Below are 53,890 nucleotides of genomic sequence, written 5' to 3'. Positions count from 1 at the left end.
CCAGCTGTTCCTCGCGGTCCTGGTCTGTCCAGGGCGAGTTGAAATTCGACTCGACGATCTTCGGATAGACCATGGCAAAGGTGCGCCCCACATCGCGGGTGAAGGCGAAGTCGGCTTCCCAGCCGCCCTTGTCTTCCGGCGAATGCAGCCAGTCATAGAAGATGCCGCCGATGCCGCGCGGCTCGTTGCGGTGCTTCAGATAGAAATAGTCGTCGCACCAGGCCTTGAACTTCTCATAGTCCGCGACTGCCTCGTTGTGGCGGCAGGCGAGTTCCATGGCGCGGTGGAAGAGCTTGGTGTCGGGATCATACTGCGTGCGCCGGCGGTCGAGCACCGGCGTCAGGTCCGCGCCGCCGCCGAACCAGTTCGACGTGGTGACCACCATGCGGGTGTTCATGTGCACGGTCGGCACATTGGGGTTCACGGGATGGGCGATCAGCGAAATGCCCGACGCCCAGAATCGCGGGTCTTCCTCGGCGCCGGGAATGGTCGACCGAAACTCGGGAGAGAATTCGCCGTGCACGGTGGACGTATGGACGCCGACCTTTTCAAAGACGCGGCCCGTCATCATCGACATGCGGCCACCGCCGCCGCGGCCCTCGTCGCGATGCCAGTCCTTGGCCGTGAAGCGGCCGGGCTCGCGATCGGAGAGCGGGCCGGTCAGCCTGTCTTCCAGAGCCTCGAAGGATTGGCAGATCTGGTCGCGCAGGCTTTCGAACCACTGGCGAGCCGCGCCCTTCCTGGCCTCGATATCGGGCGGAAGGCCCTTCGGTAAGCTCGGTCTCTGCATCCGGATATTCCGATTCCGATCAACGTCTTGCGCTCTGCCCTTCGAGCGTTGAACCATCTAACAGCAGGAGGAGCCCACATCCAGCCCGCGAATTGACTCTCCCCCGGGAATTGCCCATCTTGAGGTCAAATATTGCAGTTTCTGTAAGGCGAGGCAGCATGGCGCGGATTCCCGGGCCTCCTCCCATGAACGGGCTGAGGCGAAAGATTGCAGAAAGCCGGCGTGACAGGGCCGGCGCGGGCGAAGGTCGTTTCGTCCGCGAGACATTTCTTTTGCCGCGTGAAGACGCGCGCGCCAAGGCGCGGGAATGGTTCGACAATTTCCCGAAGGCTGCCTACTGGACCGAGGTCGAGAGCTGGCGTCAGCTTCCCGATGGCGCAATCGAGTTCACGATGCGCCGCCTGCCATCCGCCGATTGATCAGGTCGGCGATCTCGCCGGCCGTCCAGGTCTTGCATCCACCGCATTCGGCCTGTTTCACCAGCTCGACCATGGTCTCGTTGGCCGGGCAGGGGACGCCGTGGCGGCGCCCGTGTTCGGCCACCGTGCCGTTGAGGAAATCGATTTCGGTCCGACGCCCGGCGGCAAAATCGTCGGCCATGGAGGAGCGGGCGTCGCGCCCGATCTTCTGCAGCTTCAGGCCGGTGCGGTTGAAGAACCAGTCCGGCGTCGACAGGAAATAGGGAATGAGAGCCGGCGGCAGGGGCCCCAGCTTGGCCGGCTCGATGTCTTCGGCGCTCATCACTTCCAGGCATTCGTCCTGCAGCATGGCCAGAAGCCGTCGCCAGCCGCGATCGGAAAGTTCGTCGTAGAGCGTCAGGCCTGACAGCGCGTTGAGCGGATTGTTGAGATTGAGGAGCAGCTTGCTCCATTTCACCGCCTGCATGTCATCCACGAAGTCGACCGGCGAGGCCGTGCCGGCGAGCGGCGCAAGCGCTGCCTCGAGCACCGGGTTCCGTCCCGCGATGATGTTGCCGGCGCTGGTCTTGCGGACATGGGTCGGGTTGGGACGGATGACGTTATAGGGCACCATGCCCTCGACGACCGTCATGCCCGGCATGAGCGCCTGCAGGCGGGCGGCATTGCCGACGCCGTTCTGCAGCGAGAGGATCACGGTGCCCGGCCGGGCGTGGTGAGCGATGTCGGCGGCGGCCTGACCATCGTCGGTCGTCTTGACGCAGAGCGCCACGATATCGGCATCCGATAGCGCCTCGGGCGTTTCGGAGAAGGCGAGTTCCTTCGGGTCGAACAGCCGCGTCCTTCCGTCGCCCTCGACACAGGCTCCCTCTTCGGCGACGGCGCCGACCAGAGTGGGGCGGCCGATGAAGCGGATGTCGAGGCCGGCAGCAAGCCAGGTCAGGCCGACATGGCAGCCGATCGAGCCTGCACCGAGAATGACGATCCGCGCGGGTCCTGTCATGGCGTCGTGCCTGCCTTGGCGGGCAAGGGTCCGTTGGCGAGTTCCGCGAGCGCGATCGGCAGCGTCAGCAGGAAGCCCACCACGGCAATCGCCGGCCAGCCGAAATGCGCATAGAGCACCGGCCCGAGCGCCGAGGTGATCGACCCGGCCACAAAGATGGCGCTGATATAGGCCGAGTTGATCCGGCCGCGCTCTTCTTCGGAAAGCGCATAGATGAGCCGCTGGCTGATCACCTGGTTGGACTGGACGCAGGCGTCGAAAAGCGCCGCGGAGAGTGCGAGCGCAACGATCGCGCCGGCATGGACGAAGTAGTCGGTGAGCGCGAGGAGGATGGCAGCGCCCAGGCCAGCGGCGATCGTCGCCGCGCGCGACAGGCCGCGGTCGGCAATGCGCCCGGCCAGCGGGGCTGCGAGCGCGCCGCCTGCACCGGCAAGCGCAAACAGGGCGATCTCCTGCTGGTCGTAGCCGAAGCGGTCGGCGAGCATCAGCGGAACGGTCGTCCAGAAGGCGGTGAACATGCCGAAGAGCGACATCTGATAGGCCATGCGGCGGCGAAGCACGCCGTAGCGCATGACGGTTGCCGCCGTCGAGCGGAGCGTCTTCAGATAGCTCTCCTTCAGCGCCGGCTGGCGGATGGGGAGGAGGGCGCGAAGAAGCAGGCCGATCAGCAGCGTCATGCCGGCGGCGGTGAGGAAGACACCGCGCCAGCCGACGACGCTGGCGAGAAAGCTGGAGAAGGGGCGGGCGAGCATGATGCCGGTGACGAGCCCCGCCATGACCGTGCCGATGACGCGGCCGCGCCGCGCCGTCGAGGCCATGCCGGCAATCATCGGGATGAGGACCTGCGCACCGACGCAGGCGGCCCCGGCAATGACAGCCGAGGTGAGGAATGCGGCCTCGTTGCCGGAAAACGCGATCGCCGCGAGGGCCATCGCAGTCACCACGAGACTTGTCGTGACCATCATGCGGTTCTCATAGCGGTCGGCGAGCGGCACGATGAGGGCAAGGCCGAGGCCGTAGCCGATCTGCATGGCGGTGACGATCAGGCCTGCAGCCTGCCGCGACAGGCCGATGTCGCGGCTGATCGGGTCGATCAGCGGCTGGGCATAGTAGATGGTGGCAACCAGCACGCCGGAACCGATGGCGGCAAGCCAGACCATGAGCGCGGTCGGCTCGGGCGTGGCATCGGGGCGGACTTCAGACATTGCGGCACTCACTGAAGGCGTGATGGGAGCGTCGACGCGGATCGCGGCGGGACTGCTCCGAAAGCGTATCGGATGATGGGAACCTGGCGGACGCGGGCGCTTGAGGCTCCGCGAAGCACGACCATCTTAGACCGGAAGATCGCCTTGGAACAACCCGTTCCGGGTCCCTAGATTCATTCAATTCCAACAGATCGGGGAAACGCGATGTCAACATGTGCCTGTTAATGTGATGGTCGAAGGGGTGCGCGAAGGTCGCAGGCCCTGTTGTCGGACATCGCGAGCGGGCCTCATGCAGGGGCACCGGGCAGCGGTCCGCAGAAACGGGAGACGGCGATGGCCGGGGTCTCATATAATGGCAGTGCAGCGGGCGCTCTGGCGCTGCTGACCGGATCGACGCAGGCGCTGGAAGACCAGCAGCGTGTCATGGCAAGCGGCCGCAAGGTCGATCAGGCCTCGGACAATGCTGCCTACTGGTCGATCTCCAAGGCGATGAAATCGACCGGCATGTCGATGACTGCGGCGGCCGATGCCTCCGAACTGGGTGCAGCCACGGCCGATGCCGCAAGCCTTGGAATGAACAAGGCAACCGAACTCGTCCAGGACATCCAGACCAAGCTGATCATGGCCAAGGCCAAGGGCGCCGACAAGAGCGCGCTGAACTCCGAAATCACCCAGCTCAAGGAACAGCTCGGCACCGTCATGAAGTCGGCCGGCTTTTCGGGCCAGAACTGGCTTTCCAGCGGTCCGGCGAAACCTGCCACGACGTCGCTCGTCGCCTCCATTTCCACGAACAAGGATGGTGTGACGATGGTCCATGGCCTCGACTTCGACACGTCGAAGGTCAATCTCGCCTCCAGCGGCAATGCCGCAGACGGCCTGCTGACCAGGGATTATGCCGTCACGAACAAGGGCGGCGGCAGTTACAATTTTCACCTGCTCGACGTGGGCTCCTCGACGCCCGCCGGTGGCAGCGAGATCGCGCTGACCAACGCGACCAGCGACGACGAGATCAATGGCATGATTTCGGCGGTCGGCGGCATGCTCAACAAGATGTGGGCCGGTGCCTCCGAACTCGGCTCCGTCTCCGGCCATCTGCAGGGCACGTCCGCCGTCATGCAGCGCCTGCAGGACACGCTCGACATCTCGACCGGCAAGCTGGTCGACGCCAACATGACGAAGGTCGCCGCCAACATGGCAGCTGCCAAGGCCGCCGCCCAGTTCAGCATGATCGGCCTTTCCATCGCCAACCAGCAGGGCGCCAATTCCTTCGCGCTGTTTAGGTAATCAGGGCAGGGTGGGTGCAAACCCGCCCGTCTGCCTCAACGCTTCCCCCGCAATCATCGCCGCCGAAAGCGCGACATTGATCGAGCGCTGTCCTGCCGCCATGGGGATGAGGATGCGCGCATCCGCCCCTTCGTAGACATGATCCGGCACGCCGGCGCTTTCCCTTCCGAAGAGTAGAATGTCATCCGGCCTGAATGCAAAATCGACATAGGAGGAGGCGGCCTTGGTGCTGGCCAGCACGACGCGGCGGCCGCTTGCCTTTCGCCATGTCTCGAAGGCGTCGAAGTTGATGTGCCGCGTCATCGTCACCGAGGCGATATAGTCCATGCCGGCCCGCTTGAGGTTCTTGTCGGAGAGCACGAAGCCGGCCGGCTCGATGATGTCGACCGTCATTCCCATGCAGGCGGCAAAGCGCAGGATCGTGCCGGTATTGCCCGGAATGTCGGGCTGGTAGAGGGCGATTTTCAGGTCGGGCATGGGCTGCTCTTCTTCGTATTCTGATTCAACGTCTTCGGAACCTGATTCCAATAGGCCGGTCATGGCCTTGAATACAAATGATTATGTGGCCTTGTCGTGGATCTGTGGCGATGCTGCCACAGATTGTCAGCAATGCTGCCTATTCATCTTTCGGGGTGGTCAAGCGGGTTGAACGCGGTTATGTTCGTCCCCACTTTCAACCCGTAAAGAGGAGGCATTGATGGATCACATTCCGGTCTGGCGCATTCGCCTCCTTGTGCATATCTGGGCCGATCTCCGGCTGTCCTGACGGGTTTTTGAATTTCCAGTCCAGTTGCGGAAACTCACGTTCGGATCTTCGTGCCGAACCTGACCTGTCATCGTCCGGATTCCCTGTTTCATTCATTCGCCCGCATCTCAAGCGGGCCTCATTAGGAGAGAACCGCCATGTTCGGCTGGTTTGAAAAACGCATCAATCCGTTCCCGCCGGAGGTTCCGGAAACGCCGCCGGCGCGCTTCCTGGCCTTCTGCCTGCATTATTCGAAAGGCGTCATCGGCTGGCTCGTGCTGATGGCCGTGCTGACCGCGATGATCTCGGTCGGCGAAGTCATGCTGTTCAGCTTCCTCGGCAATATCGTCGACTGGCTGACGCAGGCAAACCGCGAGACCTTCCTGAAGGACGAGGGCGTGAAGCTCGCCTTCATGGGCTTCTTCGTGCTCATCGGCCTGCCGCTGATCGTGCTTGCCCAGTCGATGATCATGCACCAGGTCCTGCTCGGCAATTACCCGATGATCGCGCGCTGGCAGATGCATCGCTACCTGCTGCGCCAGACCGTGTCCTTCTTCGCCAACGAGTTTGCCGGCCGGGTCTCGACCAAGGTCATGCAGACCTCGCTGGCCGTGCGCGAAGTGATGATGAAGGTGCTCGACGTTCTGGTCTACGTCGTCGTCTATTTCATCGCGATGCTGGCGGTGGTTGCGGCCGCCGACTGGCGGCTTGCGATGCCGCTGGTGTTCTGGCTCTGCGTCTATATCGGCCTGCTCGTCTACTTCATCCCGAAGCTCCGGAAGATTTCCGAGGCGCAGGCCGACGCGCGTTCGATGATGACGGGCCGCATCGTCGACAGCTACACGAACATTTCGACCGTGAAGCTGTTCTCGCATGCAGGCCGGGAAGAAGCCTATGCCAAGGAAGGCATGCAGGTCTTCCTCGACACGGTGCACGGGCAGATGCGTTATGTGACGCTCTATCATTCGCTCGTTTACTTCAACAACGCGGTGGCGCTCTTCCTCGTCGGCGGTCTGGGCCTCTGGTTCTGGCAGTCGGGCGAAGTGGCGATCGGCGCGCTCGCCGTCTCCATGTCGCTCACCATGCGCATCAACGGCATGTCGCAATGGATCATGTGGGAAGTCTCGGCGCTGTTCGAGAATGTCGGCACGGTCTATGACGGCATGGCGATGCTGTCGAAGAAGGTGGATGTCACCGACGGGGAGGGGGCCAGGGCCGTCTCCGCGTCGAAGGGCGAGATTCGCTTCGAGGGTGCCCGCTTCCATTACGGCAAGAACAAGGGCGTCATCGAACATCTCGACCTGGCCATCCAGCCGGGCGAGAAGATCGGTCTCGTCGGTCGCTCCGGTGCCGGCAAGACGACGCTGATGAACCTGCTCCTGCGCTTCTACGATCTGGAGGCGGGGCGCATCACGCTCGACGGGGCGGATATCGCCACGTTGACGCAGGATTCGCTGCGCTCGCAGATCGGCGTCGTCACCCAGGATACCTCGCTGCTGCACCGCTCCATTCGCGACAACATCGCCTATGGCCGGCCGGATGCCAGCGACGAGGAGATCATCGCGGCGGCCAGGCGTGCCAACGCCTGGGACTTCATCGAGACGCTGGAGGACCAGAAGGGCAGGCGGGGCCTCGAGGCGCAGGTCGGCGAGCGCGGCGTCAAGCTCTCCGGCGGCCAGCGCCAGCGCATCGCGATTGCCCGCGTCTTCCTCAAGGATGCGCCCGTGCTCATCCTCGACGAGGCGACCTCGGCGCTCGACTCGGAAGTGGAAGCCGCGATCCAGGAAAACCTCTTCGCCCTCATGCAGGGCAAGACGGTGATCGCGATCGCCCACCGCCTCTCGACGCTGACCGAAATGGACCGCCTCGTGGTGCTCGAACAGGGCGCCATTGCCGAGACCGGCTCGCATGGCGAACTGCTGACGCAGGGCGGGCTCTATGCCAGCCTCTGGGCCCGGCAGTCGGGTGGGTTCCTGGCCGATGAGGCAGACGTCGATCAGGCTGCGGAGTAGGGCTGCGTGACGGTGCCGCCCGTCCTCTCCCCCCTGTGGAAGAGGATAGCCGCCCCAAGAGCCGCAGGCGATTGGCTTGGCGAGCTTGGTGAGGGGTGAACTGCGGCATATGCCGAGGATAAATCGAAACCCCTCACCTGGAAAATCTAGCACTTAGCTAAAGCTAAGATGCTGATTTTCCTTCCTCTCCCACAAGGGGCGAGGACCGGACGTCATCCCACAATTTCCCCACTCTCCAACCTTCACGCTATTCTGTAGCTCTCCCGCCACCGGATGGACCAGCGACGACTGGTTCAGGCGGGAGGAGAGCCTGATGGCGTTCTTCGTAACGTGCGGAGGATGTCATCAGGGGACGCGGGCGGCGATGGACCTGACACGTCTATCGAAACGACTCCCCCGATGGGCCGCGAATGGCTCGGCGGCTTGGCTGCGCCAAAGAACCCGTCTGCCTCCGCAGACGGCTTAGCGAGGCGGCCCGCGTTTGAGGATCAGGGTCGGATGAGGCCCTGCCTTGCAGATCTCGACGGGTCGCGCTGGCGCTCCGCCGTATTTTTAAACTACCAATCAGGGCGGCGCGTCAGCGTGGCTCTCCGGAAGCTGATGTCCAGAGACAGGGACGAAGGCGACAAAACCGGAGCGGAACTCGGGGAAGGTTTTTTCCGGGGATTTCGACGTGCCCACCCGTGGAACCTCACCCTGAGGTGCCTGCGCAAGGCGCAGGCCTCGAAGGGCCCTGTGCCACAAGCGCATCCTTCGAGGCCGCCCTGCGGGCGGCACCTCAGGATGAGGGAGGAGCAAGTGGCTCGCCGCAAATCTCCCCGCAGGGGGATTGGATGGAGGGGCCACCTCTCCAAATTGTAACGCCCCATCCGTGCCGCAGAATGCTAGTCTCATCCTGACAAACATCGACGCGGAATCGTGTAGGGTTTCATCCGGAGACCCGAGACCCAAGAGAAAGCAGCCATCCTTGAAGCGCATATTCGAACTGTTCGAGACCTGGATACCGCCCTTTGACCGGCGGGATGATCTGACGCCGCCGGAGAATGTCTGGGGCTTCATCTGGTTCTATGTCCGCCAGGCGAAATGGGCTTTCCTGCTGATGATGATCACGGGCGGCATGGTCGGGGCGCTGGAGGCGGCGCTGTTCTGGTTTGTCGGGCGGCTTGTCGATATCTTCGCCGGCATTCCCAAGGGGGCCGGCTGGAGCGAGTTGATCGCCGCGCATGGCACCGAACTGGCGGCCATGGTCGTCGTCGTGCTGGTCGTGCGCTTCCTCGTGACGGCCATCGGGGCGCTGGTCGAGGAACAGGCCATCACGGTCGGCTTCTTCAACATGGTGCGCTGGCAGGCCTATCTGCATGTGGCGCGCCAGCCGCTGGCCTTCTTCCAGAACGACTTCTCCGGCCGCATCGTCACCAAGGTCTGGGCAGCGGGGCAGGCGACGGGCGATTTCGTCACCTCGATCCTGCAGGTCGCCTGGTTCGTCGTCATCTACACCGTCTCGACCATGGCGTTGGTGGCGCGGCTCGACTGGCGGCTGGCGGCGCTCGTTGCCATCTGGATTGCCGCCTTCACGGTTCTGGCGCGCTATTTCGTGCCGCGCATCCGGGTGCATTCGCGCGACACGGCCGAGGCCGGCTCGATGCTCAACGGCCGGGTGGTGGATGCCTATTCCAACATCCAGACGCTCAAGCTCTTCGGCCGGTCGGAGGATCACGACGCCTTCATCCTCTCGGGCTTCAACACCTTCCAGAAATCCGTCACCCGCTTTGCCCGGTTCATCACCGGCGTCCGCTCGTCGCTGGCGCTTCTGTCGGGCATCATGATCTCGACCTTCGGCGCGCTTTGCGTCGATCTCTATCTGGCCGGGCAGATTTCGGCCGGTGGCGTTGCCTTCTCGCTGGGGCTGGTGCTCAGGCTCAACTTCCTGCTCGGGCGGCTGATGACGCAGCTCAACTCGATCATGCGCAATCTCGGCTCCATCCAGAATTCGGCGGAACTCGTGTCGAAGCCGATCACACTGCTGGACCGGCCGGATGCGGGCGAGCTTGCCGCGATGGACCCGGACATCCGCTTCGAGGCCATCCGCTTCCATTATGGCAAGGGCGGCGGCGTGATCGAAAACCTCTCGCTCGCCATCAGGCCGGGCGAGAAGGTCGGCATTGTAGGGCGCTCAGGCGCTGGCAAGACGACGCTCGTCAATCTGCTGCTGCGCTTCTACGATCTGGAGGGCGGGCGCATCCTCATCGGCGGGCAGGACATTGCCGCCGTCACGCAGGAATCGCTCCGTTCGAAGATCGGCATGGTGACGCAGGACACCGCGCTTCTCCATCGCTCCATCCGCGACAACATCATGATCGGGCGCTGGGACGCGACCGAGGCCGAGATGGTGGCGGCAGCGGAAGAGGCCGAGGCCTACCAGTTCATCCAGGGGCTGAAGGACCAGCGCGGACGCGAGGGGTTCGACGCCCATGTCGGCGAGCGTGGCGTCAAGCTCTCAGGCGGCCAGCGGCAGCGCATCGCCATTGCCCGCGTCATGCTGAAGAACGCGCCGATCCTCGTCCTGGACGAGGCGACCTCGGCGCTCGATTCCGAGGTGGAGGCCGCGATCCAGGAGAACCTGACGCGGCTCATGCAGGGCAAGACGGTGCTGGCGATTGCCCACCGGCTGTCGACCATTGCCGCACTCGACCGGCTCGTCGTCGTGGACAAGGGTGCGATCGTGGAGGAGGGGAGCCATGGCGAGCTCATTGCCCGCGGCGGGCTCTATGCCCAGTTGTGGTCGCGCCAGTCGGGAGGCTTCCTGGGTGGTGCCGAAACTGACAAAGCCGAATTGCCAAGTCCTCGCGCCGCCGAATGAATTGGCGACAGTCTTGACAAAGCTCAAAGCCGCCCCTTTTCCCGCGACATTGTGCCATCCCATACTTGTCACGTCTGGACATGAGGTCTGATCAAGCTTAGAACCTCGGTCGGATTGAGGGGAATCTGTGGCATTTGTTTGCCGCAGGAATCGAATCATGGGACGAGTATCGCAATCTTTTGCGTAGGGGATGATGAAGCCGTGAGCGACCACGACATGAACAGCCAAACCATGGGCGAGCCTACTCGCCGCGATTTTCTTTATCTGGCCACAGGGATGGCCGGCGCCGTCGGCGCGGTATCTGTTGCCTGGCCTTTCATTGACCAGATGCGTCCGGATGCGTCGACGCTGGCACTTGCATCGATCGAAGTCGACGTCACGGCGCTGAAGCCGGGCATGTCGCTGACGGTCAAGTGGCGCGGCAAGCCGGTCTTCATCCGCAACCGCACCGACAAGGAAGTTCAGGAGGCCAACGCGGTCAAGCTGGAGGAGCTCAAGGACCCGAAGGCGCGTAACCAGAACCTTCCGGTCGATGCTCCGGCAACCGGCGCCGACCGTTCGGCCGGCAAGGGCAAGGAAAACTGGATCGTCATGATCGGCTCGTGCACGCATCTCGGCTGCGTTCCGCTCGGTCAGGCGGGTGAATTTGGCGGCTGGTTCTGTCCCTGCCATGGCTCGGTCTACGATACGGCTGGCCGTATCCGTAAGGGTCCTGCGCCTGAAAACCTGCTGATGCCGATTTTCTCGTTTACAAAAGATACCGTCATCAAGATCGGTTGACGGGAGGGGACCTGATAATGAGTGGTGGACATTCTTCTTACGAGCCGACAACCGGTCTTGGGAAATGGGTCGATTCCCGTCTCCCGCTGCCGCGCATGGTCTATGATAGCTTCATTGCCTATCCCGTGCCGCGCAACCTGAACTATGCCTATACGTTCGGCGCCATGCTGGCCGTCATGCTGGTCGTACAGATCCTGACCGGCGTTGTGCTGGCCATGCATTATGTTGCCAATGTCGATCTCGCCTTCGGCTCGGTCGAAGGCATCATGCGCGACGTGAACCATGGCTGGCTGCTTCGCTACCTGCATGCCAACGGCGCATCCTTCTTCTTCATCGCCGTCTACCTGCACATCGCACGCGGGCTCTACTACGGCTCCTACAAGGCGCCGCGCGAAGTTCTCTGGATCCTCGGCGTGCTCATCTATCTCCTGATGATGGCAACCGGCTTCATGGGCTACGTTCTGCCCTGGGGTCAGATGTCCTTCTGGGGGGCGACGGTGATCACCGGCTTCTTCTCGGCCTTCCCGCTGGTGGGCGAGTGGATCCAGCAGTTCCTGCTGGGCGGCTTTGCCGTCGGCCAGCCGACGCTGAACCGCTTCTTCTCGCTGCACTACCTGCTGCCCTTCGTCATCGCCGGCGTCGTCATCCTGCACGTCTGGGCGCTGCATGTGACGGGCCAGACGAACCCGACGGGCGTCGAAGTGAAGTCGAAGACCGACACCGTGCCCTTCACGCCCTATGCGACGCTGAAGGATGCACTCGGCGTGGTCATCTTCCTCCTGGCCTACAGCTGGTTCGTCTTCTACATGCCGAACTATCTCGGCCATCCGGACAACTACACGATGGCCAACGCGCTGAAGACGCCGGCCCACATCGTTCCGGAATGGTATTACCTGCCGTTCTACGCGATGCTGCGCGCCATCACCTTCAACGTCGGCCCGATCGACTCCAAGCTCGGCGGCGTGCTCGTGATGTTCGGCTCGATCATCGTGCTGTTCTTCCTGCCCTGGCTCGATACGTCGAAGGTTCGCTCCGCCGTCTATCGTCCGTGGTACAAGCTGTTCTTCTGGCTGTTCGTCGCCGACTGCATCCTGCTCGGCTGGCTGGGTTCGCGTCAGCCGACCGACACCTACACGCTGATGGCGCAGTTCGGCACGCTCTATTACTTCGGCTTCTTCCTCGTCATCATGCCGGTTCTCGGCCTGATCGAGACGCCAAGACGGTTGCCCAATTCGATCACGGAAGCCGTGCTCGAAAAGAGCGCCAAGGCCTGATGCGCGTGGTGGAGAGGAACAGTACAATGAAAAAGCTTGTTGCAAGCATCGCCATCGCCGCAACGCTCGTCGGTTTCGGGGGCGTCGCCTCCGCGGCCGAAGAGCATGACCTGAAGGCACTGACCGAACATGCGATCGAGGGCGGGCACTTCCCGATCCTCAAGCCGAAGAACGAGGACTGGTCGTTTGCCGGCCCCTTCGGCAAGTATGACAAGGCTCAGCTTCAGCGCGGCCTCAAGGTTTACAAGGAAGTCTGCTCGGCCTGTCACTCGATGAAGCTGGTCGCCTTCCGCAGCCTGGAAGAGCTCGGCTACAACGAGGCGCAGGTCAAGGCCTTCGCTTCGCAGTACGATGTTCAGGACGGCCCCAACGGGGACGGCGAGATGTTCACCCGCAAGGGCGTTCCGTCGGATCACTTCCCGTCGCCGTTCGCGAACGAGGAAGCGGCGGCTGCCGCCAATGGCGGGGCAGCTCCCCCGGACTTCTCGCTGCTTGCCAAGGCGCGCGGCGTGGAACGCGGCTTCCCGACCTTCCTCATCGACATCTTCACGCAGTATCAGGAAGGCGGACCGGACTATATCCACTCGCTGCTGACCGGGTACACGGCTGCGCCGGAAGGTATCCAGGTGGCTGAGGGCACGTACTTCAACCCCTACTTCTCCGCCGCTTCAGCGCTGAAGATGCCGCCTCCGCTCTCCGACGGTCAGGTCACCTATGACGATGGCGCACCGGCCACGATCGACCAGTATGCCCGCGACGTCTCCGCCTTCATGATGTGGGCCGCCGAGCCGCATCTGGAAGAGCGCAAGCGCCTCGGCTTCATGGTCATGGTCTTCCTCGTCATCTTCGCCGGCCTCGTGTACCTCACGAAGAAGTCGGTCTATGCGAACAAGGAACACTGAGGCCTAACGGCTCAGCTGAATTATGAGCGAGGCGGTCCGCGAGGGCCGCCTTTTTCATGTCCGCCCGAGAAACCGTTTGCACGTCCCGTGGCATGCGCTATCAAAGGCCGAAAGGAATCCCATCCATGACGCTGACTGAAGAACTGATCGCCGCCATCCGCAACATTCCGGACTATCCGAAGCCGGGTATCATGTTCCGCGATATCACGACGCTGCTCGGAAATCCGCGCGCGTTTCGCCGTTCGGTGGATGAGCTGGTGCATCCCTTTGCCGGTACGAAGATCGACAAGGTCGCCGGGATGGAAGCGCGTGGCTTCATCCTGGGCGGTGCCGTTGCGCACCAGCTGTCTGCCGGCTTCGTGCCAATCCGCAAGAAGGGCAAGCTGCCGCATGACACCGTGCGCGTGGCCTACAGCCTCGAATATGGCGTCGACGAGATGGAGATGCATCGCGATGCGGTGCAGCCGGGCGAGAAGGTGATCCTCGTGGACGACCTGATCGCCACGGGCGGCACGGCTGAAGGCGCGGTCAAGCTCCTGAGGCAGATGGGCGCGGATATCGTGGCGGCCTGCTTCATCATCGACCTGCCGGCTCTCGGCGGCCGGAAGAAGCTGGAAGCGCTCGATGTTGACGTGCGCACGCTGGTCGAATTCGACGGGCATTGATTTCATAGACAAACGCTGCCGGAGGCTGGCGACTGCATGGCTGAAACATTGCGCGAAAGCCTGACGGCTGCGGCCGAGGCCGGCATCATCTCGTCCGGCCAGGTGGAGCCGCTCTCCCGCTTTGTCGAGGCGCGGGCGGCGCTGCCGGCCGGCGGGGTTGCCGACGAACCCAACCGGGAAGAAGACAGCGAAATTCCGCGCTTCATCCGGGGCTATCACGATATCCTCATCACCATCGGCATCGTCGTGGTGCTGACCGGCATCGCCGGTGTCGCGCCGATCTATGCGGCTGTGGCCGCGGTGATCGCGCTCGCCGAAATCTTCGTCTACCGGCAGCGGCTGGCGCTGCCTTCCTTCGCGCTGACCATCGCGTTTGCGCTCTTCGCCGGCTGGACGATCATCGATATCGACCGAAACTATATTTCGGGTGAGGTGAGCGCGATGTCGGCGAGCGCGCTGCACATGGCAGCGCTTGCGGCGGCGGAATGCGCGGCGCTGGCGCTCTTCTACTGGCGCTACCGCGTGCCGGTGGCGCTGGCGGCACTCATCATTGCCGGCGTCGTTACAATAACGGTTCTGGCGCTGTCAGGCCTCTATCGCGGCGATTTCGAGCAATATGGCACCATTCTCTTCCTCGCCGCCGGCGTGGTGCTTGTCGGCATCGCCATGCGTTTCGACCTGACCGATCCGAAGCGCCTCTATACGCGATCCGACGTTGCCTTCTGGCTCTATCTCGTGGCCGTGCCGTCGATCCTCAAGGGCATATTCGGCAGCGTGAAGCCGCAGACGACGGAGGGCGCCGTGCTCGTCGTCGCCGTCGTGGCTCTGATGATGATCGTCGGCCTGCTGCTCGATCGCCGTGCCTTCGTGACCGCCGGTCTCGTCTATCTCGGCTATGCCTTTGCCGCGCTGATCGGCACGGATACCGGCGTGCTCGGCGGGCTTGCCACGAGCAACCTGATCATGTGGATCCTCGTCGCCATCGGCCTCATCGTGCTTGGCGTCGGCTTCGGCTGGCGGTTCCTCCGCCAGCTTCTCATCCACGGTCTGCCGGCGTCCATGCAGGCGCGGTTGCCGGTGCTCAGATAAAAGTCAGCGCTGCGTCATCGCCAGCTTTGTCGCCATGGCGAGAAAGGCGACACCGAAGGTGCGGTTGATCCATGTGGTGATCTGCGGCCGGCCGATGATGTGTCGGCGGATGCCGGCGGCGCATAATCCGTAGACCGCGAAGACGACGAAGGTCAGCGCCATGAAGGTGAGGCTGGCCTCGATCATCTTGCCGAATGCATCGGGCGCCTCTGCATTGATGAACTGCGGCAGGAAGGCGAGGAAGAAGAGCGACAGCTTCGGATTGAGCAGGTTGATCAGGATCGCCTTGATGACAATCTCCATGGCCGTTCGACCATCCGGCGTTTGCGCTGCCGATGGCGCTGCGGCTTTCGAGACGATCAGGCCGAAGGCCATATAGGCGAGATAGGCGACGCCGCAGAGCTTCAGGATATTGAAGGCCATCGGGCTGCCGTGGAGCACGGCGGCAAGGCCCGTGAGTGCCGCCGCCATATGCGGGACGATGCCGAGCGTGCAGCCGAAGGCGGCGGCGATACTGCGGCGAGGGCCTTCGCCGAGGCCGGTGGCAATGGTGTAAAGCGCGCCGGTGCCGGGTGTGGCAACGACGATGAGGGCTGTGAGATAGAATTCCGGCGTCATGGAGGGCTCCTTGTGCATGGAGCCTTCTTGTCGCGCCGGTCGCGGCGTCAGGTCTTGAACGGAATTGCAGACTGGGCTGCCTTCCGCGCCGCAGCGGGCGTCAGGCCATAGCGTTGGCGGAAGGCGCGGGTCATGTGGCTCTGGTCGGCAAAGCCGCTGGCCGCGGCGGCGTCGGCGAGCGGATTGCCGGCGAGGATCAGGCGGCGGGCAAGCTGAGTGCGGCGCTCAACGAGATAGGCGTGCGGGGTGAAACCGGTGGCGCGGGCAAAGGCGCGCAGCGTCTGGAAACGGCTCAAGCCGGCTTCGTTCGCAAGGCGCTTGAGTGAATGTTCGCCCGCCACGTCGTCATCGATCATGGCGCGGAGCCTTGCGATCCGGTCTGTTGCGAGGTGCGCATCGTGACCGCCGCGCCTGTTGCCCAGAAGCCCGTGAAGGCATGTCAGCAGCAGTTCGTCGACGGCCTCGGGAGAGGGGCGTGAAATGCCGTCTCCGACAACGCCTTGCCACGCGACGGCAAAGCGACGGGCGGCCTTGGCATCGGCCATGACCGGATTGTGAAATTCCAGCGCCGCCGCTCTTGCGACATCGAGGCCTTCCGCGATCTGATCAACAAGGGCAGGGGTCAGATAGAACATGTGCCACTGGCGCGGCTCGCCCCGAACCGGCGCGCCATCGTGAACTTCGCCGGGATTGACGGTGATGACATGGCCGGGGCCGGCCTCGACCTGCCCACGGCCAGAGGCGGACATTTGCCCGCCCGATATCACGAGGCCGATGCCGAAATCGTCATGCGTGTGCCGGGGGAAGCAATGGGCGCTCTTCCCCGACACTGCCTGCAGGCCTTCCACGCCGGTTGGGTACGCGGCGAAGTCGGCCATCTACGTCAGCCCTTGACCAGTGCGTCGATGTCGCCGTCGATCTCTTCGGGCGTCGTGGTCGGCGCATAGCGCTTCACCGGTTCGCCATCGCGGCCGATGAGGAACTTGGTGAAGTTCCACTTGATCGCCTCGGTGCCGAGCAGGCCGGGCTTCTCATGCGTCAGATACTTGTAGAGCGGATGCGCCCCGGCGCCGTTGACCTCGATCTTCTCGAAGAGCGGGAACTTGATGTTGAAGCGCAGGTCGCAGAACGACTTGATCTCTTCGCTGTCGCCCTTCTCCTGCTCGCCGAACTGGTTGCAGGGGAAGCCGAGGACGACGAGTTCGCCATTGTACTTCTCGTAGAGCGATTGCAGGCCGGCATATTGCGGCGTCAGCCCGCAGGCGCTCGCGGTGTTGACGATCAGGAGCACCTTGCCCTTGAACTCTTCGAGCTTGCGCTCCTTGCCGTTGATGTCATTTGCGGTGAAACCGTAGACGCTCATGTGCTTGCTCTTTCGTGTTGAACGGCCGCGCAGGGTGGAGCCCGGGAGGGAGGCTACACTTCGACGCGAGCGGAGTCAGATGAATTCGATGACGGTCGGCATGAAGTTGACGACGACCTTGCCGTTCTGGTTCCTGCCTTCGCAATAGACGTCGTGCAGCAGCCGGTCGGCATGGTTGGGCGCCTTGATGGTTCGCGTCAGGGTGTTCGAATAGGTGATGACATCACCGGCAAAGACCGGCAGACGCCAGCGCAGATCGTGGAAGCCAAGCGCCGGTCCCAGCTTCGGCGGCTCATGGCCTTCCTTGGCCATGCGCCTGAACTCGCCGAACATGTAGGCGACGTTCAGCCCCATCCAGGCCGAGCAGACATGCCAGCCGGAGGCGCAGAGGCCGCCCAGAAGCGAGTCCTTCGCGCGCTCGGCATCGAGATGGAAATATTGCGGATCGAATTTCGTGGCGAATTCGATGATCTTCTCGGCGGTGAAATGATAGCTGCCGATTTCGGAGGCCGTGTCGCGCGGCCAGAGGTCTTCAAATCTCATCGGCCTGCCTCCGCTGCCTGTTCATCGCGCAAACGAAGCATGGCGGGGGCTTGCATGCGCATGATCCGCTCGCCCTTCTGGTTCGTCAGCACGTGTTGCATCGTCACAAGACCGATGCCGGGGCGGGAGGCCAGCGGCCGGCGCGATTTCACCGTGATCGTCAGGCGCACGGTGTCGCCGGCAATGAGGGGCCGGCGCCATTCCATGAAGTCGACACCCGGGCCGCCTTCTGCGGCGCTGCGCCCGATGACCGTGTCGAAGAAAAGCCGCATGGCAATCGAGCTCATGTGCCAGCCGGAGCCCGAAAGCCCGCCGAGAATGCTGGCCTTGCCGGCCGCTTCGTCAAGATGCATGGGCTGGGGATCGAATTCGGATGCGAAAGCAACGATCTCCTCGGCGGAAACGGTTCGCTCGGCGGAGACGAATTCGCGTCCCTCTTCGAAGTCCTCGTAATATAGCGTGTCATCCGCCATGCTTGTTCATTCCTCCCGATTCCGGTCAAGGTTGAACAATGGCGATATGGAAAGACGAGTTCAAGGCCAGTGTTGCGTTGAAGCGTTCAGTGCAGTGCAATTTCGATCTCGTCGGCCGGCGTCATGAGGCCCCTGAGCACCTCGAACAGTTCGCCCGGCGTTCTGGTGCCGGCGGCGTCTTCGGCGAAGTGCAGGTTGGCATCGGTGTCGATGCCGGTCCAGATCAGGGGATGAGCCACGGGCGCCGCGGTCGGCGCAGGCGTGAAATGCGGCTGGAACAGCGGCAGGTAGCGGCCAGCCTGCCATTGAGCAAGTGACACCCGGTAACGGGCCGTTACCGCATCGAAGCTCTCGCGGTCGCGGTAGTTCTCGCAATTTCGGACCATGGCGCGGATCAGGTTCTCCTCATAGCCTGCGTGTGGAAAACCATATTTCCGGCATAGCCAGTGCTGGATCACGAAAATGGTGGCGGTCACCCCATGACCGGCGCGGAAGGGCGTATCGTCCAGCAGGGGATCGTCGTTGATGTCGCGGCCGAGGTCCTGATTGAAGCGGATTACAGCAGCGTCTTCGCTGGCAATTGTCTTCGTTGCGGCCGAATTGCTCAAGGGGCAGACGCCGGGGACGGAGAAAGGGCGGGAGACGTGATAGAAGGCCTGACCGGTAAGGATGACCTTGAAGGCGTTCTCGTAGTCGATGGTGGGGAACTCGAAGAAGCGGCCGCCGAAATGGTCGCGGATCTTGAGCAGCAGCGCCCGCGAGATGGCGCCGTGATAGACCGAATTGCCGCAGAGCGGCACATGCAGCGCGCCTTCCCAGCGGAAGGCGCGGGCAATGAGGTCGCGCTTGTCGAAGCGGGTGACCTTGACGTTGAGGTCGAGCTTCAGGGGCAGGGCCGGTTCGCCTTCGACCGGCCAGTTGTAGTTGAAGCCGCTCCAGGTGAGGGCGTCGATATGGCCGACCTTCGCTTCAAGATTGGGGAGGAAGCCGGCAAGGTCCGGATCGGCGTAATCGTCATCGCCGATGACGGTGACGTACCGGCCGGTGGCTGCCGCAACGGCGCGCTCCCAGTTCTCCATCATCGAGAGAACCTGCGCGCCGGAAGGCAGGTAGGTGATGCGCGGATCGCCGGCTCTTGCGGCCATGAACGTGTTCATGTTCGACGGATCGTCGGAGTTGTCGACGAACACGAACTGCACGTCATCGCGCTCGCTTTGAAGCAGCGCATCGATGGTCTGGCGGAAATAGAGCTGACGGTTGCGCGAAGGCACGCAGATCGAAAGCACGGGTTGAGCCGCCATGGAAGTCTCCTTTGGCGGCACGCTAGCCCGGGTCGCTTATGCGAAACTGTAATGCGGCATGAAGATCAGGTGTTGAATCTGAAAAGCAGCACGTCGCCGTCCTGCACGACATATTCCTTGCCTTCATCGCGGGCCTTGCCGGCTTCCTTGGCGCCGACTTCGCCGCCGAGCGCGACATAGTCGTCATAGGCGATCGTCTGGGCGCGGATGAAGCCGCGTTCGAAATCCGAGTGGATGACGCCGGCAGCCGCAGGCGCCTTGGTGCCGCGCTTGATGGTCCAGGCGCGGGTTTCCTTCGGGCCGACGGTGAAATAGGTGATGAGGTCGAGCAGGTGATAGCCGGCGCGGATGAGACGGTCGAGACCGGCTTCCTCAAGACCAAGAGCAGAAAGGAATTCCTGGGCTTCCTCGTCGGGAAGCTGGGCGACTTCCGCTTCGATGGCGGCGGAGATGATGACGCATTCGGCGCCCTGTTCCTTCGCCATCTTCTCGACCTCAGCCGTGAAGCTGTTGCCGGTTGCCGCGTCACCTTCGGCGACGTTGCAGACGTAAAGCACCGGATGCGAGGTCAGAAGGTTCAGGCCCTTCAGGATCGCGATATCTTCGGGGGGAAGCGTCCTCAGCAGCAGGCGGGCAGGCTTGCCTTCCTGCAGGAGCTTGACGACTTCTTCCATGACCGGAAGGTTTGTCATGGACTCCTTGTCCTTGCTGGCTGCGCGCTTGCGGGTCTGATCCAGACGGCGCTCGATGCTTTCCAGGTCGGCGAGCATCAGTTCCGTTTCGATCGTGTCGGCATCGCCGACCGGGTCGATGCGGCCTTCGACATGGGTGATGTCGGCATCTTCGAAGCAGCGCAGAACGTGGACGACGGCGTCGACTTCGCGGATATTGGCGAGGAACTTGTTGCCGAGGCCTTCACCCTTCGATGCGCCGCGCACGAGGCCGGCGATGTCGACGAAGGAGATGCGCGTCGGAATGATTTCCTTCGACTTGCCGGCCTGCGCGAGAAGCTTCATGCGCGGATCGGGAACGGCGACTTCACCCGTGTTCGGCTCGATCGTGCAGAACGGATAGTTTGCCGCCTGCGCCGCTGCCGTGCGCGTCAGTGCATTGAAGAGAGTGGACTTGCCCACATTGGGAAGCCCGACGATGCCGCATTTGAAGCCCATGATATATCGCCTGTCGCAGGTCGTGAAATGATTGCGTTGCCTATGGGGGATAGGTTTCCGCGCGTCAAGAGGCAGGCGCATGGCAAGCCTTGTGCGTAAGGCGATGATGCCTTACTTTTGAGACCAAGAAGACAACGGAGAGGTGGCCCGGATGGTGCGCCTGAAGATCACTGCCAAGGGGCAAGTCACGTTGCGAAAGGAAATTCGCGACTATCTGGGCGTCGATATCGGTGACGAGATCGACGTGTCCTTCGAGGAGCAGGGCCAGGTCTCCGTCCGCCCAGCGCGGAAGCGCCATACGAAGCAGGAACTCTTCGGCATGTTCGCCCACAAGCCGGACCGGGCATACAGCCTTGAGGAGCTTGACGAGGCCATCAAGGACGGCTGGGCTGGAAAGGTGACGTCTTGAGCGTCATCATCGACACCAATGTTCTGGTTCGTGCCATTGTCCAGGACAATGCCGAGGAGGCCGAACGGGCCATGGCGGTGCTGGCGGCGCACGAGGTCGTCATACCAAACCAGACCTTCTGCGAGCTGATCTGGGTTCTCGGCAGGGTCTACAAGCTGTCCCATGGCGAGTTGATTGGTGTCGTATCGGCATGGTCCGACACGGAAGGTGTTGTCGTCGATACGGCAGCCGTCGCCGCCGGACTTGCCATCATGAAGAGAGGCGGCGACTTCGCTGACGGCATTGTCGCATTCGAGGGGAGGCGGATGGGAGGAAGCGTCCTTGCGACCTTCGATCGCCGTGCGGCTCGCATTCTGGCCGATGAAGGCAACGAGTGCATTCTGGTCTAGGCGCACAAGGATTGGTGCAAGCTCTTGAAGGTTGTGCGTGGCGAGGCCATGTTCCGGCTGTCGGGCCCAATCCGCCGGGCGCTGGCGATTGTCCTGCAGGGCTTGCCTCTTGCGTTTTTGCAGTTATGGCCTCAAAATGTTGAGGTCTGCGCAACGACGCGGCGGGCGAACAATCCTGAACAACATCAGAAAATCCCCGGAGGCGTCTCATGGCCGAGAACGATGTCGTGCTTGCTCCGCGCGTGAAGACCACGCCGAAGGTCGAGAAGCCGAAGCTCTACAAGGTGCTGCTGTTCAACGACGATTACACGCCGCGCGAATTCGTCGTGATGGTGCTGTCCTATGTCTTCCGCGCCGACTCTTCCTCTGCGGAGAAGATCATGCTGACGGCGCACATGAAGGGATCGTCGGTGGTGGCCGTCTATACGAAGGATATTGCCGAGACGAAGGTCAAGGAGGCGATGGATCTCGCCAAGGAGGCCGGGTTCCCGTTGATGTTCACGGCGGAGCCGGAGGAATAAGTGGGGGCGCTCGTGGTACCCCCCTCTGGCCTGCAGGCCATCCCCCCCGCAAGGGGGGAGATTGATCTGGGGCACTCGCAGCTGTCCCATCTCCACGGGTTCAGTATGTGCGACATTGAGAAGGACTGAGCGATAGCCGCGTTCCGATCTCCCCCCTTGCGGGGGAGATGCCCGGCAGGGCAGAGGGGGGTGAGCCGCGGGCTCAATCCTTCTTGCCAAACATCCGTTTCAGCATGTCGGCCATGGGGCCGGTTGCGGGCAGGTCGGGCTTGTGGTTGCGGGCCTGGTGGATGTGGGACTGGGCTTTTGGCGCCGCCTGGGCCTTGGGCGCACCGGCATCCTTCTTCTCGGCCTTGGGGGGCGGCGGGGCGAGCTTGTTCATGAATTTCGAGCCGTCGCCGTCGAAGAGGAGTTCGGCATTGATGGCGATGTCGTCCATCAGTTCATCCAGCCAACCCTGATCGACCTTGGCGAAATCGCCGAGCACGTGATTGTGGACCTGTTCCTTGGAGCCCGGATGGCCGATGCCGAGGCGCAGGCGCTTGTAGTCGCGGCCGCAATGGGCGTCGAGCGACTTCAGGCCGTTATGGCCGCCATGGCCGCCGCCGACCTTGAGCTTCACTTTTGAAGCCGGCAGGTCGAGTTCGTCGTGGATGGCGATGATGTCGCCGGGACCGAGCTTGTAGAAGCGCATGGCCTCGCCGACAGCCTCGCCGGACAGGTTCATGAAGGTCTGCGGCTTCATCAGCAGCACCTTCTCGCCGGCAATCTCGCCTTCGGAAATCTCGGCCTTGAATTTCTTCGACCATGGGCCGAACGGGTGCTTGCGGTGCAGCGCATCGACGGCCATGAAGCCGATATTGTGGCGGTTGGCCGCATATTTCGGGCCGGGATTGCCGAGGCCGACGATGATCTTCATGGCTTATGTCCGCGCATGGTGGAAATCTTGCGCTGTGAAATGCCAAAGGCAGCCGCCTGTCAAGCGTTGCCCGCTGCAATCAGCCGCCTCATTTGTGAAGCAGGCCGCCTTCGACAAACTGGTAGCGCTCGAAAATCCCCGCCCTTGTCCCGTCATCGATCAGCTTCTTCAGGCTGGCGCGGATCCGTTCGAGCGTTTCGGGCGATGTGCTCTTGTTGCAGGCAAGCGAGTCGACGGTGCGGGTGAGGACAACGGCGGGCTCCACCGGGACGGCCTGTTTCTGCAGATCCGTCACCATGGAGGCGGCCATCGGCATCAGATCGATGCGGCCGGCGATCAGCTTCTTGAGGCTGAGGTCAATTTCCGAGGTGAGGTCGACGCGCCTGAAGCCGCCCTGTTTCAGCAGTGCTTCGGTGTAATCGCCGAGCTGGGTGCCGACGAGGTATCGCTTGGCGTCATCGAGATCGGTGGGTTTGACGTCGGAGCCGCTTCTGCGGACCAGATAGGTTTCGGTGGTGAAGAGCGGTTCGATCCATTCGAACAATGCGTCCCGCTCGGCCGTGTGGACGGTCGAGAAGACGCAATGTCCGCCGGAGTTGAGGGCAAGGCCATAGGCGCGCGCCCAAGGCTGTATCTTCATCTCGTATGGGATGCCCGCATCCGTCATGATGGCCTTCATGAGGTCGATGGCAATGCCCTTCAGCACGCCGTTCTCCTGATAGCTATAGGGCGGGTAGGATTCGGTCAGGAGATGCAGGGTTTCAGCGGGTGCCGCCGACGCCGAGGCGGACCACAGAGACGCCATACACGCCAGCGAGGCAAGCCAGCCGGCCTTTCTGTTGCCGTTTCGTGCGAGGCGCGCTTTCGTCATGCATGACCTCTTGGAGCCTGAGTGATGCGGGGCGCGCTCACTTGACCGCGCTTTCCTCGGTGGAGACGCCGTAGACATCGAAAATCTGATGCTGGGTTCCATCAGCAATCAATTTGTCCAGTTCCTGCTGCATGCGGGTGATCGTGGCATCCGGAACGTTGCGGTTGCACGCGATCGAATATGTGCTTTCGGCCAATGTCAGCACGGATTCGACCGGAGCGCCATCGCGTTTCAGCTTCTCATAATATTTTTCCGAGATCGGCATGAGATCGATGCGGCCGCTTGCGAGCTTCTTCAGGCCGAGGTCGAGATCTGTCGCGAGATCGATCTTGGGGAAGTTGTTGCGCTTCAGGATGTCGTGGGTGAAATCGCCGCGCTGGGTACCGATCGTGTAGGCCTTGGCCTCTTCCAGCGACTTCGGGGCAATTTTCGATCCCTGCTTGCGGATCAGGAGCGTGCGGCTCTTCATCAGCGGCTCAACCCATTTGAAATTCCGGTCGCGCTCGGCATTGTGGACTGCCGAAAAGACGCAGAATTCCGGCTCGATCTCGGCCAGTGCCAGCGCACGCGCCCAGGGCATGATTTCGACGGAATAGGGGAGCTCGGCATTCTTCATGATCAGACGGATCTGATCCATGGAGGCACCCTTGACCTGGCCATCCTCGATATAGTTGAGCGGCGGATAGGTTTCCGTCACGAAGCGGATATCGGTGGCAGAGGCTGTGCCGGCGGCGAGGGTGAAGGCGAGTGCCAGGCCTGTGAGGGCGCGGGCAGAGATCATCTTGATGTCCATGTGGTTCAGGCGCGCGCGGAAAGCCGCTCGCCGGTCGGGTTGTAAAGCTGTTCGATGTCGTCGATGCTGAGCGGCCTGGAGAAGAGATAGCCCTGGCCGTAATGGATGCCCATGTCCTTCAGGATCTCTCTCTGGCTCGGCGTTTCGATGCCTTCTGCGACGACCTTGCAGTTGAGATGCTGGGCGATCGTGTTGATGCCCTGGACGAGCAGGTAGGGCTTGTCGCGCTCGACCGCGCTGTCGGGATGCAGGGCTGCCACGAAGGAACGGTCAACCTTGACGATGTTGACCGGGAAGCGGTGCAGGTAGCTCAGCGACGAGTAGCCGGTGCCGAAGTCGTCCAGCGCGATCGACATGCCGCAATCGCGCAGACCGCGGAGCACCATGTTGATCTCGGGATTGTTGCGCATGAGAACCGCTTCGGTGATCTCCAGCACGATGCGCGAGGGCTGTATGCCCGACTTCATGAGGATGTCCGACATGCGCGCCAGAAGGTCGGCATTGAGCTGCAGCGGCGAGAAGTTGATCGACATGCGGACATCTTCGAAGCCCGGAATGTCGCTGATGCGGGCAAGATAATCGACCGCCTTCTTCAGGATGACATTGCCGATCGCCTCGATCGTGCCGTTCTCCTCGGCCACGGCGATGATCTTTGCCGGCGGCAGGATGCCGCGCTCGGGATGGCGAAGCCGCATCAGGGCCTCGAAATTCCTCGGCCGCCCGGTCTTCAGATCGCAGATCGGCTGCAGCCATGCATCAAACCAGTCGTTCTCAAGCGCCTGATTGATGAAGCGTTCCAGCTCGGCGCGCTCGCGGGCCGTGTCTGCCATGGAATCATCGAAGACTTCGGTGCCGTTCTTGCCGTTGCGCTTGCGCGCATACATGGCCAGATCCGACTTCTGCAGAAGTTCGGCAGCGGAGTTGGCATGGTGCGGATAAAGCGCGATCCCGATACTGGCGCTCAGCGTCACCTTGGTGGATTCCGGCGTGAACGGCGTCGTGAAGATCGACTTCAGCTGTTCGGAGATGCCGCGCGCGATCGTCTCCGCATCCGGTGCCGAGACGAGGACGGCGAATTCGTCGCCGCCGAGGCGGGCGATGACGTCGGAGGGGCGCAGCTGGGCAGTGGCGCGGCTCACCACTTCCCTCAGCACCGCGTCGCCGGCGGCGTGGCCCAGATTGTCGTTGATCCACTTGAAGCGGTCGAGGTCGACGAAGAGGCAGGCCAGTTCGTGGCCGCACTTGTCAGCCTCGCTGATCTTGCCGTCGAGTGCGGCTTCGAAGCCCTGGCGGTTGAGAAGGCCGGTCAGGTGGTCGGTGATGGCCTGCAGGTGGTTGCGGGTCTCCGCTTCCTTGAGTTCCGTGACGTCCGTCATCACGCAAATCGCGCTGGTGCGCCCGGCGTCGTCGCCCATCGGCGTCTCGCGGATGAGCACATCGATGACGCTGCCATCGGCGCACTGGAACTTGACGGTGCAGTTGGCCGCTTCCGGTGCCTCATGGTCCGCCAGGCCGCGGGCGCTGCGCCAGGTTTCGCCGCGGGCGAGGAAGTCGCTGAAGTGGCGGCCGGTGACGTCGTCGCGCGAATAGCCGGTCGCCAGCATCCAGTAGTCGGAAACGGCGGCAATGCGGTCGTCGGCATCGACCATGTAGAGCATGGCGGGGGTCTTGTTGTAGACCGCCTGCACCATGGCATGCGCGGCCTTCAGCGCGCTTTCCTCGTGCGCCAGTTCACTCTGCATCTCGTTGAAGTTTTCAGCCAGCAGGCCCATCTCGTCGCGCGAGTGCCAGTCCACGCTCTGCCGGTAGCCGCTGCGGCGCGTCCGGATGACGGCGTCGGTCAGGCGCAGGAGCGGGCGGATGACGATCACCCGGTTGGCAATCACGGCCGCCAGGAAGACGATGGTCACCGCGAAGACGAAGATGAACATGAACGCGATATCGCGCGGGCTGATGGTCGAGATGAGGCCGCCATTGTCGACTTCGAGTTCCAGCGCGCCGACATATTTCTCGCCATCGACGGAGGAGAAGTAGATCGGCGTGGAAAATCTGCGCGTTGCCACGTCGTGTTTCGTGCCTGCGGCCGGGATGCTGATCGTGATCGAGCCGGAGCTGTCGCGCACGTGAACGGCCTCGATCTCGCTGCCGGCGGCGATCGCGGCTGCGACCTTCCTGGCGCTGTCGATGTCGAAATCCCACAGCGGCTTGCCGAGCGCCTGCGCGTTGGTGGACATCGTCAGATCGATGCGCTGCATCCGCTCGTTCAGGGTGCGTTCGGCGGAGAGGAAGAAAAACAAAGCAAAGAGCGGCATCACGAAGATGAGCACCGCCGTACAAATGATCAAAAGAAAGCGCTTTTCCACGGAGTGGGTGTGCATGGGCCTCTAAACTGAACGTGCCGATCCGCCATATTTATAAGGCAGGCAATGTTGCATGCAGGCCTTAACCGACCTTGAAGATCGGGCTCTCAGTTTTTGCATTGCGCAAAAATGCAAGGCCCGCCTACATCTCTGTAGAACGAGCCTTGCACGTAACTGAACTGCTGAAAGCAGATCGGTGAACCGATCAGGCTTCTGCTGCTTCTTCCTGGACGCCGCCAGCCGGGGTCACGATCGTGGCGATCGTGAAGTCGCGGTCGGTGATGACGGGCGTGACGCCTGCCGGAAGCTTGATGTGCGAGATGTGAACACCGTCGCCGATCTTGAAGCCTTCGAGGTCAGCCGTGATGAATTCCGGGATGGCGTTGGCCGGGCAGTGGAATTCGACTTCGTGGCGAACAACGTTCAGGGTGCCGCCGATCTTGAGGCCCGGGGACTTTTCCTGGTTGACGAAGTGAACCGGAACAGCAACCACGACCTGGGTGTCGCCGGACACGCGCAGGAAGTCGACATGCAAGGTGAAGTCGCGGACCGGATCCAGCTGGTAATCCTTCGGGAGAACCGAGATCTTTTCGCCGCCGACGTCGATCGTTGCGATGGTGGTCATGAAACCGCCAGCGTGGATCTTCTTCGTGACTTCATTGGTCGACAGAGCGATCGAAATCGGGGCCTGCTTGTCGCCATAGATAACTGCAGGGATAAGACCGTTGCGGCGCAGTTCGCGGGAGGACCCCTTACCAACCCGATCGCGCTTTTCGGCCTTGAGCTCGTACGAAGCGTGGCTCATGGTATTTCCTTTCAACGTTTGCGGAGAGCCCGCACACTGTCGATTTCGACAGATGCGAAGCTGAAGCTTGTTGCTGAATTCGCTAAAAGCCTCATCCGCCTTGCCTCCAAGGGTGTCTAGGCGGACGGCGCTCCTTACTCCAAAGGGGTTTCGAATGCAAGGGTGGGCAGCGGATCGATGTTTCAGCTCACTTGATGAAGATCAAAGCGGGGCCGGTTCGGGTGACGCAATATTGATACACTTGGCTTTGATACATGCGATTGTGCTGATGCATTCGCTTCGGAACCGTGCAATTCTGACAGACGATTTCGTGTAATCGGCATCTGACCTGTCGGACAACGCGGCCTTCCTTATGGAGCCTGTCGCGCAAGGCCTGAGCAGGAGCTTTGGGAGGAGCTGAGCTGATCATGACGCAACATGCAGATAAAGTGTTTTCCTTGGCGCGCAAGTCTTCACAGGCCGCGAGTTCGCCAGTGGCCGCCTCGTGGCTGAGATGCATGAACGTGCACAAGCTCAGCCCCGACCAGAACCTTGCGCCCGCCCGCCTCACCGACCAGGAATTTCGCGATGCGACCGAGCGGTCGCGGGTGATCGTCGAGGAAGCGCGCGACGAACTCGACCGGCTTTTCATGATGGCGGGCCGCTCCGGCCATTCTTTGCTTCTGACCGACAGCCACGGCGTCGTGCTCGACCGGCGCGGCACGGCGGGTGACGAGAAGGATTTCCGTGGCGTCGGCCTCTGGTCCGGGACCGTGTGGACGGAGGCGAGTGTCGGCACCAACGGGATCGGCACGGCACTGGCCGACCAGCGCGCCGCCACGGTGAGCCGCGACCAGCACTTCCTGTCCTCCAACACCGGCCTCAGCTGCACGGCAGCCCCCATTCGCGACCACATGGCGCGCATCTCCGGTGTCCTCGACTTCTCGACCTGTCGCGACGACGCCAACGAACTGACGATGGCGATGCTGTCGCATGCCGTGCGCGATGCGGCGCTGCGCATTGAAGGCAACCTGTTCCGCCGCGCGTTCCCGATGGCGCGCATCGTCATGGTGGGCAGCGGCTATGGTGCGTTTCTGGCCGTCGACCGGGACGACATCGTGCTGGGCGCGACGCGCGGTGCGCGGCAGGCGCTGGGTCTCGATGACAGCCGGCTTGCTGCCGGCATTCCGGCCGCCGATCTTCTCAACGAGAGCGAGCCGACGCATTCGGCCGATCTTCTGGAGGCGGAGCGTTCGGCGCTGAGACGGGCGATCAACCGCAATGGCGGCAACATGTCCCGCACGGCAGAAGCGCTCGGCATCAGCCGCGCCACGCTGCATCGCAAGGTGAAGCGTCTGGGCATCAGCTGATCGGGATTGCAGAGCTTTAAACGAAAACGCCGTGCGTTCGATCGAGCGCACGGCGTTTTCGTTTGAAATCTATCCGTCGATCAGTCGAAGAGGCTCGAAACCGAGGCTTCCATGCTCGTGCGGTTGATGGCTTCGCCGAGCAGATGCGACGAGGTGATGACGCGGATGTTGTGGGCGGACTGGACAGACGTGGTCGGCTGGATCGTGTCGGTGATCACCAGTTCCTTCAGCTTCGATGAACTGACGCGAGCAACGGCGCCGCCGGACAGAACGCCATGCGTGATATAGGCCGTCACGCTGGTTGCGCCGTTCTTCAGCAGGGCTTCAGCGGCGTTGCAGAGCGTGCCGCCCGAGTCGACGATGTCGTCGATCAGGATGCAGTCCTTGCCGGTGACGTCGCCGATGATGTTCATGACTTCGGATTCGCCCGGACGGTCGCGACGCTTGTCGACGATGGCGAGAAGACAGTCGAGGCGCTTGGCAAGCGCACGGGCACGCACCACGCCGCCAACGTCAGGCGAGACGACCATGACGTTCTTCAGGTCATAGTGGTCCTTGATGTCGCGGGCGAGGATCGGTGCGGCGAACAGGTTGTCCGTCGGGATATCGAAAAAGCCCTGGATCTGGCCGGCATGAAGGTCGAGCGTGAGCACGCGGTCGGCGCCGGCTTCGGTGATCAGGTTGGCGACGAGCTTTGCCGAGATCGGCGTGCGCCCCGAGGCGCGACGGTCCTGGCGAGCGTAGCCGAAATAGGGAAGCACAGCCGTGATGCGACGGGCCGACGACCGGCGGAACGCGTCGATCATGATCAACAGTTCCATGAGATGGTCGTTCGCCGGAAACGACGTGGACTGAACGACGAAGATGTCTTCGCCGCGCACGTTTTCCTGAAGTTCTACGAAAATTTCCTGGTCTGCAAAGCGCCGAACGGTGGCCTTACCCAAGGGAACTTTGAGATAGTTGCAGATCGCTTCGGCCAAAAGCCGGTTCGAGTTTCCTGCGAATACCTTCATGGTGGCCCGCCCTGATGATGCTGAATGCCGGCCTTTTAGCGCGCTTGCCCGTGAATGCAAGTGTGAAACATGGATTCATCGAGTTTTCCCGCAAAATGATGGGGTTGCGGGTAAATAGGCCACGTCAGCCTCGTCTGGAAGACTTCCAGGCGATATACTGGTTGATCGTATCGGAGGCGATCTTGGACATCACGTTCGGCGGAACATTGGCCCAGGGGTCGGCGGATTTGCCGGCGAGCTTCTCCTGGCCCTGCAGGCGCGTGAGGCGTGCGCCGGAGGCGTCGAGCACATCCCAGACATAGGTGATCGTCGTGCCGGCGCCGTCGTCGAAGGCGGAGAAATAGCCCTTCAGCATGTGCTCGGTGGAATTGTCGGAGGAGGGCTTGATGGAAAGGCCCCGCGCAGACGCGTTGGTCGCCAGTTCGCGCGATAGCGGCGTGACGGCGGAAATCGGCGCGCCGATGATCGGCAGGAAGCGGATCGATCCGCCGGCCACGCTGCCTTCGCCGGCCGGGAGCGTGCCAAGAACGCCGGGCGCCTGCGGCTGGCCGGAGGCCTGATAGATGGATTTCTGCGTGGCAGAGACGCCGCCGGGCGTTCCCAGCATCGGGCTTCGCGGACCGGTCTGCTGCGGCTTCGGCTGCTGGTCGTCGCCTGCCGTGGTGGCCGTTTGCGGAAACTGCGTCTGCTGGGTGCCGATGTCGCGGTTCTCTTCGGCGGCAAGGCTGGTCTGCTCGGGTGAGTCGAGCGCGGGCGGCGCACCCTTGTGGGTGGTCGCGGTCTTCGCAGACGGATCGCCAATTGGTTCAGGCGGCGTCATGAGGCCCGAAGTCGAGCAGGCGGAAAGGACGCAGATCGCTGCGGCTGCCAGCGCTGATACGAGAAGCTGCCGCATCCTGCTCCGTCCTCCTCTTGGTTCAGGCTGGAAATCGAGCTCATTAACGGTCGCCCGGGACGTCCTGTCAATGACGGGGCCCGAACATGCTGGGGACGCCCCCGGCAGGACAGGGGAAATTGACAGGCGTCAGGCGGATTTGCGGGGCTTACGCAGTCAGAAGCGTCAGGGGATGGCGCGACAGCGGCTTCGGCGCTTCCTCTGTCGTCAGGTAGGTCTGGCCGAGTGTCATGGCGAAGCCTGATTCGGAATCCATGATGACCATGTGCACGAAGAGCGTCATGCCCGGCTCGATTTCCTGCGGATTGCCGGCGTGGAACATCTGATGCTCCATCCAGGAGGGCGCGAAGCGGGCGCCAAGCGAATAGCCGCAAGCGTTGAGACGGTGCCGGGCAAGGCCGCGCTCGTCCATGATGCGGGCATGGACATCGAAGACGGTGCCGAACGTGTTGCCGGGGCGGAGCACGAGTTCGATGGCCTCGATCGCCTCGCGGCAGGCCTCGAAGAGTTCGACCTGCCGGGCCTCCGGTTCGCCGATAACGATCGTGCGCATCATGGCGGCATGATAGTGCGCCGACACGCCGGCCCATTCCAGCGTCAGCTGGTCGCGCTCGGAGAGCGTGCGGCGGCCTGACTTGTAGCGGCAGAGAAGCGCATCGGCGCCCGAACCGATGATGAATTCGTTGGCCGGATAGTCGCCGCCACCGGCAAGCACCGCGCCCTGCATGGCGGAGAGGATCTCGGCCTCGTTGGCGCCCGCCTTCGTGAGCCTGATCGCTTCGTCGAGCGCGCTGTCGGCAAGCCGCGCGGCCTCCGTCGCGCAGGCGATCTCGGCCTCGCTCTTCACCAGGCGCAGCCCGCTCACCAGAAGCGACGCATCGATGACCTCGCAGAAGTTCATCAGCTGCCGGTCGAGGAGATGGGCGGTCCGGCCGGTAATGCCGTGGGTATCGAATTCGACACCGACGCGGGCGCCGAGCAGGTCGAGTTCGTTGAGCAGTTCCTTCAGATCGACGGACGGGTCGGCGTTCGCCCGGTCGACCCAGATGCGGATATCGGAAATGTTGGAGGTGTGGCGGGCCTGGCGAAGGTCGGCGGAGCGCGTCAGGAGAACCTTCGTCCCATCCGCCTTCACCACCAGCGTCTGGAAGAAGCAGAAGCCGAACGTGTCGTAGCCGGTCAGCCAGTACATGCTTTCCTGCGCGAAGAGCAGGATCGCATCGAGCTTTTCCTCGCGCAGCCTTGCCGTCAGGCGGTCCATTCGCTGGACGTATTCCCGTTCGGAAAAATGCATCGCCATGTCCTTGTCCTCCCGGTCAGATGGGCAGTCGATCTATCCACGCCATTGCGTCAGCGAAACCGTCTGCCGCCTTCGGTTCGAAATCGCCTCAGGCCGCTCGATTGATCTGGATTGCGGAAATCTGTCGGCCGTAGTCCGGCTCCTTGCGGTGGGTCGTGCGCCGGTAGGAGAAGAAGCGCTCCTCGTCGACATAGGTGCAGTGGCCCGTGATGGCAGCGTTGACGCCTGCCGCCTTGAGGCGCGCCGCGGTCAGACCCTGCAGGTCGAACATGGCGTGATCCTCCTTGACGGACGGGCTGAAATAGCGGGCGTAGTCCGGGTTGATGTCCAGGAAGCGCGCGACGAATTCGGGGCCGACCTCGTAATTGGCGGCGCTGATCGAGGGGCCGAGAACGGCGGTGATCGTTTCGCGTCTGGCGCCCAGCGCGATCATGGCGTCGATCGTGCTTTCGAGCACGCCATAGAGCGCGCCCTTCCAGCCTGCATGGGCCGCGCCGATCACCCGGTTTTCGGCGTCGGCAAAGAGAACCGGGCCGCAATCGGCGGCAAGCACGCCGAGCACGATGCCGGGTGTCGCGGTGACAAGCGCATCGGCCTCCGGGCGCTCTCCGGCATAGTTGCCGGTGACCGTGAAGACATCGGGGGAGTGGATCTGGTGGACGGTCGCCAGCTTCTCGATGGGCTGGCCGAACCAGGAGGCGACGCGGGCGCGGTTCTCGATCACCCGCTGCGGCGTGTCGCGCGAGCCGAGACCGACATTGAGCCCTTCGTAGATGCCTTCGGAGACCCCGCCCAGACGGGTGAAATAGCCATGCCGGATAACGTCGCCCGAGGCGTCCTGGAGCACATCGCTGATGATCGGGCTGAGGCCTGCGGGGATGTCCATGATCTTGTCTCCCGTTGTCGCGCCCTCATCACGGTCTCTGCGTGTCAACGCAGATCCCGTCATCGGGGCGGATGTTGCAAACTGCGGATGGGTCTGTCAATCGTCTGTCGGGGCACCGGCCTCGGCGTCCGGCTGCGACCGGCGGGCGATGAAGGGTTCGAGTTCGACATGGCTCGAAGAAACGGCGAGAACCTTGAAGAGTTCCCCCATCTTGCCGGCACCGGCGCCTGCCAGACGATCGACTGCAATGGCAATCTCTTCTGCCGCAAGGCTCTCCTTGCCGCGCGACAGGGCTTCGGCGCGCTCATAGATGCCGAGGCCGGCGAGGAAATCGCCCTGATGCATGACGCCGTTGACGTGAAGGCCGGAGAGATGCGCGATCCTGGCCAGCGCCTCGAAATCGACATGGCTGGTGAGGTCGGCTTCGCCCGGATGGGCGAGCGGCGGATCGAACTGGTGGGCGCGGATCGCCTGCAGCGTGTCGCCATAGCCCGAGGCGACATGGCCGTAATCGACGATCAGCGCCGAGCCGCCGCCTTCCAGAAGCCGCTGACAGAGCGCCTGCATGACGGCAAGGCGGGCAGGGGCAAATTCGGCGATCGCGCCCATCGGCTGATGGCCGGGCGGGCCGGGAAGAAGGCCGGGGTCGACGCCGGCCATGCCTACCGCGAAGGTGAGATTGTCATCCGCATCGAGCCCCACCATGCGCTCGCGAAAGCCGGTCGGCGTCTTGACGAACTGGCGGATCGGGATCGCGTCGAAGAGTTCGTTGGCAACGACGAAAAGCGGGCCCTCGGGCACGCCGTCGAAACCGTCATGCCAGCTGATCTTCCACTTGTCGGCGACCAGCGTCTGGGCCTGCACCTTGCGCAGCCGCTCGCTGGTTTCAATCAGATGGATCTGCGCGGCCTCGAACATGTCGGGGCTCAGTTTCTTGATGACGCGCAGGATGTCGGCCATCATCGTGCCGCGGCCGGGGCCGATTTCGGCGAGGTGGAATTCCGATGGCGCACCATGGGCCGTCCAGGCCTGGACGAGGAAGATGCCGACCATTTCGCCGAAGAGCTGGCTGATCTCGGGTGCGGTGGTGAAGTCGCCGGCGGCGCCGAAGGGCTCGCGCGTCTTGTAATAGCCGTGTTCCGGATCGGCGAGGCAGAGCGCGAAATAGTCCGTCACGCTGATCGGCCCGTTGGCCCGGATGAAGGTCCTGATCTTTTCCGCAAGCGGCGTCGTCATGGCACGGCCGTTTCCGGATTTGGGAGGCGGGCGGCGGCGCGGCGGGCGCGCCAGATGGCCCAGAGGCCGGCAGCCACCATCGGCAGCGACAGCAGCATGCCCATGGTGAGCCAGCCGCCGAAGAGATAGCCGAGCTGCGCATCGGGCTCGCGGAAGAATTCGGCGGTGATGCGGCTTAGCCCATAGCCGCAGACGAAGACACCGGTGATGAAGCCGGGTGTTTTCAGAAGCTTCGGGCCATAGGCGAGCAGGCTGAGCACGCAGACGAGCACGATGCCTTCGAGGCCTGCCTCATAAAGCTGGCTCGGATGGCGCGCGAAGGGGCCGCCGGTCGGGAAGACGACCGCCCATGGCACGTCGGTGATCCGGCCCCAGAGCTCGCCATTGATAAAATTGGCGACGCGGACGATGCCGAGACCGATGGGGGCGACGATCGAGACGATGTCGAACAGGCTCCAGACGGCAATCCTGTTGGCGCGGGCAAAGAGAATCATGGCGATCGTCGTGCCGAGGAAGCCGCCATGGAAGGACATGCCGCCATCGTAGACGCGGAAGAAACGCAGCGGATCGGCGATGATGTTCGGCAGGTCATAGAAGAGCGCATAGCCGACACGGCCGCCGACCACGATGCCGATGGCCGCATAGAGCACGAAATCGTCGAGCTGCTGGGCGTTGATCGGCGCCTGGCCGCCCCGCCAGAGGCTGCCATTGGCGATCAGCCGGCGTGCGTAGAACCAGCCGAGCATGATCGAGACGACATAGCCGATGCCATACCAATGCACCTTCAGCGGGCCGATTTCGAAGGCAACCGGATTGAAGCCGGGAAAGGCGATCGCCGCCATGGTGATGAGTTCGCTATGCAATCTGGTGCTGCCCCACTGTTTCGCGCCGGAAAATGAAGCGTGAAAGGGGCAGGGTCAAGGCGATTTTTCTGACCGTTGGTAAACCTGCCGGCACTTCGTCAAACGTGTGTCCGGCTCCCACGCAATAGTGCTTGCATAAGACCGCGCGAGGACCTACCTCAGTCCTATATTCTTTCAGTCCGACTGCAAGGGAGACGATCATGTCCACGGGACCGAACCGCATTTTTGACGATTTCGCCAAGCTGATGACGGATGCAGCCGGCGCTGCACAGGGCCTGCGTCAGGAAGCCGAGACGGCCTTCCGCGCCCAGGCCGAGCGCTTCATGAACTCGATGGACCTTGTCAAGCGCGAGGAATTCGAGGCTGTGCGCGAGATGGCCGTGAAGGCCCGCGAAGAAAATGACGCGCTGGCCGCGAAGATCGCCGAGCTTGAGGCGAAGCTTTCGGCGAAGAAGTAAGAATGAGGAAAGGGCTGCTTCTGTGTGGAATGCCGCCCTTACCGGTCCTTCGCGATCGTCGTCGCTGTTCTTCAGGCGGCGACCGTGTCTGAGCCAGACTTGCGTGGTCCGAACGTCAATTCGACAACCACGCTCGGCTCAAGCAAATGATGCACCCGCACGAGCCAATCCAATGTGAACTTTGACAGGCTCGCATTGCGGACCCGAGAGATGTCGGCTTCCGCCACGTTTGCGCGTTTTGCCGCTTCGCGTGCGGAGAGCCCCTGTTCGTCAAGCACGCCAATGATCTTCGTGGCCAACACAGCCTTCATGTGCTTGGTTTCGGCATCGGGATCACCGAAGTCAGCAAAGATATTGCCTCGGCCGCGAACAATTTCGAAGTCCTCGTCCGTCATGACTGCATCTCCTTTATTCGTTTCAGGCGAGCCTTGATCAGTTCCACCTCCTTTTGAGGTGTCGCTATCCCTTTGTTGGACTTCTTCTGGAAGGCGTGAATCACCCAAATTTCATCTCCGAACTGAACTGCATAGATCACCCTGTAGGCATCAGACCGGTAAGGCAGCGCGATTTCCAGAACCCCGGATCCAAGGCCCTTCATGGGCTTTGCGATATCGGCCTTTCCGCCCAGCGCTGCGATGTCCAACGCCGATTGCATGTCCTCGCGGGCGGCAGCGGGGAACGTTTCGAACTCTTTGCGTGCCTGCTTGAACCATACAATCTCTTTCATGAGCCTCAGCTTCTCACAGAGGGGAACCTTACTCAAGTAAACTTGTCTAAAACGACAAGTTTCTCGATGACGGTTTGAGGTTTGCGGGTTCTGCTGATTGATCTCGAAGATAACTGAAGAACGTGCTGGCGAGGCCCACCCTGTGTATGAATCACCACCTGTTCGCAGGTGCATTCATCGCAGTTCGGTTCAACCGAATTTTTTCGGAAATTTTCTCCACCTGTGGATTCGACCGAAAAATCATTGTCGCAGAGTCAGTTATGCCTTTGCGATCAAGCGGCTCCTAAAGTGGTCGGGCGATTTCGGGTGTCAAAAGCGGTTGTCGCGGGGGTGGCGGGAGAGGGTCATCGCTATAGACTGATTTTCAACGACGATTCGAAGCGGCGCAAGTTTCGGGCAGGACGACGCGCCTAGCCTTTTTACCGCATAGGATCGTTTCATCTTTGTATCTGGCGCGTTCAGTGAGTTTGGCGAGTGTGTGCTTGTCGCCGAACCGTTTGCGGGTCCGATGGAGAACATGCCGAATGAGCCTTATAGACGTGCAGATCGCGCGCCAGTCGAACCCGGTCGATATGATCGAGTTTGTCGCCGCCAATAACGACTGGTCCTTTGAACGGTCCGGCGAGGACGAGATATCGATGTCCGTGGGCGGCCGCTGGGCCGACTACAACGTGTCCTTCTCCTGGATGGAGGAGTTCGAGGCGCTGCATCTTGCCTGCGCCTTCGACCTGAAGGTGCCGCAAAGCCGCGTCAACGAAGTGATCCGCTTGCTCTCGATCGTCAACGGTCAGGTGCTGATGGGACATTTCGACATCTGGCGGCATGAGGATGCCATCATCTTCCGCCAGTCGCTGCTGCTTGCAGGCGGCGCCGAGCCGACCGACCGTCAGGTCGAGGTCCTGCTGTCGAACGCGCTTGATAGCTGCGAAGCCTATTTCCAGGCCTTCCAGTTCGTCGTCTGGTCCGGCATGGACGCACAGGACGCGGTTGACGCCGTCCTCTTCGAAACGGCCGGGGAAGCCTGAGGCATGGCGTCTACGGGAAAGATCGTACTGCTCGGTGCGGGCAATATGGGCGGGGCAATGCTCGCCGGCTGGCTGAAAAGCGGCATTGCCGGCAGTTCAATTCTGATCCTCGATCCGAAAGTTTCGGACTCCATGGCCGGCCTTGCTGCCGAGCATGGGGTGGAGATTGCTGCTGCGCCTCCCGAGGGGCTCAAGGCTTCGATCATCTTTCTGGCGGTCAAGCCGCAGATCATGGACGTGGCGCTGCCGCCGGTCAAAAGCCTGGTTGGGCCGGACACCGTGATCGTGTCGATTGCGGCGGGCAAGACGCTTTCCTTCATCGAAGGTCATCTCGGCGCCGGCGCGTTTGTTCGCGCCATGCCGAATACGCCGGCCATGGTCGGCCGTGGCGTGACGGGAGCCTTTGCGAACCCTGCCGTGACTGAAGCGCAGAAGGCTGAGGTTCATGATCTTCTCAAGGTCAGCGGTCCGGTCGAATGGGTTTCGTCGGAGGCGGATATCGATTCCGTCACCGCGCTGTCGGGCAGCGGCCCGGCCTATGTTTTCTATCTCGTCGAGTGCATGGCTGAGGCAGGCCGAAAACTCGGTCTGCCGGCGGACCTCGCCATGCGTCTCGCGCGGGAAACAGTCTCGGGGGCTGGTGAACTCCTGCACCAGTCCCCCGAGGATGCTTCGCGGCTGCGCACCAATGTGACGTCACCGGGCGGCACGACGGCGGCGGCCCTTTCCGTCCTGATGGCCGAAGACGGCATGCAGCCGCTCTTCGATGCGGCGATCGCCGCAGCGCGCAAGCGTGCCCAGGAACTGGCGAACTGAGCGACCTGCCATGACCGAGACGATCACCTACGCAGATTTCGAGAAGGTCGATATTCGCCTCGGCACGATTGTCGAGGCGGAGCCTTTTCCGCAGGCGCGCAAGCCGGCGATCAAGCTGGTCATCGACTTCGGCCCGGACATCGGGCTCAGGAAGTCCTCGGCGCAGATCACCATCCATTATGCCCCCGAGACGCTGGTCGGGCGTCGCGTGCTGGGCGTCGTCAATTTCCCTCCGCGCCAGATCGGGCCGTTCATGTCGGAAGTGCTCACGCTTGGCTTTGCCGATGCCGAGGGCGCCATCGTGCTGGCTGGCGTCGAGCTTCCGGTTCCCAACGGCGCGAAGCTCTGCTGATCACATTTCGCCGGCTTGGCTTCCGCAAGCCGTTTTTTGCCCCAATCGGGGCGTAGGCCTGATTCCGGGTTTTGAGGGAAACAGCCATGGTACTGGACCAGAATTTCCGCGTGAGCTGCCTGCCGCGCGCCCGTGAGGTGGCGGACGAATGGCGCGCCACGCATGTCGTGTCGCTGATCGATCCGGAACTGCCGGACCATCTCGTACCGGTCATCGGGCGCGGCGAACATATCGTGGCGCGGCTGCGCGACCAGGAGACGGCGGCCTTTACAGCGCATTTTCCCGATCTGGTGGTCAGCCTGTTCGAAACGGTGCGGCCTGCCGTCGAACTGCCCGATAGTCGCATTCTCGTCCATTGCCATGCCGGCGTCAGCCGCTCGACGGCCTTTGCCTATTGCCTGATGGCCCACCGGGCAGGCGCGGGGCGGGAGGCGCACGCCTTCGATGCTTTTCTGAAGATCGTCAACAAGCCGTGGCCAAACCGGCGGATCGTCGAGATCATCGACGCGCATCTCGGCCGTGGCGGGGCGCTTCTGAAGCCACTCGACGCGCTGCGGGAGCGTCATCCGAAGCGTATCGATGCCTGGCACCGCTTCAACCTGCGCCGGCCCTATCCGGAACTGATGGGCGGCTACGGCCGCTGATTGTCCGATCGACCGCGAAGACCGCTTATGCCGGAATGCGGATGATGGCTCTCAGCCCACCCATGGGGCTGTCGTCCAGCGTGACGTTGCCGCCGTGGGAGCGGGCGACGTCTCTTGCGATCGAGAGGCCGAGGCCGGTTCCCGACGCGTTCAGATTGCGCGCCTCGTCGAGACGGAAGAAGGGCTTGAACACCTCGTCGCGCATGGCGACCGGAATGCCGGGGCCGTCGTCGTCCACGGTCACGGTCAGCCATTTCGTGCCGTGATCGGCTTTGACGCGAACGTTGTCCGCATGCCGCCAGGCGTTGGAGATGAGGTTTGAGATCAGCCGGTTGAAGGCGTTGGGCCGCACCCGGATTTCGTCTCGGCCCTCGATCGTCGCGGCAAAGCCCTTGTTTTCCAGCTCCGCATGCATTTCGAGGCGGCGCATGACTTCGCTCAGATAGACTGTCCCGACATCCTCTTCCGCTTCCGAACGGACGAAGGCGAGATAGCCTTCGAGCATGGACTGCATGTCGTTGACGTCCTGATGCAGCGGCTCCAGCTCCTTGTCGTCGCCGAGAAGCGCCAGTTGCAGCTTGAAGCGCGTGAGGATGGTGCGCAGGTCGTGGCTGACGCCGGAGAGCATGGCGGTGCGCTGCTCGACATGGCGCTCGATGCGCTCGCGCATGAGGATGAAGGCGAGGCTGGCCTTGCGGATTTCATCCGCGCCGCGCGGGGCGAAATTGTCCGGCATTTTCTGGCCCTTGCCGAAGCTCTCGGCGGCTTTCGCCAGCGCCGTGATCGGGCGGATCTGGCCACGGATGAAGAGCACGGAAATGCCGATGAGGATGAGCGACGTCACCACCATCCAGATGATGAAGATATGCGTGTTGGAGGCATAGGCGGCGGCGCGCGGTGCGAAGATGCGCAGCACGTCCTTGTCGACGAGAATGCGGATTTCAATGATGCGCGAATTGCCGACTGTGTCGATCCAGAAGGGCTTGGCAATGCGGCGGGCGATCTCCTGGCTCAGGAAGTCGTCGAGCAGGGAGAAGAAGGGTTTCGGACGCGGCGGCGGCAGCGTGCCGTTTCTCTCCACCGAAATGTCGAGCTCCAGGCGCTGATAGGCGATGCGCTTCAATTGCGCGAAATCGTCATTCTGCGGATAGGTCTCCATCATGTCGATGATGGCGGAAATGTCGCGCGTGACGGCGCTCGAAAGCCGCTCCGTCACCATGTGCCAGTGACGCTCCATGAAGAGATAGGTCACCACCCCCTGCAGGATGAACATCGGCAGGATGATGATCAGCAGCGAGCGGGCGAAGAGGCCTGTCGGCAATTGCCGGCGCAGCCAGCGGATCGAGCGCTTCCAGCCGGACGAGGGGAGGCGATCCCGCTCGGGGCGGATCGCATCGAAACTGCTCGGCTTTGCGTCCGTGTCTGCCATGGTAGGGTCCTGAGCCCTGGTTCACTCGGTATTGAGGCGATAGCCGATGCCGCGCACCGTCTGCAGCCAGACCGGGTTGGAGGGATCGTCTTCGATCTTGCGGCGCAGGCGGTTGATCTGCACGTCGATGGTGCGCTCACCCGTGTCGGCGTCACTGCCGGCCAGTTCGTGGCGGGGAACCGTATCGCCCGGCCGCATGGCGAAAATACGCATGATCTCCTGCTCGCGATCCGTCAGATGCACGAATTCGCCGGCGCGGCGAAGCTCCGCCTTCGTGATTGAGAAGGTGAAGGGGCCGAACATCATCTGTTCGATGGCCGGCGGCCGCTCGGCGGCGCTGCGGCGCAGGATGTTGTTGATGCGCAGCACCAGTTCGCGCGGATCGAAGGGCTTGCCGAGATAGTCATCCGCGCCGGCCTCAAGGCCCTCGATGCGGGATTCGGGTTCGCTGAGTGCGGTGAGCACGATGATCGGGAACTTGCGGTCCTTGCGCAGCGATTTCGTCAGCGCGATGCCGTTTTCGCCGGGCATCATGACGTCGGCGATCAGCAGGTCGAAGTCGAGCCCTTCGAGCTTGCGGCGCGCCTCCTGGCTGTCGGCGGCGGCGGTGACGCGGAAGCCCTTTTCCTGCAGGAAGCGCTGCAGCAGGTCGCGGATGCGCTTGTCGTCATCGACGATCAGCAGGTGAGGGGCGTCGTCGGCAATCGGTTCGATCTTCGCGCTGGTGATCATTCCTTGCTTCCTCCGCACTCGTCAGACATGCGGGTCAGGAAGCGCACGACCTCCGCGCGCTCTTCCGCATTTGCCGTTGCCAGTGCATGCGCAATGCGGCGATGCTGTGGAGCGGCCAGTTCCAGCGCCAGTTCCCGGCCGGCGCGCGTCGGGTAGAGGCAGCGCTGGCGGCGATCCTCCGGTCCGGCGATCTGGCAGATATAGCCCTTGTCGATCAGCTGCTTGAGAACGCGGGCCAGCGACTGCTTGGTGATCTTCAGCGTATCGAGCAGCGCCGCCACGGTCATGCCGGGCTCGCGGTTGACGAAATGCACGACGCGGTGATGGGCGCGGCCCATGTCGCCCTTTTCCAGAATGGCATCCGGATCTGCGGTAAAGGCGCGATAGGCGAAGAAGAACAGTTCGATGATCTCGAAGTCAACGCCATTGTCGGCAGTCATCGGCTCCATGACGGGTTCCGGCCGGCTTGTCTTGCCGCTCCGCGAGCGTTGAACCTGTGGCATGCGCAGTCCTCGTGTCATCCTGTGTTCAGGCCGCCGCCTGCGGCCCCTGTGTCGCGATAGACCGTAAATGTCCATCCGAGCAACAGCAAGACATGAGTTCTGTTTGCCCCCGACAGCAAGCGTGGCTTGCGGAAGCATGTCAAGCCATCCGGCTTGGCCTTTCGGCTCAATGGCGGTGACGCAGCATCCCCGTCGTCAGGGCTCCAACGATGGGTGTCAGGATGGCTCCGCCAAATCCGCCGGTATAGATGTCGACGAGCGCACCGGACACGGCGCTTTCACCAGCGGTCAGGTGGAAGACGAGCCCGCCGAGAAGTCCACCGGCTGCGCCGACGGCGGTTCTGCTCCAGGTGCTGAGCGCCGGTTGCTTCATCGCCGCGCAGACCGCATTGCCTGCAATGATGCCGGCAATAATCTCGATTGCAATGCTTGCATAGTCCATGAAATGCCTCCCGTCAGTCCATGATCTTCACAAAAGCTTCATGCGAATTCCCCCTGATGTCAACGACTTAATGACGCAGATTGATCCAGATCAAGGTAGCGGCCAATCAAATGTGCCGAGTGCTTGACAAAAGGCAAGACTGGCCTGTTTCGCAAGGAACAGTTCGTTCGGGACTGGCGTTGTAAAACCGAATCCTATAGCAGCATCCGAACGAGTGAGGGGCACATTCCATGTCTTCGACGCAGATTTCGAGCGATGAGTCGCCGCGCACGATGCGGCCTGTCGCCATTCTTTTCTTCACGGCTGTGTTGAGCGTTGCAGCGCTTCTGGCCGCGACCGCGTCCTTTGCGGTTTCGCCGCTGGCGCCCCGGCAGGCGGACGTTTCTGGACAGTGAATTCACACCTGCCGCGGTTTTAATCGTCGCGAACTTGCTCTATCTCCTTGCGGACGTGACAACGGAGTAGCGACATGGCGAAGCTTCAGGCGGGGATCATCCCGGTAACGGCCTTCCAGCAGAACTGCACGGTGCTGTTCGACAGCGAGACCAAGGAAGGCGTGGTCGTCGATCCGGGCGGTGATGTCGGGACGATCCTCGAGGTGCTGAAGTCGAACGCCATCGACGTCAAGGCGATCTGGCTGACGCACGGCCACCTCGACCATGCCGGCGGCGCCATGGAGCTCAAGGAAGCGCTCGGCGTCGATATCATCGGTCCGCACAAGAACGACGAGAGCTTTCTGAAAGGGCTTGAGGCGCAGGCCAAGATGTATGGCCTCGACACGCCGATGCGCAACTGCACACCCGATCGCTATCTCGAAGACGGCGACACGGTCGGCTTCGGCAGCCATGTGTTCGAGGTCTATCACACGCCGGGCCATGCGCCGGGCCATGTCATCTTCTTCCATCGCGAGGAGGGGATTGCCCATCTCGGCGACGTTCTCTTCCACGGCTCGATCGGCCGCACGGATCTGCCGGGTGGCGATCACGCGACGCTGCTGAACTCGATCAAGACGAAGGTGTTTCCCCTCGGCGACCATGTCGGCTTCATCTGCGGCCATGGTCCGGGAAGCCGGATCGGCGACGAGCGGCGGAACAATCCGTTCCTCGTCGGGCTCTGATCTCAGCCATCGACACAAAAATGCCGGGCGACGAACCCGGCATTTTCAATTTTTGGCAGTGGCGACAATCAGCCGGCGCAGAAATGCTGGCGTCCGTCATAGCCGATGAAAGTGCCGCTTTGCGGATCGAACGAGCGATAGCGGTTCGAGCAGTAACGATACCAGCTGCGCGACCACGGTTCGTAGGTCGGACGATAGACGGGCGCCGGCTGATCATAGACATAGGCCGGGCGGTAATAGACGCGGCGCGGCGGCGGCGGTGGCGGCGCGTAATAGCCGTCGTCGTAGTAATAGCGGCGCGGCGGAGGGGGGCTGGCAAGTGCGGCACCGGCAATCACGCCGACGGCGAGACCGGCCACGCCTGCAGCAAATGCATCGCCGCCGCCATGACGATGGTGGCGGTGCCATTCCTGGGCAGATGCGCTGCCGGTGAATGCAAAAGCTGCGACCGTTGCGGCGCAGGAAATCGCGACAAATTTCGAAACCTTGTTCATGGCCTTTCCTTTCGTCCACGCGCGATCAGATCGCGTTGTTGTGACGGAAATTAGGTCGTCCAAGCTGAACGCAGTCTGAACAAAGGTTAAAATTCTCCGAAGGCACGAAAGTTCCCGCGCCAAATATAAAACCGCGATCTGGAGCGCAAATACACGCCCGCAAATCGCGGTTTGAAGTCTGGTCTAACCGTGAAGGTTGTTCAGGCTCAGCCGGTAACCGTGAGGTTCACAGCCTTCGGGCCCTTGCCGCGACGATCCGGCTCGGTGTCGAAGGAAACCTTCTGGTTTTCGGTCAGGCCGTTGAGGCCGGATGCCTGGACGGCGGAGATGTGGACGAAGATGTCCGCGCCGCCCTTGTCGGGCTTGATGAAGCCGAAGCCCTTGTCGGTATTGAAGAATTTTACAGTGCCAGTCTCGGCCATGTGTCTCAGGTCCTTTTCTCACGCCCGTGCCGCTACGGGCTCATGCTGCGCCTCGAAACGAGGCTATCGGCAGGCAGTCGAGGTCATGCGGAGGAAAGGTCCTGTTTTGTTACCGCGGTGCATATGGATACCGGACCTGCCTTGCCCGATCCCCAAATTGACCGCCCGGAACTTGTCGCGTCTCCGGAGCGCAGAAATTATGAGGTCTTCCCGTGTGTCCACAATTTTCTGTGAACGGGCGCAGATTGATGTAGTTCTGAAAAATTGGCAAGCGAAACTTTTGCGCGTTTTTGAAAACTTATTGTGGCAACTTTAGAGAAATTCAAAAGTTTAATTGCCTTGCAACTGTGCACTTTTAGCAAGTGCTTGAAAATCAAGCAGGAACGATATCGTACAAATCTCCCGGCTTATGCTGCCGATCGTGCCCGGCGGGAGAGTATTTCCGGAACGATTTCAACAAGCAGCATTGCAAGGAATATGACTGCGCAGCCGACATAGCCGAGAGGGCTTATGGTTTCGCCCAGAATGATCGCCCCGAAGGTTGCTGCAAACAATGCTTCGGACGACAGGAATATCGCGGCCTGCGGCGCTGTCGTGTAACGCTGTCCGATGACCTGGAGGCTGAAGGCAAGACCGGAGGAGAAGACGCCCGCATAGGCGATTTCGAAGCCTGCGGCTCTGATCGCTTCCCACGAAATCGGCTCCAGCAGGATCGCCGCAGCGGTGGCGCAAATCCCGGTCACGCCGAACTGCCAGGCCGACAGCATGAGCGGCCTGCCGCTCTGCGTCGCGAAGATGCCGATGAGGAAGACCTGCACGGACCAGAAGAAGGCGCAGACGATGGTCATCATGTCGCCGTAGGAGAGGCTGGAGATCGCCCCGCCGCTCAGCAGGAAGATGCCGATGAGGGCGAGCGTGGCGGCGGGCCAGATGATCCAGTGCGGCGAACGGCGCAGGATGACGACCGTGAGGATCGGCACCATGATCACATAGAGACCGGTCAGGAAGCCGGAATTGGTGACGGTGGTCGTCAGCAGGCCGATCTGCTGGGTGACGGCACCGGCGAAGAGCGCAAGGCCGATGGCCGTGAAGGCGGCGTAGCTGCGGGTCGTGACCGGCGTTGCCGCGCGCTTGGCTTCCCGCCAGGCAAAGGGGGCAACTGCGACCGTCGCGACCAGAAACCGCAGCCCGATGAACCAGAACGGGCCCAGCGACTTCATGGCGCTCGACTGGACCACAAAGCCTCCACCCCAGATGGCTCCGGCGAGAAGAAGGCAAAGATTGGCTTGCAGGCGAGACATGGGAGGCCTTGTGCGGGGGAGTGGGCGGCGGTGCGCGCAACGATGGCCGGTCTTCTAGCAGTCGCTTACCAAGGGCTCAAGGGGAGCGGGACGAAATGCAGCCCTCTGTGGAATGGGCCGCGTGACGTTCGAAGGTGCGCGCGCCTTGCCCTTAGCTCCGTGTCTCGTCTTCAGGGCAGGATGTCGGCTGGCACGGCGAATTGGCCACGCGGTGTTCCGCCGTGCTGTTTTGCAGAACATTCGAGAATTCGGCTCGGGCGAGGATGTAAAGTCCGTTGCCGAGCAGGGCGAGGCCGGAGAGGGCCACCAGCAGCATCAGAGCGATGGCCAGGCGGATGGCCAGTGGCTGCGGTTGCCGGTCTTCCTGTTCAGAGGGCATCGATGGCGTCCTCGTCCTCCCGCTTGCCGCCGCGAGGGCCGCCGAATGTCAGCATGACGAAGCTGGCACCCATGAGCGCGAAGGAGATGAGGAGTACGCCGGACTGGATGTCGCGATCGGCCAGCGTGAGGGCCACCGGATGAGCGACCTCGGCCTCATCCGGTGCTGCGGTCGAGAAGGAACGGGCGGCGACGTGGGTGCCCGCAGAGGCGATCTCGCTTGCATGGCCGGCGTCCTTGACGGAGGGGGCCGCCTTCTGAACTTCGAAGGCAACGATCATCGCATGGCCTGCAGCGACGCTCGCCTGCGTGCCAAAGAGGTCCGGACGCGCCTGTTCGGTGATGGCCGGTGCGGCATGGTGGATCGAGGCGGGGCTGGAACCGGTCGCCGAGGCGGAGTTCATGATGCCGGCGAACATGAAGACGAGCGCGGCCACGAACACGATCGCGAGCCAACCCATGATGTTGTCGTTGCGCTTCAGTCTTGTGTATTCCAGTTCGTCTTCCAGAAACATGATCTTCCCCAATCTTCCTGCCGGCCGTTGGACTGGCCAGCAATGTCTCTATCGATCCGGTCGTCCGGAGGCTGTTTCCTCGGGCACAGGCGGCACGACCGTCGATGTCCTATTTTAAAACGGCTCATCGTGGCCTCAGACGGGTCAAATTGTGACGTGAGGCGAGAAATATCGTGACCAATTCAAGGCACGCGCGAAACTTGTGTGACAGCGTCGTGCCATGGCTGTCGCCGAGAGCGGGCAATGTTAAGTTTTGTGGCGCAATCGTGAAGCCATGTTGCGCCGATGAAAATTATTTCAATGTTGTTTTACAATGGTTTGATTCAGGTTTAGGCCGGTTGATATCAATGGTGCGAAGCACAAAGGAGACCGGACATGAAAGACGTTTTACTGCGTTATGCGACCCCATCGATGACATCACTTTTCGTGATCTCGCTGATATCCGGCGTGATCATTTTCTTCCATCTTGGACCGGCTTGGTTGCATGGTGTGCACGAATGGCTCAGCCTGCTTCTGATTGTACCGTTCGTCCTGCACATGTGGCGAAACTGGCGTCCGTTCTTAAACTATTTTAAACGCGCGGCGATGCCGCTCAGCCTTGCTGCGGGTATCGCCGCGGTTGCCGCCTTCGGCCTTGCGCCCGCGGGTGCGGAAGGGGAGCGGAGCGGGCCGCCGCAATTCGCGCTCGCCGCCACGATGCTGGCCTCGACGCCGGCCGCTGTCGCGCCCGTGCTGGGTGTCACGCCGGATGTGCTGGTCGAGAAGCTGAAGGCGGCGGGCTTTGCCAATGCGGACGCAGCGACGCCTATGAAGGCGATGGCGGAGGCTGCCGGAAAGACATCGGCGGATGTCTACAATGTCATGGTAACGGCCGGAAAGTGACGGTCAGGACCGGGAGAGGGGCTTATGCCCCTCTTTTGCCGAAGGACGATGCCCGGCGCGCGGTGCCGAAAGACGGCATCGAGGCGCGCGGAGCCTGTGTCTGCGAGCGGACATGCTCGAAGGGCTCCGGATAGGTACGGTTGAAGCTCGTCGGTGCGATTTCGGGGCGGGCGAGCACGTAGCCCTGCATGAGCGGCACGCCGAGTTCCTGGCAGAGCTCGACCTGCGACAGTTCTTCGAGACCTTCGAAGATCGGCTGGATGCCGCGTTCCATGAACTGCTCGACCATGACCTTCAGAAGCGCGAAGCCTGTCGGGTCCTGCATGAATTCCAGAACCCAGGTGGTTTCGAACTTCACGAATTCGGGCTTGAGGATCGCCACGCGCTCGGCGTCGCTGTCCTGCGCGCCATATTCGTCGACGGCGGTCTTGAAGCCGAGTTCACGCAGGCTGTTGGCGAAATGGGTGATCGCCTTCAGGTCCTCGTTCTTCTTGCGGGTGATTTCGCAGACGATCTGCTCCGGCTTCATCCCCGCTTCGTGCGTGGCGAGCGCGATGCGGTCCACTTCGTGGCGGATCGCCTGCAGCGTCAGGAACATGCCGGGATGGAAGTTGACGAAGAGCTTGACGGAGCGGCGGCTCAGCAGGCCGGTATTGAGAATGTGCAGCGTGCGCAGCAGGCTGTCGACTTCCGGAAGATCAGCCGGGTTCACCTGCGGGAAGAATTGCGACGGGGCGACCGGCTCGTTGCCGCGCTTGGCGCGGACGAGACCTTCGAAGGCTGCCAGCAGCAGATCGCCATTGGCGTCCTCGCCGAAGATCGGCTGAAGCGCTGTCTGGAGCACGAAGCCGCCGTAGGTGGCGACATAAGTGCCGTCCTCCAGGCGTTGCAAGCGTGAAAAGATGCTGGATGCAGTCATCAAGTCAATCCGGTGGCAAATTGATACAATCAACCCTCGGAATAACATGAATTCCTTAATTGCCGATTAAGCGGCTCCATCGTATCTCCACGCGTTGTCCATGATTTCCATGGGATCTCCAAAATTGAAGCATGCATTGCCCGAATTGACTTGAAATGCGGGGTTTGTTTCGACATAACCCAACGCGGCTCAAGGCCGGGCCTTTTGCAGGCTTTTGCGGGGTTTCGGTCGGCCTTTTTCGTCAGTTCTCAAAGGTTCGAAGATCATGGCTTTCATTGCCGACGCGCTTTCCCGAGTGAAGCCCTCCGCCACCATCGCAATGGCCCAGAAGGCCCGCGAACTTAAGGCCAAGGGCGTCGATGTCATCAGCCTCAGCGCAGGCGAGCCCGATTTCGATACGCCGGACAATATCAAGAAAGCCGCCATCGATGCGATCAACCGCGGCGAAACGAAGTACACGGCCGTTGCCGGTATCCAGGAACTTCGCGAGGCGATCGCCAAGAAGTACAAGCGCGAAAACGGCCTCGACTACACGGCAGCGCAGGTCATCGTCGGCACGGGCGGAAAGCAGATTCTTTTCAACGCCCTGATGGCGACGCTGAACCCGGGCGATGAAGTCATCATCCCGGCGCCTTACTGGGTGTCCTACCCGGAAATGGTCGCGATCTGCGGCGGCACGTCGGTGTTCGTCAACGCCACGATCGAAAACGGCTTCAAGCTGCAGCCGGAAGATCTGGAAAAGGCGATCACGCCGAAGACCAAGTGGTTCATCTTCAACTCGCCGTCCAACCCCTCGGGTGCTGCCTATACGCATGACGAGCTGAAGAAGCTGACGGACGTTCTGATCCGCCATCCGCATGTCTGGGTCCTGACCGACGACATGTATGAGCACCTGACCTTCGACGGTTTCAAGTTTGCGACGCCTGCCCAGGTCGAGCCCGGCCTCTATGACCGCACGCTCACCATGAACGGCGTCTCCAAGGCCTATGCGATGACCGGCTGGCGCATCGGCTATGCGGCTGGCCCCATCGAGCTCATCAAGGCCATGGACATGATCCAGGGCCAGCAGACGTCCGGCACCAACACGATTGCCCAGTGGGCAGCCGTCGAGGCGCTGAACGGTCCGCAGGACTTCATCGAGAAGAACAAGGCAATCTTCCAGTCGCGCCGCGATCTGGTCGTCTCCATGCTCAACCAGGCCAAGGGCATTTCCTGCCCGGTTCCGGAAGGCGCGTTCTACGTCTATCCGTCCTGCGCCGGCCTCATCGGCAAGATCGCGCCTTCGGGCCGCGTGATCAACACCGATCAGGACTTCGTCATGGAACTGCTCGAATCGGAAGGTGTTGCAGTGGTTCATGGCACGGCCTTCGGCATGGGCCCGAACTTCCGCATCTCGTATGCGACCTCGGAAGCCATGCTGGAAGAAGCATGCAGCCGCATCCAGCGCTTCTGCGGCGCTTGCAAGTAAGATCGAGCGGACATTTCTGACTATTTGGAACCGTCGGGCGCAAGTCCGGCGGTTTTTTCGTGCGTTCTCTCATGAAAACGCAATCCTGGCTCAAGCTTTCGGGAGCCTAGTGAGGCCGCTTCTCACGCTTGGGGACAGCGGCGAGTGGTGACTTCAATCGCAATCTCATGAGGAGATGAGCATGACTTCTATTATGTCATCACCAGGCGGCTCAACCGTCTACCCCAATGCATTGTCCCAATTGCTCGGAGCGAACCAGGATACGGACACGGATCCAACCGGCACAACACCGGCGACGCAAGCGAAGACCGTTCCATCGCTGGCCAGCGTGCTCAGCACCGACGACACGACAGGCGTTGGCGCGCAGGCAAACTCCACCATCACCTCGCTGATGATGGAGATCCAGGCGCTCAAGAGCGGTGCGTCCTCGACGACGGGATATTCGTCGGCCACCGATGGCACGCAGCAGACCGACCCGCTGCAGGGCGGGGCGGTCCACGGCCATCATCGCCATCACGGCGCAGGTGACGCGGACAAGGCCTCGAAGGCCTTCGCCAAGATCGATACCGACAAGAGCGGCTCCGTCTCGCTTGCCGAATTCCTCGCCGGACGTCCGAAGGACATGTCGGAAGACGATGCGACCAAGATCTTCAAGTCGATCGACACGCAAGGCACGGGTTCGATCAGCGAGGATCAGTTTGCCGCCAACCTGAAGGCTGAGCACGGCAAGGCCGGTGCCGCGCATCATGCGGCGGGGGCGGAGGGCGCGGATGCCAAGCCTGACATGAAAGCGCTCGCTCAGGATCTCGTGACACAGCTCAAGGAGGTCATCCAGACCTTCAACAACGGCTATGTCGATGGCGCCGACGTCAACGCGCCTGCCGACACGGTCGCCGTCGGCTGAACCTGTCAGTGCTTCAGCGGAGCGCGGTGGTGACGCCGCGCTCGCCTTTGCCGCGGCGAGCCTCAAGCTGAATTTCAAGCAAAAAAAATGGGCCACAAGATTTCTCTCGGGCCCGTATAGTTGTGAAGGTAAAAACCTCCAGAGGGGAACAGTTGTTGCAACGGCACTGGGAGGAAAACCGCTAAGCTCAACAACTGAGCGTGATATGGTGCCAAATTAGGCAGTAAACAAGGACGATGCCTGCATGTCAGCCATGCTTGCCGCGCATGGCTCTGGGCGTTCCGTTCGTAAGTCATTGTAATTAAATATCTTTTTAATTTACCTATTGGTCAAAAAATGCGTGTTTTATCACGCAAGTTTTTTGACGGGCGTCTTGAATTCACTGAAGCTGATAGGTTTATGCCTCAAATATAGGCGTTAACCGTACCTGCCTTCAATATGGGCGGGGTGATTCCGAGACTTTGAAATGCGTCAGAAGTTCCAGTTGCGAGCCTTGGCGACGATGAAGTCGCGGAAGACCTTCAGCTTGGCGGCGTTCTTCATCTCGTCCGGATAGCAGAAATAGGTGTCGAAGGACGGCACGTCGGCATTGGTGACGAGCTGGACGAGGCCCGGATCGCGGCCGACGATATAGTCGGGCAGCATGGCGATGCCGATCCCCTTCAGCGCCGCCTGCTTGATGGCGCTGAGCGAATTGATCTGCAGATGCGGCGTGCGCGGATTGTCCGAGGAGCGACCGGCGATTTCCAGCCAGTTGACGTCGAGGAGATAGCCGGGCGCCGGCTCGCCGAAGGTGATGATGCGATGCTTGTCGAGGTCTTCCAGCGACTGCGGCTCGCCGTGACGGCTCAGATAGGCGGGAGCCGCATAGACATGCATGTGCACGGTGAAGAGCTTGCGCTGGATGAGGTCAGACTGCTGCGGCTGGCGCAGGCGAATGGCGCAGTCGGCATGGCGCATGTTCACGTCCAGCTCCTCGTTGTCGAGGATGAGCTGGACCTGCATGTCGGGGTAGAGGTTGAGGAATTCCTGGATCTTGTCGGTCAGCCAGCCCTGGCCGAGGCCGACCGTGGTCGTGACCTTCAGCTTGCCGCTCGGCTTCTCGGTGGTTTCGGTGAGCTGGATCTTCACCGTTTCCAGCTTCATCAGCACATCATGGGCGGTGCGATAGAGCAGCTCCCCCTGTTCCGTCAGGATCAGGCCGCGCGCATGGCGGTGAAACAGCTTGCAGCCGACATCGCTTTCCAGCGCGCTGACCTGCCGGCTGATGGCAGATTGCGACAGATGCAGGCTCTCGGCGGCATGCGTGAACGACCCTGCCTCCGCAGCGGCATGGAAGATTCTCAGCTTGTCCCAGTCCAGCGGTCCGCCCATGCCGTTCCCCTTAGGTCATGAACTTCTAGTTACTCGGCGGCGACAGCAGGCGCTGCAAGATGACCGGCCAGATAGCGCTCGGCTTCGAGCGCTGCCATGCAGCCCATGCCGGCAGCCGTGATGGCCTGTCGGAATGTGTCGTCCGTAACGTCACCTGCTGCGAAAACCCCCTCGACATTTGTGGCAGTCGAATCGGGCGCTGTCCACAGATAACCGTTCGGCTTCTGGCGCAGCTGGCCTTCGAAGAGTTCGACCGCTGGGGCATGGCCGATGGCGACGAAGACGCCGTTGGTGGCATGTTCGGTCACTTCGCCGGTCTTGGTGTTGCGCAGCTTCACTCCGGTGACCGAGACGGGGGAGGCGTCGCCGATGATTTCGGCAATCTCGGCATTCCAGATGATCTTGACGTTCTCCTTCGCGAACAGACGTTCCTGCAGGATCTTTTCCGAGCGGAACAAGTCACGGCGGTGAACGACGGTGACGGACTTCGCGATATTGGAAAGATAGAGCGCTTCCTCGACGGCGGAGTTGCCGCCGCCGACCACGATCACGTCCTTGTTGCGATAGAAGAAGCCGTCGCAGGTGGCGCAGGCGGAAACGCCGAAGCCCTGGAAGGTCTTCTCCGAGTCGATGCCGAGCCACTTGGCCTTGGCGCCGGTGCAGATGACAAGCGTATCTGCCGTCCAGGTCGCGCCGCTGTCGGTGACAACGGTGAACGGACGGCGCGAGAGGTCGACCTTGGTCACGATGTCGTTGACGATTTCCGCGCCGACATGGGTTGCCTGGTTCAGCATCTGCTCCATCAGGAACGGACCCTGGATCGGATCGGCGTAGCCCGGATAGTTTTCGACATCGGTGGTGATCATCAGCTGGCCGCCCTGGTCGAGGCCGGCGATCAGCACAGGTTGCAGCATGGCGCGCGCGGCATAGATGGCGGCGGTGTAGCCGGCCGGGCCGGAGCCGATGATGAGAACCTTGACGTGACGGTTGGACATGGACTGATCCTTTCGCGCGGGCAGACAGGCGCAAACGGGATGCGCGCCGCGACCATGAAACTTGACCGTTATTTATGAGGCGGGAGGGGGTAGTTTCAAGGGACAGTACTGCTTACCAACAGAAAGCCGCGCCCGCTTGTGCGTAAACTCGCGTCCTGTCATAGCTAAAGCACACATTTCAGCCGATTCCCAAGCTTTTGGACCCTTCATGTTCCGTGCCGAACTCGACGCGATCGACATCAGAATCCTTCGGGAGCTGCAGGCGGACGGGCGCATCACCAATGTCGAGCTGGCAAGCCGCGCCGGCATCTCCGCCCCGCCCTGTCTCCGCCGCGTTCGCCGGCTCGAGGATACGGGCATCATCGAGGGCTATCGCGCCATCCTCAACGGGCCGAAGCTCGGCATGGACCTGACGGCATTCTGCATGGTCGGCCTGAAGCATCAGTCGGAAGCAAACCTCAAGAGTTTTTCCGCCGCGACTGGCAAATGGCCGCTGGTGCGGCAGGCCTGGATGGTGTCGGGGGAAAGCGACTTTCTCCTCCACTGCGTCGCCGAGAACCTCACCGCGTTCCAGGATTTCGTCATCGAGCAACTGGCGGCGGACGAGAATGTCGACACCGTGCGCACCATGCTGACGATCCGGCAGGTGAAGAAGGTCGGGTTGATCGAGATTTGATAGGCAGGGTGAGGCGGTCACTCTCCCTCCCCCTTGTGGGGAGGGTTGGGGAGGGGTCTTTATTTCCGCTCGCTGCTGCGTTCGCGGCAAAGACCCCCTCTGGCTGCCGCCATCTCCCCCACAAGGGGACCGTTGCAAAATTCCACTGATATGATTCACTGGTTCTGCAGCGGCTGGAGGCGGTGGGATGTCAGTTCGTCGGGAAGGTCAGTTCAG

At 62.0% G+C, this 53,890-nt stretch carries 60 protein-coding genes (1 of these 60 cut by a window edge); 24 read left to right on the top strand and 36 right to left on the bottom strand.

Annotation, left to right across the window (positions count from 1 at the left end; translation table 11 throughout):
* A protein-coding gene (hemF, locus tag LQK84_RS12255) for an oxygen-dependent coproporphyrinogen oxidase (protein WP_230829013.1) crosses the window boundary here: on the bottom strand, nt 1-790 show its 5' portion. The gene continues 125 nt to the left of window position 1, outside the view; the window shows 790 of its 915 coding nt (coding positions 1-790); it begins with the start codon at nt 788-790; the stop codon falls past the left edge of the window.
* Between the two features lie 158 nt (nt 791-948).
* On the opposite strand from hemF, the gene LQK84_RS12250 reads away from it, so the two are divergent.
* A complete protein-coding gene (locus tag LQK84_RS12250; RefSeq protein WP_230829012.1) occupies nt 949-1,209 on the top strand; it encodes a hypothetical protein in 261 nt (86 codons plus the stop codon).
* On the opposite strand, the gene LQK84_RS12245 is transcribed toward LQK84_RS12250, so the two are convergent.
* Nucleotides 1,178-2,209 (bottom strand): 2-dehydropantoate 2-reductase, encoded by a 1,032-nt coding sequence (locus tag LQK84_RS12245; RefSeq protein WP_230829011.1) that lies wholly within the window; start codon nt 2,207-2,209, stop codon nt 1,178-1,180. The genes LQK84_RS12250 and LQK84_RS12245 overlap by 32 nt on opposite strands.
* Nucleotides 2,206-3,414 carry an MFS transporter gene (locus LQK84_RS12240; protein ID WP_230829010.1) on the bottom strand — a complete coding sequence of 403 codons (1,209 nt, stop codon included), beginning with the start codon at nt 3,412-3,414 and terminating at the stop codon, nt 2,206-2,208. The genes LQK84_RS12245 and LQK84_RS12240 overlap by 4 nt, the downstream gene beginning before the upstream one ends.
* A gap of 333 nt (nt 3,415-3,747) precedes the next feature.
* Here LQK84_RS12240 and LQK84_RS12235 point away from each other — a divergent pair, with 333 nt between their 5' ends.
* On the top strand, nt 3,748-4,698 hold the full coding sequence (locus LQK84_RS12235) for a flagellin N-terminal helical domain-containing protein (RefSeq protein ID WP_230829009.1): 951 nt from the start codon (nt 3,748-3,750) through the stop codon (nt 4,696-4,698).
* Here the strand turns inward: LQK84_RS12235 and LQK84_RS12230 are convergent, their stop codons facing one another.
* Entirely contained in the window at nt 4,699-5,175 is a 477-nt protein-coding gene (locus LQK84_RS12230) for a tRNA (cytidine(34)-2'-O)-methyltransferase (RefSeq protein ID WP_230829008.1), read from the bottom strand. It abuts the gene before it with no gap.
* A 426-nt stretch (nt 5,176-5,601) separates the two neighbouring features.
* Between LQK84_RS12230 and LQK84_RS12225 the strand changes: the two genes are divergently transcribed.
* The 7 genes from LQK84_RS12225 (at nt 5,602) to LQK84_RS12195 (ending at nt 15,025) form a co-directional block, all read left to right on the top strand.
* Nucleotides 5,602-7,455: an ABC transporter ATP-binding protein gene (locus LQK84_RS12225; protein ID WP_230829007.1), complete on the top strand. Its 1,854-nt coding sequence runs from the start codon at nt 5,602-5,604 to the stop codon at nt 7,453-7,455.
* Between the two features lie 967 nt (nt 7,456-8,422).
* Entirely contained in the window at nt 8,423-10,315 is a 1,893-nt protein-coding gene (locus LQK84_RS12220; protein ID WP_230829006.1) for an ABC transporter ATP-binding protein, read from the top strand.
* 216 nt (nt 10,316-10,531) lie between these two features.
* Entirely contained in the window at nt 10,532-11,095 is a 564-nt protein-coding gene (petA, locus tag LQK84_RS12215; protein WP_269072047.1) for a ubiquinol-cytochrome c reductase iron-sulfur subunit, read from the top strand.
* Between the two features lie 17 nt (nt 11,096-11,112).
* A complete protein-coding gene (locus tag LQK84_RS12210; protein ID WP_230829004.1) occupies nt 11,113-12,369 on the top strand; it encodes a cytochrome b in 1,257 nt (418 codons plus the stop codon).
* Between the two features lie 26 nt (nt 12,370-12,395).
* A complete protein-coding gene (locus LQK84_RS12205; RefSeq protein ID WP_230829003.1) occupies nt 12,396-13,271 on the top strand; it encodes a cytochrome c1 in 876 nt (291 codons plus the stop codon).
* Between the two features lie 125 nt (nt 13,272-13,396).
* Nucleotides 13,397-13,936: an adenine phosphoribosyltransferase gene (locus tag LQK84_RS12200; protein ID WP_230829002.1), complete on the top strand. Its 540-nt coding sequence runs from the start codon at nt 13,397-13,399 to the stop codon at nt 13,934-13,936.
* A gap of 36 nt (nt 13,937-13,972) precedes the next feature.
* Complete coding sequence (locus LQK84_RS12195) at nt 13,973-15,025, top strand: hypothetical protein (protein WP_230829001.1); 1,053 nt, start codon at nt 13,973-13,975, stop codon at nt 15,023-15,025.
* A 3-nt stretch (nt 15,026-15,028) separates the two neighbouring features.
* Here LQK84_RS12195 and LQK84_RS12190 read toward each other — a convergent pair whose 3' ends face one another.
* The 7 genes from LQK84_RS12190 to ychF all read right to left on the bottom strand — a co-directional run bounded on the left by LQK84_RS12190 (nt 15,029) and on the right by ychF (nt 20,492).
* Complete coding sequence (locus LQK84_RS12190; RefSeq protein ID WP_230829228.1) at nt 15,029-15,643, bottom strand: LysE family translocator; 615 nt, start codon at nt 15,641-15,643, stop codon at nt 15,029-15,031.
* A 47-nt stretch (nt 15,644-15,690) separates the two neighbouring features.
* Nucleotides 15,691-16,521, bottom strand: a complete 831-nt coding sequence (locus LQK84_RS12185) for an AraC family transcriptional regulator (RefSeq protein ID WP_230829000.1) — start codon at nt 16,519-16,521, stop codon at nt 15,691-15,693.
* 5 nt (nt 16,522-16,526) lie between these two features.
* A complete protein-coding gene (locus tag LQK84_RS12180) occupies nt 16,527-17,006 on the bottom strand; it encodes a glutathione peroxidase (RefSeq protein ID WP_230828999.1) in 480 nt (159 codons plus the stop codon).
* A 75-nt stretch (nt 17,007-17,081) separates the two neighbouring features.
* A complete protein-coding gene (locus tag LQK84_RS12175) occupies nt 17,082-17,549 on the bottom strand; it encodes a MaoC/PaaZ C-terminal domain-containing protein (RefSeq protein WP_230828998.1) in 468 nt (155 codons plus the stop codon).
* On the bottom strand, nt 17,546-18,022 hold the full coding sequence (locus tag LQK84_RS12170) for a MaoC family dehydratase (RefSeq protein ID WP_230828997.1): 477 nt from the start codon (nt 18,020-18,022) through the stop codon (nt 17,546-17,548). Before LQK84_RS12170 ends, LQK84_RS12175 begins: the two co-directional genes overlap by 4 nt.
* An 86-nt stretch (nt 18,023-18,108) precedes the next feature.
* Nucleotides 18,109-19,323 (bottom strand): glycosyltransferase family 2 protein, encoded by a 1,215-nt coding sequence (locus LQK84_RS12165; RefSeq protein ID WP_230828996.1) that lies wholly within the window; start codon nt 19,321-19,323, stop codon nt 18,109-18,111.
* A gap of 65 nt (nt 19,324-19,388) precedes the next feature.
* On the bottom strand, nt 19,389-20,492 hold the full coding sequence (ychF, locus tag LQK84_RS12160; protein ID WP_230828995.1) for a redox-regulated ATPase YchF: 1,104 nt from the start codon (nt 20,490-20,492) through the stop codon (nt 19,389-19,391).
* Nucleotides 20,493-20,643: 151 nt separating this feature from the next.
* On the opposite strand from ychF, the gene LQK84_RS12155 reads away from it, so the two are divergent.
* The 3 genes from LQK84_RS12155 (at nt 20,644) to LQK84_RS12145 (ending at nt 21,811) form a co-directional block, all read left to right on the top strand.
* On the top strand, nt 20,644-20,901 hold the full coding sequence (locus LQK84_RS12155; protein WP_230828994.1) for an AbrB/MazE/SpoVT family DNA-binding domain-containing protein: 258 nt from the start codon (nt 20,644-20,646) through the stop codon (nt 20,899-20,901).
* The gene (locus LQK84_RS12150) at nt 20,898-21,290 is read left to right on the top strand and encodes a type II toxin-antitoxin system VapC family toxin (RefSeq protein ID WP_230828993.1); all 393 of its coding nucleotides are present in this window, start codon (nt 20,898-20,900) and stop codon (nt 21,288-21,290) included. The genes LQK84_RS12155 and LQK84_RS12150 overlap by 4 nt, the downstream gene beginning before the upstream one ends.
* A gap of 209 nt (nt 21,291-21,499) precedes the next feature.
* Nucleotides 21,500-21,811 (top strand): ATP-dependent Clp protease adaptor ClpS, encoded by a 312-nt coding sequence (locus tag LQK84_RS12145; protein WP_230828992.1) that lies wholly within the window; start codon nt 21,500-21,502, stop codon nt 21,809-21,811.
* Nucleotides 21,812-22,013: 202 nt separating this feature from the next.
* Here LQK84_RS12145 and pth read toward each other — a convergent pair whose 3' ends face one another.
* The 5 genes from pth to LQK84_RS12120 all read right to left on the bottom strand — a co-directional run bounded on the left by pth (nt 22,014) and on the right by LQK84_RS12120 (nt 27,559).
* Nucleotides 22,014-22,730: an aminoacyl-tRNA hydrolase gene (gene pth, locus LQK84_RS12140; RefSeq protein ID WP_230828991.1), complete on the bottom strand. Its 717-nt coding sequence runs from the start codon at nt 22,728-22,730 to the stop codon at nt 22,014-22,016.
* Nucleotides 22,731-22,818: 88 nt separating this feature from the next.
* The gene (locus LQK84_RS12135; RefSeq protein WP_230828990.1) at nt 22,819-23,601 is read right to left on the bottom strand and encodes a substrate-binding periplasmic protein; all 783 of its coding nucleotides are present in this window, start codon (nt 23,599-23,601) and stop codon (nt 22,819-22,821) included.
* Between the two features lie 37 nt (nt 23,602-23,638).
* Nucleotides 23,639-24,382, bottom strand: a complete 744-nt coding sequence (locus LQK84_RS12130; protein ID WP_230828989.1) for a substrate-binding periplasmic protein — start codon at nt 24,380-24,382, stop codon at nt 23,639-23,641.
* A 17-nt stretch (nt 24,383-24,399) separates the two neighbouring features.
* A complete protein-coding gene (locus tag LQK84_RS12125) occupies nt 24,400-26,739 on the bottom strand; it encodes an EAL domain-containing protein (RefSeq protein ID WP_442966952.1) in 2,340 nt (779 codons plus the stop codon).
* A gap of 220 nt (nt 26,740-26,959) precedes the next feature.
* The gene (locus LQK84_RS12120; protein ID WP_230828987.1) at nt 26,960-27,559 is read right to left on the bottom strand and encodes a 50S ribosomal protein L25/general stress protein Ctc; all 600 of its coding nucleotides are present in this window, start codon (nt 27,557-27,559) and stop codon (nt 26,960-26,962) included.
* Between the two features lie 407 nt (nt 27,560-27,966).
* Between LQK84_RS12120 and LQK84_RS12115 the strand changes: the two genes are divergently transcribed.
* Nucleotides 27,967-28,908: a helix-turn-helix domain-containing protein gene (locus LQK84_RS12115; RefSeq protein WP_230828986.1), complete on the top strand. Its 942-nt coding sequence runs from the start codon at nt 27,967-27,969 to the stop codon at nt 28,906-28,908.
* Nucleotides 28,909-28,988: 80 nt separating this feature from the next.
* On the opposite strand, the gene LQK84_RS12110 is transcribed toward LQK84_RS12115, so the two are convergent.
* The 6 genes from LQK84_RS12110 to lgt form a co-directional block, all read right to left on the bottom strand.
* Complete coding sequence (locus LQK84_RS12110) at nt 28,989-29,921, bottom strand: ribose-phosphate pyrophosphokinase (protein ID WP_230828985.1); 933 nt, start codon at nt 29,919-29,921, stop codon at nt 28,989-28,991.
* A gap of 124 nt (nt 29,922-30,045) precedes the next feature.
* On the bottom strand, nt 30,046-30,816 hold the full coding sequence (locus tag LQK84_RS12105; protein ID WP_230828984.1) for a hypothetical protein: 771 nt from the start codon (nt 30,814-30,816) through the stop codon (nt 30,046-30,048).
* Between the two features lie 148 nt (nt 30,817-30,964).
* The gene (locus LQK84_RS12100) at nt 30,965-32,116 is read right to left on the bottom strand and encodes a M24 family metallopeptidase (protein ID WP_230828983.1); all 1,152 of its coding nucleotides are present in this window, start codon (nt 32,114-32,116) and stop codon (nt 30,965-30,967) included.
* A gap of 88 nt (nt 32,117-32,204) precedes the next feature.
* Nucleotides 32,205-33,002, bottom strand: coding sequence for a peptidoglycan editing factor PgeF (gene pgeF / locus LQK84_RS12095; protein ID WP_230828982.1), 798 nt, complete (start codon nt 33,000-33,002; stop codon nt 32,205-32,207).
* A 96-nt stretch (nt 33,003-33,098) separates the two neighbouring features.
* A complete protein-coding gene (locus LQK84_RS12090; RefSeq protein ID WP_230828981.1) occupies nt 33,099-34,238 on the bottom strand; it encodes a class I SAM-dependent methyltransferase in 1,140 nt (379 codons plus the stop codon).
* Nucleotides 34,235-35,080: a prolipoprotein diacylglyceryl transferase gene (gene lgt, locus LQK84_RS12085; protein ID WP_230829227.1), complete on the bottom strand. Its 846-nt coding sequence runs from the start codon at nt 35,078-35,080 to the stop codon at nt 34,235-34,237. The genes LQK84_RS12090 and lgt overlap by 4 nt, the downstream gene beginning before the upstream one ends.
* A gap of 221 nt (nt 35,081-35,301) precedes the next feature.
* On the opposite strand from lgt, the gene LQK84_RS12080 reads away from it, so the two are divergent.
* Nucleotides 35,302-35,559, top strand: coding sequence for an accessory factor UbiK family protein (locus tag LQK84_RS12080; RefSeq protein ID WP_230828980.1), 258 nt, complete (start codon nt 35,302-35,304; stop codon nt 35,557-35,559).
* A gap of 71 nt (nt 35,560-35,630) precedes the next feature.
* Here LQK84_RS12080 and LQK84_RS12075 read toward each other — a convergent pair whose 3' ends face one another.
* On the bottom strand, nt 35,631-35,954 hold the full coding sequence (locus LQK84_RS12075) for a helix-turn-helix domain-containing protein (RefSeq protein ID WP_230828979.1): 324 nt from the start codon (nt 35,952-35,954) through the stop codon (nt 35,631-35,633).
* The gene (locus LQK84_RS12070; RefSeq protein ID WP_230828978.1) at nt 35,951-36,286 is read right to left on the bottom strand and encodes a type II toxin-antitoxin system RelE/ParE family toxin; all 336 of its coding nucleotides are present in this window, start codon (nt 36,284-36,286) and stop codon (nt 35,951-35,953) included. Before LQK84_RS12070 ends, LQK84_RS12075 begins: the two co-directional genes overlap by 4 nt.
* Nucleotides 36,287-36,810: 524 nt before the next feature.
* On the opposite strand from LQK84_RS12070, the gene LQK84_RS12065 reads away from it, so the two are divergent.
* The 4 genes from LQK84_RS12065 (at nt 36,811) to LQK84_RS12050 (ending at nt 39,123) form a co-directional block, all read left to right on the top strand.
* Nucleotides 36,811-37,311 (top strand): YbjN domain-containing protein, encoded by a 501-nt coding sequence (locus LQK84_RS12065; RefSeq protein WP_230828977.1) that lies wholly within the window; start codon nt 36,811-36,813, stop codon nt 37,309-37,311.
* 3 nt (nt 37,312-37,314) lie between these two features.
* A complete protein-coding gene (gene proC, locus LQK84_RS12060; RefSeq protein WP_230828976.1) occupies nt 37,315-38,127 on the top strand; it encodes a pyrroline-5-carboxylate reductase in 813 nt (270 codons plus the stop codon).
* A 10-nt stretch (nt 38,128-38,137) separates the two neighbouring features.
* Complete coding sequence (locus LQK84_RS12055; RefSeq protein ID WP_230828975.1) at nt 38,138-38,479, top strand: tRNA-binding protein; 342 nt, start codon at nt 38,138-38,140, stop codon at nt 38,477-38,479.
* A gap of 86 nt (nt 38,480-38,565) precedes the next feature.
* Nucleotides 38,566-39,123 (top strand): protein tyrosine phosphatase, encoded by a 558-nt coding sequence (locus tag LQK84_RS12050; RefSeq protein WP_230828974.1) that lies wholly within the window; start codon nt 38,566-38,568, stop codon nt 39,121-39,123.
* A 25-nt stretch (nt 39,124-39,148) separates the two neighbouring features.
* Here LQK84_RS12050 and LQK84_RS12045 read toward each other — a convergent pair whose 3' ends face one another.
* The 4 genes from LQK84_RS12045 to LQK84_RS12030 all read right to left on the bottom strand — a co-directional run bounded on the left by LQK84_RS12045 (nt 39,149) and on the right by LQK84_RS12030 (nt 42,229).
* The gene (locus tag LQK84_RS12045) at nt 39,149-40,552 is read right to left on the bottom strand and encodes an ATP-binding protein (protein ID WP_230828973.1); all 1,404 of its coding nucleotides are present in this window, start codon (nt 40,550-40,552) and stop codon (nt 39,149-39,151) included.
* Nucleotides 40,553-40,573: 21 nt separating this feature from the next.
* Nucleotides 40,574-41,284 (bottom strand): response regulator, encoded by a 711-nt coding sequence (locus LQK84_RS12040; RefSeq protein WP_230828972.1) that lies wholly within the window; start codon nt 41,282-41,284, stop codon nt 40,574-40,576.
* A complete protein-coding gene (locus LQK84_RS12035) occupies nt 41,281-41,787 on the bottom strand; it encodes a MarR family winged helix-turn-helix transcriptional regulator (RefSeq protein ID WP_230828971.1) in 507 nt (168 codons plus the stop codon). Before LQK84_RS12035 ends, LQK84_RS12040 begins: the two co-directional genes overlap by 4 nt.
* A gap of 166 nt (nt 41,788-41,953) precedes the next feature.
* Entirely contained in the window at nt 41,954-42,229 is a 276-nt protein-coding gene (locus LQK84_RS12030; protein WP_230828970.1) for a hypothetical protein, read from the bottom strand.
* Between the two features lie 230 nt (nt 42,230-42,459).
* On the opposite strand from LQK84_RS12030, the gene LQK84_RS12025 reads away from it, so the two are divergent.
* Nucleotides 42,460-42,624 carry a hypothetical protein gene (locus LQK84_RS12025; RefSeq protein WP_230828969.1) on the top strand — a complete coding sequence of 55 codons (165 nt, stop codon included), beginning with the start codon at nt 42,460-42,462 and terminating at the stop codon, nt 42,622-42,624.
* A 74-nt stretch (nt 42,625-42,698) separates the two neighbouring features.
* Nucleotides 42,699-43,346: an MBL fold metallo-hydrolase gene (locus LQK84_RS12020; protein ID WP_230828968.1), complete on the top strand. Its 648-nt coding sequence runs from the start codon at nt 42,699-42,701 to the stop codon at nt 43,344-43,346.
* A 68-nt stretch (nt 43,347-43,414) separates the two neighbouring features.
* On the opposite strand, the gene LQK84_RS12015 is transcribed toward LQK84_RS12020, so the two are convergent.
* The 5 genes from LQK84_RS12015 to LQK84_RS11995 form a co-directional block, all read right to left on the bottom strand.
* Nucleotides 43,415-43,840, bottom strand: a complete 426-nt coding sequence (locus LQK84_RS12015) for a BA14K family protein (RefSeq protein ID WP_230828967.1) — start codon at nt 43,838-43,840, stop codon at nt 43,415-43,417.
* A gap of 206 nt (nt 43,841-44,046) precedes the next feature.
* On the bottom strand, nt 44,047-44,262 hold the full coding sequence (locus LQK84_RS12010; RefSeq protein WP_109857120.1) for a cold-shock protein: 216 nt from the start codon (nt 44,260-44,262) through the stop codon (nt 44,047-44,049).
* A gap of 407 nt (nt 44,263-44,669) precedes the next feature.
* Complete coding sequence (locus tag LQK84_RS12005; protein ID WP_230828966.1) at nt 44,670-45,563, bottom strand: DMT family transporter; 894 nt, start codon at nt 45,561-45,563, stop codon at nt 44,670-44,672.
* 151 nt (nt 45,564-45,714) lie between these two features.
* Entirely contained in the window at nt 45,715-45,942 is a 228-nt protein-coding gene (locus tag LQK84_RS12000; RefSeq protein ID WP_230828965.1) for a hypothetical protein, read from the bottom strand.
* Nucleotides 45,932-46,456 carry a hypothetical protein gene (locus LQK84_RS11995; RefSeq protein WP_230828964.1) on the bottom strand — a complete coding sequence of 175 codons (525 nt, stop codon included), beginning with the start codon at nt 46,454-46,456 and terminating at the stop codon, nt 45,932-45,934. The genes LQK84_RS12000 and LQK84_RS11995 overlap by 11 nt, the downstream gene beginning before the upstream one ends.
* A 375-nt stretch (nt 46,457-46,831) precedes the next feature.
* Between LQK84_RS11995 and LQK84_RS11990 the strand changes: the two genes are divergently transcribed.
* Nucleotides 46,832-47,338, top strand: a complete 507-nt coding sequence (locus LQK84_RS11990) for a DUF4405 domain-containing protein (protein WP_230828963.1) — start codon at nt 46,832-46,834, stop codon at nt 47,336-47,338.
* A gap of 22 nt (nt 47,339-47,360) precedes the next feature.
* On the opposite strand, the gene LQK84_RS11985 is transcribed toward LQK84_RS11990, so the two are convergent.
* Nucleotides 47,361-48,257: an EAL domain-containing protein gene (locus LQK84_RS11985; protein WP_230828962.1), complete on the bottom strand. Its 897-nt coding sequence runs from the start codon at nt 48,255-48,257 to the stop codon at nt 47,361-47,363.
* Between the two features lie 265 nt (nt 48,258-48,522).
* Between LQK84_RS11985 and LQK84_RS11980 the strand changes: the two genes are divergently transcribed.
* Both LQK84_RS11980 and LQK84_RS11975 read left to right on the top strand, forming a co-directional pair.
* Nucleotides 48,523-49,725, top strand: coding sequence for a pyridoxal phosphate-dependent aminotransferase (locus LQK84_RS11980; protein WP_230828961.1), 1,203 nt, complete (start codon nt 48,523-48,525; stop codon nt 49,723-49,725).
* 181 nt (nt 49,726-49,906) lie between these two features.
* Nucleotides 49,907-50,629, top strand: coding sequence for an EF-hand domain-containing protein (locus LQK84_RS11975; protein ID WP_230828960.1), 723 nt, complete (start codon nt 49,907-49,909; stop codon nt 50,627-50,629).
* 471 nt (nt 50,630-51,100) lie between these two features.
* Here the strand turns inward: LQK84_RS11975 and LQK84_RS11970 are convergent, their stop codons facing one another.
* Together LQK84_RS11970 and trxB are read right to left on the bottom strand one after the other, a co-directional pair.
* Nucleotides 51,101-52,003 carry a LysR family transcriptional regulator VtlR gene (locus tag LQK84_RS11970; RefSeq protein ID WP_230828959.1) on the bottom strand — a complete coding sequence of 301 codons (903 nt, stop codon included), beginning with the start codon at nt 52,001-52,003 and terminating at the stop codon, nt 51,101-51,103.
* Nucleotides 52,004-52,032: 29 nt separating this feature from the next.
* On the bottom strand, nt 52,033-52,998 hold the full coding sequence (trxB, locus tag LQK84_RS11965; RefSeq protein ID WP_230828958.1) for a thioredoxin-disulfide reductase: 966 nt from the start codon (nt 52,996-52,998) through the stop codon (nt 52,033-52,035).
* A 208-nt stretch (nt 52,999-53,206) separates the two neighbouring features.
* Between trxB and LQK84_RS11960 the strand changes: the two genes are divergently transcribed.
* Nucleotides 53,207-53,674, top strand: a complete 468-nt coding sequence (locus LQK84_RS11960) for an Lrp/AsnC family transcriptional regulator (RefSeq protein ID WP_230828957.1) — start codon at nt 53,207-53,209, stop codon at nt 53,672-53,674.
* The last annotated feature ends 216 nt before the right edge of the window (nt 53,675-53,890 follow it).

Origin of the sequence: Rhizobium sp. C4 (assembly GCF_021026315.1) — a bacterium.
In the GTDB taxonomy this organism is placed as follows: Bacteria; Pseudomonadota; Alphaproteobacteria; order Rhizobiales; family Rhizobiaceae; genus Ensifer_A.
This window is presented reverse-complemented; position numbering and strand designations above follow the sequence as displayed.

Coding starts and splice junctions, on each gene's coding strand:
- LQK84_RS12205 (WP_230829003.1), top strand. CDS start 12,396: ATGAAAAAGCTTGTTGCAAGCATCGCCATCGCCGCAACGCTCGTCGGT.
- pth (WP_230828991.1), bottom strand. CDS start 22,730: ATGAAGATCATCGTCGGCCTCGGCAATCCCGGCCCGAAATATGCGGCC.
- LQK84_RS12110 (WP_230828985.1), bottom strand. CDS start 29,921: ATGAAGGTATTCGCAGGAAACTCGAACCGGCTTTTGGCCGAAGCGATC.
- LQK84_RS11985 (WP_230828962.1), bottom strand. CDS start 48,257: ATGACTGCATCCAGCATCTTTTCACGCTTGCAACGCCTGGAGGACGGC.
- LQK84_RS12240 (WP_230829010.1), bottom strand. CDS start 3,414: ATGTCTGAAGTCCGCCCCGATGCCACGCCCGAGCCGACCGCGCTCATG.
- LQK84_RS11980 (WP_230828961.1), top strand. CDS start 48,523: ATGGCTTTCATTGCCGACGCGCTTTCCCGAGTGAAGCCCTCCGCCACC.
- LQK84_RS12050 (WP_230828974.1), top strand. CDS start 38,566: ATGGTACTGGACCAGAATTTCCGCGTGAGCTGCCTGCCGCGCGCCCGT.
- LQK84_RS12245 (WP_230829011.1), bottom strand. CDS start 2,209: ATGACAGGACCCGCGCGGATCGTCATTCTCGGTGCAGGCTCGATCGGC.
- proC (WP_230828976.1), top strand. CDS start 37,315: ATGGCGTCTACGGGAAAGATCGTACTGCTCGGTGCGGGCAATATGGGC.
- LQK84_RS12045 (WP_230828973.1), bottom strand. CDS start 40,552: ATGGCAGACACGGACGCAAAGCCGAGCAGTTTCGATGCGATCCGCCCC.
- lgt (WP_230829227.1), bottom strand. CDS start 35,080: ATGGCGGCGATCGCCTTTCCCGGCTTCAATCCGGTTGCCTTCGAAATC.
- LQK84_RS12225 (WP_230829007.1), top strand. CDS start 5,602: ATGTTCGGCTGGTTTGAAAAACGCATCAATCCGTTCCCGCCGGAGGTT.
- LQK84_RS12135 (WP_230828990.1), bottom strand. CDS start 23,601: ATGACGAAAGCGCGCCTCGCACGAAACGGCAACAGAAAGGCCGGCTGG.
- LQK84_RS12175 (WP_230828998.1), bottom strand. CDS start 17,549: ATGAGATTTGAAGACCTCTGGCCGCGCGACACGGCCTCCGAAATCGGC.
- LQK84_RS12000 (WP_230828965.1), bottom strand. CDS start 45,942: ATGCCCTCTGAACAGGAAGACCGGCAACCGCAGCCACTGGCCATCCGC.
- LQK84_RS12180 (WP_230828999.1), bottom strand. CDS start 17,006: ATGAGCGTCTACGGTTTCACCGCAAATGACATCAACGGCAAGGAGCGC.
- LQK84_RS12145 (WP_230828992.1), top strand. CDS start 21,500: ATGGCCGAGAACGATGTCGTGCTTGCTCCGCGCGTGAAGACCACGCCG.
- pgeF (WP_230828982.1), bottom strand. CDS start 33,002: ATGGACATCCCCGCAGGCCTCAGCCCGATCATCAGCGATGTGCTCCAG.
- LQK84_RS12015 (WP_230828967.1), bottom strand. CDS start 43,840: ATGAACAAGGTTTCGAAATTTGTCGCGATTTCCTGCGCCGCAACGGTC.
- LQK84_RS12055 (WP_230828975.1), top strand. CDS start 38,138: ATGACCGAGACGATCACCTACGCAGATTTCGAGAAGGTCGATATTCGC.
- LQK84_RS12165 (WP_230828996.1), bottom strand. CDS start 19,323: ATGGCGGCTCAACCCGTGCTTTCGATCTGCGTGCCTTCGCGCAACCGT.
- LQK84_RS12190 (WP_230829228.1), bottom strand. CDS start 15,643: ATGACGCCGGAATTCTATCTCACAGCCCTCATCGTCGTTGCCACACCC.
- LQK84_RS12005 (WP_230828966.1), bottom strand. CDS start 45,563: ATGTCTCGCCTGCAAGCCAATCTTTGCCTTCTTCTCGCCGGAGCCATC.
- LQK84_RS12230 (WP_230829008.1), bottom strand. CDS start 5,175: ATGCCCGACCTGAAAATCGCCCTCTACCAGCCCGACATTCCGGGCAAT.
- LQK84_RS12075 (WP_230828979.1), bottom strand. CDS start 35,954: ATGACGGACGAGGACTTCGAAATTGTTCGCGGCCGAGGCAATATCTTT.
- LQK84_RS12065 (WP_230828977.1), top strand. CDS start 36,811: ATGAGCCTTATAGACGTGCAGATCGCGCGCCAGTCGAACCCGGTCGAT.
- ychF (WP_230828995.1), bottom strand. CDS start 20,492: ATGGGCTTCAAATGCGGCATCGTCGGGCTTCCCAATGTGGGCAAGTCC.
- LQK84_RS12200 (WP_230829002.1), top strand. CDS start 13,397: ATGACGCTGACTGAAGAACTGATCGCCGCCATCCGCAACATTCCGGAC.
- LQK84_RS12115 (WP_230828986.1), top strand. CDS start 27,967: ATGACGCAACATGCAGATAAAGTGTTTTCCTTGGCGCGCAAGTCTTCA.
- LQK84_RS12035 (WP_230828971.1), bottom strand. CDS start 41,787: ATGCCACAGGTTCAACGCTCGCGGAGCGGCAAGACAAGCCGGCCGGAA.
- LQK84_RS12155 (WP_230828994.1), top strand. CDS start 20,644: ATGGTGCGCCTGAAGATCACTGCCAAGGGGCAAGTCACGTTGCGAAAG.
- LQK84_RS12195 (WP_230829001.1), top strand. CDS start 13,973: ATGGCTGAAACATTGCGCGAAAGCCTGACGGCTGCGGCCGAGGCCGGC.
- LQK84_RS12070 (WP_230828978.1), bottom strand. CDS start 36,286: ATGAAAGAGATTGTATGGTTCAAGCAGGCACGCAAAGAGTTCGAAACG.
- LQK84_RS12120 (WP_230828987.1), bottom strand. CDS start 27,559: ATGAGCCACGCTTCGTACGAGCTCAAGGCCGAAAAGCGCGATCGGGTT.
- LQK84_RS12100 (WP_230828983.1), bottom strand. CDS start 32,116: ATGGCGATGCATTTTTCCGAACGGGAATACGTCCAGCGAATGGACCGC.
- LQK84_RS11990 (WP_230828963.1), top strand. CDS start 46,832: ATGAAAGACGTTTTACTGCGTTATGCGACCCCATCGATGACATCACTT.
- LQK84_RS12130 (WP_230828989.1), bottom strand. CDS start 24,382: ATGATCTCTGCCCGCGCCCTCACAGGCCTGGCACTCGCCTTCACCCTC.
- LQK84_RS12080 (WP_230828980.1), top strand. CDS start 35,302: ATGTCCACGGGACCGAACCGCATTTTTGACGATTTCGCCAAGCTGATG.
- LQK84_RS12105 (WP_230828984.1), bottom strand. CDS start 30,816: ATGCGGCAGCTTCTCGTATCAGCGCTGGCAGCCGCAGCGATCTGCGTC.
- LQK84_RS12250 (WP_230829012.1), top strand. CDS start 949: ATGGCGCGGATTCCCGGGCCTCCTCCCATGAACGGGCTGAGGCGAAAG.
- LQK84_RS11995 (WP_230828964.1), bottom strand. CDS start 46,456: ATGTTTCTGGAAGACGAACTGGAATACACAAGACTGAAGCGCAACGAC.
- LQK84_RS12010 (WP_109857120.1), bottom strand. CDS start 44,262: ATGGCCGAGACTGGCACTGTAAAATTCTTCAATACCGACAAGGGCTTC.
- LQK84_RS12235 (WP_230829009.1), top strand. CDS start 3,748: ATGGCCGGGGTCTCATATAATGGCAGTGCAGCGGGCGCTCTGGCGCTG.
- LQK84_RS12185 (WP_230829000.1), bottom strand. CDS start 16,521: ATGGCCGACTTCGCCGCGTACCCAACCGGCGTGGAAGGCCTGCAGGCA.
- LQK84_RS11970 (WP_230828959.1), bottom strand. CDS start 52,003: ATGGGCGGACCGCTGGACTGGGACAAGCTGAGAATCTTCCATGCCGCT.
- LQK84_RS12040 (WP_230828972.1), bottom strand. CDS start 41,284: ATGATCACCAGCGCGAAGATCGAACCGATTGCCGACGACGCCCCTCAC.
- LQK84_RS12090 (WP_230828981.1), bottom strand. CDS start 34,238: ATGACGACGCCGCTTGCGGAAAAGATCAGGACCTTCATCCGGGCCAAC.
- trxB (WP_230828958.1), bottom strand. CDS start 52,998: ATGTCCAACCGTCACGTCAAGGTTCTCATCATCGGCTCCGGCCCGGCC.
- LQK84_RS12020 (WP_230828968.1), top strand. CDS start 42,699: ATGGCGAAGCTTCAGGCGGGGATCATCCCGGTAACGGCCTTCCAGCAG.
- LQK84_RS11960 (WP_230828957.1), top strand. CDS start 53,207: ATGTTCCGTGCCGAACTCGACGCGATCGACATCAGAATCCTTCGGGAG.
- petA (WP_269072047.1), top strand. CDS start 10,532: ATGAACAGCCAAACCATGGGCGAGCCTACTCGCCGCGATTTTCTTTAT.
- LQK84_RS11975 (WP_230828960.1), top strand. CDS start 49,907: ATGACTTCTATTATGTCATCACCAGGCGGCTCAACCGTCTACCCCAAT.
- LQK84_RS12025 (WP_230828969.1), top strand. CDS start 42,460: ATGTCTTCGACGCAGATTTCGAGCGATGAGTCGCCGCGCACGATGCGG.
- LQK84_RS12170 (WP_230828997.1), bottom strand. CDS start 18,022: ATGGCGGATGACACGCTATATTACGAGGACTTCGAAGAGGGACGCGAA.
- LQK84_RS12210 (WP_230829004.1), top strand. CDS start 11,113: ATGAGTGGTGGACATTCTTCTTACGAGCCGACAACCGGTCTTGGGAAA.
- LQK84_RS12030 (WP_230828970.1), bottom strand. CDS start 42,229: ATGGACTATGCAAGCATTGCAATCGAGATTATTGCCGGCATCATTGCA.